Source organism: Aurantimonas litoralis (genome assembly GCF_026153195.1).
In the GTDB taxonomy this organism is placed as follows: domain Bacteria; phylum Pseudomonadota; class Alphaproteobacteria; order Rhizobiales; family Rhizobiaceae; genus Aurantimonas; species Aurantimonas coralicida.
Window position 1 is genome coordinate 1 of record NZ_JAPFBM010000008.1, and the last position, 57671, is coordinate 57671.

Genomic DNA, 57671 nt, shown 5'->3' on the forward strand with positions numbered 1-57671 from the left:
CGGCCCACGCCTCGTCGTTCAGCCAGAACAGTCGTGCCATCCGATCCTCCCTTGGCTCCTTTGCGCACGAGGGAATCCGATTTGCTTCGAAGCTTCAACAGGCTGAATGGGTATCGACCCTAGGGGGACATATTGCAGTCCGCCTGGGCCAGTATGTGCAATTCAAAACATCTCAAAAAAAAAGGCTGAGATCGCGCCTAGGTTCTCTCCGAAGATGATAATAAATCGGTTTGCTTAGGTAGTTAGCTATCGACAGACAAAAATTTGCGCTCGAGCACGTTCGTCAACCGACGTCGCGGTGAGACTTTCAAAATCTCAAAGAAAGCACTGTGCGAACGTCGCGCCACCGGGAGCGGCCGTAGATGGTGACCTGAATGTTTTCGGATTGCTTGGCAACGGGACTGCTCATGTGCCCGGCCTTTGTCCTCTGCGCTCAGGCGGAATATGCGGTCTGGGAGCAACAGCAGGGTGGTATGCGCGGTGATGCCCTTGGAACGGTGTTTGGAACCGCTCGGTAAAGGTCTGCATGATCTACGAGAAGGTAGCGAAAGGGATTGTCGAACCGTCTCGGGTTTCTTCAGGACGAGGAGATTGGATGGAGAAGCGCACTGAAAATCGCGGCGAAAAGCGCTCCCGCGTGAAACGTGGGCTGCGAGGTGTGGTCGAGAGGCATCCGAAGAACAATCGGTTCCGGCGACTGTGCGGTCTTTGTGGAATCTCGGCACGAGAGGCCGCGCGCTATCTCGATATTGCAAAGCAGACCGTAAATCAGAAAATGCTCGGGCTCCGCGGCATCACAGAGGAGGAGGAAGTCGCCCTCCTTGCACAGTGGCGACTGATCCGCGACCGGCATTCTGCGCTGCTGGACGATCCTTCGTTACCGTCAGGTGCGCTCTACCGCCAGCGGGCATTGCGAGAGGCAACGCTGCTGCTGGCGAGGAGGTTAGAGACGAGGACGTCCGGAGGTCGTTTCCCCAAGCGTGGTGTAGGAACACGGATCTCGGCAGGGCCGAGTTTTCTTATCAGGCGGCCAGGACAGGCAGCCTGACGAGGGTATTATCGCTGACGACGCCGAGGGTTTCCAGCGTCATGTAGCGACGGGAAACGGACCATTCGTCGTTGGTCTCCAGCATGAGTGCACCGACAAGACGCACGACAGCGGCGTTGTTGGGAAAGATGCCGACGACATCGGCACGGCGCTTGATCTCCCGGTTAACCCGCTCGATGGGATTGGTGGACGCGATCTGCGGCCAGTGCTCGCGCGGGAACGTCATATAGGCCAGAACCTCGTCGCACGAGCCGTCCATCATCGCGGCGAGTTTCTCGAACTTCTCGCGCAGCGCATCGGCGACGTCCCGCCATTGCCGACGCGCCGCTTCCTGCGTTTCCTGGACAAAGATCGTCTTCAGCATGGCGGTGACGGCGGGCCGCTGCTTGGGGCCGACATGGGCGAGCGCATTTCGGAACCAGTGCACGCGACAACGCTGGTGCGTGGCGGCAAAGACTTTGCCCGCAGCGCCCCGTAGCCCCTTGTGATCATCGGCGACGACGAGCTTTACACCGCGAAGACCCCGGTCCGCCAGCGATCGCAGAAAGCCCTTCCAGAACACCTCGGCCTCGGAAGGGCCGGTCGCCACGCCCAGCACTTCGCGTCGTCCGTCCGTGTTGACCCCGACGGCCACTATGACGGCGGTCGAGACGATGCGTCCGCCCTCGCGCTCCTTCAGGTAAGTCGCGTCGATCCACAGATAGGGCCACTCGCCTTCGATGGGCCGGGAGAGGAAGGCGTTCACGCGCTCGTCGATCTCGCAGACCAAGCGGCTCACCTCGCTCTTGGAGACCCCGCCGGCGCCCATCGCCTTCACCAGGTCGTCGACCGATCTCGTCGAGACACCGTGGACGTAGGCCTCCTGAATGACCGCCGCCAAGGCCTTCTCGGCCGTCCGCCGCGGCTCCAGGAAGCTCGGGAAGTAGCTTCCCTTCCGCAGCTTCGGGATCGCAAGGTCGAACCGCCCGGCTCGCGTATCCCAAGCTCGATCGCGATACCCGTTTCGGTGGTTGAGCCGGTTCGCGGAGCGCGCCCTGACCGAAACACCAGTTCGAGCCTCGACTTCCAGCTCCATCATCCGCTCGGCCGCAAAGGCCAGCATCTCGCGGACGAGATCGACATCCGCCTCTTGTTCGATCAGCTCCAGTAGCGCCATCTTCGCATCGGTCATCGCCATCTTCGGCTCCAGGTTCGAGTTCGCATCCGAACCCTACCGAAGATCGGCGGTGGCTACCTCAAAGGCGCCGCTTCCTACACCACCTCCCGGGGCACGACCCGTCCGGATCGAGGAGCCGGCACCGAATCCCGATTAATGTTAGATCGGAGCTGACTCCCCGCACGGCTAGCGGCTAATCGCAACAGTCGCGGGACGTAAAGGCGCAGAGCACGGTTTCAGACTCCGTCAATCTGACAGCTGATAATTGGAGGGAGCAGAGCGATCACATCAGGTAGCAAAGCTTATGAGACGGACCGGCCGACCGGGAACGGTAGGATCCAAAGGGGGCCTGGGACAGCCTAACGGGCCCGACAGTCCAGAAAGCGCCGTGCGTCTGGGTATCTCTGCGTTGGTTCCGATATATCTCCACGTGGACAAGACTTCCAGAATTCAAGAATCACAGGTTCAGATCGAGTTCAGTGCCGCACCCATTGCTGCAAAAACATCTGTTGTCCCATCAAATTCTGATAAAACCCCGCAGTCCGTGCGTCGTCATAAGATTACTTGCAACGCAGCGTCCGTTCTTCGAGCATGGCACGACCTTGGAACGCAAACCCTTGAAGACGCAGTGGTCTTATCTGCGACACGACTGGATGAGGCATATCCATTTTCGCTGGGACCTGTCTGGCGCGTGTTTGGTGTGCGAGTGTCACACTATTACACAAAGATCTGGAGCGCGAACGCGGTCTTAGTGGAAGGGTTTCCCATCGTAGACCGTTCACGAGATAATCTCCTGAATGTTGCCCGCCATTATTATAAAGATGTCGGGATCAATGCTTGGAGCAACGCAATTTTCTGGCCCGCCCGGCCGCTTCTATCAGTTTCGAACGCCTGGATCAGTCGGAGAGACGGCGTTGTGCGCCTTGACGGCATCGGAACCTTCCGCGCTGGTAGTGCGGTCGAGGTGCGGCATCTTTCCGGCTCATGCAGGGTAGCCAAAGCGAGCGACGGCATCTGGATTGTCCTCCAAGAGCGGGAGGACCCGGATAGCGCCAGGGAGCGCTACTCGCTACGCGAGATGCCGGGTGAATGGGAAATGTCGCCTCCATTCGAAGCCTCAGAAGATGAGCTCGAAGCTATTTCCGCGATTGATGTCTGCGCTCCGCCGGAAAAAGATTAGCAACCTTGTCGATCGGCTGCCCCCGCCACATCCGGCGGGGGCAGTCGCGTCGGAAAATCGGTAAAATCAGGTCGATGATAGCGTATTGAACTGCGGTTCGGTACGTTCGCCGTAGGGTTTGTCCCGATCGGCAACGCTTGCCGTGCCCAATGCGCGGTGAGGCAAATCCTTGCGTTGAAAGCGAGGCGGTTCAAAGCTCTCGCCGGTCGGCCTCGCCAAATGTGCACTCGACCCGAACTTGGTACCACCATCGGCGATCTTGGGCGTCGACAGATCTGCCGAACGGGGCAGGGGTGCTGCGGCCCCGCCAACCGCCGGGACGATCGCCTTGCCCGAAAATACCTCCGAAGGGGAACTCGGCGACCTTCCGTCGTTTTTCGTGTCGCTATTCGACACATTCCCGTTCATGGGATCGGCCTTTTCGGACGCTGTGGCACTTTCGGTGATACCAGAACAGTTCTTCGTCATCGGCAGCCTCATGTCCGGCTTGTTCTCGGAACCTTCGCTTGCCGTCTTCGCATCAGCAGAACTGACTGCGGAAGCGGCGATGGCGTCGATCAGATCCATCTGGCCGTCTCCCAAACTGCGAACCTTCGGGTCCCCATGTTCGACGCCGCCGGTAACCTCCTTCGCGTCGGCGGCAACAATGGGTATCTGGGCGGTCGACCCCACCCGGCATTCCGAAACATTGTCGCGTGCGGGGGAAGGTTCTGCGCCTTCCTCTTGTGCCGACCGCCCATCCGGCGTCAGCCTTCCGACGCTCGTGCTCAGCGGCGTCGAAGTCGCAGGGCCGGAAATGGTCGAAAGGGAGGCGGTGTCGGACGCCGGACCGCTGGCAGAAGCGGTGCCAGAGAATCTTGCTTCAAATGTCCGGAAGACTTCGTCCCGCGCCTCGAGCCGTGCCTCGGCCTTATCCGCCCGTTCGCGCTGGGTCCGGCCAACGGACTCGGCATCGGCAAGTTTCAGCTCCGCCTGGCGAAACCGTTCCTCAAGTTCTTCAATCCGCTGGCTCAACCCGGCATCCCGTTCCGCAAGCAGGATGTTCGCGTCCGCGATTTCACATGCTTTCCTGTTAACCTCGTCGCACATCGCATGAATTCGCCGGGTCTGATCCTCCACCTGTGCCTGCGTCGCGCTCGTGGCAGCGAACCACACCTGATGACCGAGCCGCAGCACGTCGTCGCGGATCGACACGGGGAGCGAGATGCCTTCCGTCTTCATCTGCTCGATCGCCTCAGCGTTTTCGTGAATGAGCCGAAGCACGGTCGCCTTCGATCCCTTCGTGATGCTGACCACATCGTCGGTCGAGAAGCTGACAACGCCCCCCGCCAAAATCCCGCGAACGGCTGCGAGCACGCTGTCTTTCGTCGCCTTCTGTTTCATCGCGTTTCGTCTCCATACTCCGCATCGGTACAGTACGGTACAGCCGGACGCCGCACCAATCGACTGCATATATGACCACTATCAGACACGTGTCAATAGTGGTGCCCAACCATTGTCGGATGCCTATGGGTGTCGTAGGGAAGCGGGGTCCAGGGAGCGCTGACGATGTTTTTTTTCAATCACGATTCGAATGTGTCGACATTCTCAGACAAACTGAAAAGGTTCGAGGCCGCGATTGGGGCGATCGCGAGCCACAAGCATAATATAACTGCAGCAAATATGCGGCTGTTCATTTATATCGCGAACAATATTGATCGAATAAGCTCGAAAAAAGGGTTGCCTCTGACGCAGATATCTCGGGAGCTCGAAACGCCATACGCAACGTTGGTGCGGCAGATTGATCTCTTGGAAAATGGTTATGGAAAATACGCAGGACTTAACTGGGTGGAACGTGGGCTAGATACGGAGAATCCGCGTATTCGCCGCCTGCGTTTGACCGATCAGGGGATCGCGATATTGAAAGAGATTGAGCGGTTGTTTGACGCCAATTTGTGACGGCACAAGGTTCGACTGAGTCAGACGGACCGTATCATGTGAAACGGCATTTTCGCCGGTCGCCTTCGACGCTGGCGGTCTGTAACGGTGAGATGTGCGAAAGGGGGCTCAATCAGCCGAGTGAACAAAAAAGGGGCAGCAGAGGCGGCCCTCGGCGTCACCTTCCACCATCGCTCGTCGGCTCTGCAGCTATGCGCTTCTCCACATGCGATTGGGAGGTTGGTCGGGCGATGATTGACCGCGTCGGAAGTCGATAGTGGTGGAAAATGCAACGGCGCATCGGCGTCTGAGACGGGGAACGAGCCGTATCGGTTATGCATAATGATGAGCGAGGCGATCGCGAGCTTTTTCAATATCCCGCTTTGACCAGCAAAGGAGCCTCGCCGTCTCTCATCATTATGCATAAAGTTTATTCGCCATATCGCGACGTTCGTTGCCAGACGAGGGTTTGTCCTGTAGCATTATTCACAGCCATCTGAGTGCTGCCGGTGAGGCCAGTTTGAAAATATTCGCCCCGAAAAATCGTGCCGCGATCCGTAGTTTAACGGCTTCTACCGTCGAGACGAGGCTGGTCCAGTCGCCGAGACCGATCGATTATCTCGCAGATTTTCGAGCTCCCGGTCTGACTGCGCGTGACCATGCAGTTTTGGAGGTATTGATTGCGGCGGCATACGAGGTGAAGACGGGCTTCAGTAAGGCGTTTTATCGTTGTCCTGTTCCCGCTGTACTCGCGATTCTGGGGACGAAGGGACGCCGGCGAGAAGTCCTGCAGAGCCTGCAGCGTCTGTCGTCGACAGAATGCCACCTGCCGGGCTTCAAACAAATCAAGGGGCGCCTGTCTGCGAAGAGGGCGGCCAGAATGATTGAAACGATGGAGAGCCGCGGCTGGAGCGACGAGCGGATTGCTGCAGAAATCGATCATATGCGCATGAGGGCGCAGCTACCGTTCGGTGACTGGTACGCGGAGGATGACGACAAGCCGATTGTTCGGCCTCAATCCAGACGTCCGGATCTGGGCTTCGAAGTGCGGAAACTGACGATTTGGGATCGACTGGCCCGGGTACCTGCTGATGAACCTGCGGTATGGTACGATCTCCCAGAATGTGACGCCAAACGTTTCAATCCGATTGTGCGCTTTCTCATCGAAGACGACACGGTCGCTTACGAGCTTGCGCCCTATCTGCGTGCATTCCTCGATCGGCGCCGGTTGCAGTCTTCCCGATCGCGGGTGCCTTATGCCTATATCGACCTCAGAGTCATGGCGGACTTTCGATGCCGTTTCACCCCGGCACTCTACCGATACCTCCTGCACACTATGTACGACCCGACGATCAAACGTGTAGGCGAGGGCAACCATTTAACCGTAGTGTCGGCGGACGATCTTGTGGACATCACCGGTTTCCCTGTGCAGTCCGGTTCCGGAAAGATGGCCCAGATCCGTTCACGTCTTATCGCCCCGATGGTGAAAGATTTTGGGGCGATGACCTCTGACCTCTCTGTATCATGCCGAGATTCGGACGGTCGTTTTCAATTTGAGATCGACCAGAGGCCAAAGCCGCTTGTCCGGCGCAAAACTTACCGCGTTCGCGGTCGTGACGGCAAGAACGTCGATCTGGACTTCTGGCATCGTCTGATGCTCCCCGAAATCCCGGAGCTGAGAATTCCAGCCAATGTCTACCTGAAATTTTATCAGAATGCTCGCGAGCGCCAGGATGATGGAGAGGGTGGTTATGTCCTACGAGACATACAAGAATCTGATCTCGAGCGCTTCGCATGGGCGTGGTTATACGCGAAAGATGAAGTTCAGACCGGAGTGTACCTTACGGTAGCAGGACCTGATCGGCGATTAAGAGGGTCACATCTCCGCAATGAAATCCAAAGCCGAGGCGCCGCAGAAGCGGCGTTCGAATTTTTTCTCGAGGAGCTTTGGTCGCCCGATCTTGTCTCTAGGGAGAACCAGGCTCGGCTCGTGTACGAAGGAACGCGCACGGCCGTTCTGGCGGACTGGAAAGCGCGGCTGAGGGCCCATAAAGCCGGCTGCGAACCTACTCTGGTTCCTCGAACGCCGAGAAAGGGTTGGGAAGAGGAGAGGCGGACCAGGAAATATCTGTCACCCCAAGAGGAGTTTCCATTCTTCAAACGGCAAGCGCCTACGGTGCGTCCGCGTGGCCACGATGGAATTATATTTGATGACGGTATCCTCGTGACAGGGTGGGAATATCGCAAGGCGCCGAGCAGGAAGGATATCGACCAAATGCTGGATGCCCTCCTAAAAGAGCACCCCATGTCAGACACAGAGAAAGCGCGCCGGGACAGGCGCGTGCTTTTGGAGCCAGAGACTGGTGATGAGGGTGGCGGGCCGGACAAGAGGACCGGCGACTCCACCTCAAATTTCTAAGTGCCCTCGGCAAGCTCCGAGAAAGGAACACGCGATGGGCTCTGATCCCTCCAGAATCGTAAAAGTTGCTTTGGATAGATCTTCGCAACTTCGGTCATGATGCCGATGTCAGCGGGGATTATGGAATCATTCGGCCCCGACTTCATAGGGCCCTTGTTTGGTCCCATCGATGCCGCAGATACGGCGGAAGTTTTTACCAGCTGGAGGCCGTTTTGATCCCAGTTGGCAGGCTATCGAGATCGCCGCTCTGGATGGACCACCACAAATCTCTCAGGGCGCGGCGCACGTCAGCGCATTCCAGACACCCTGACTTCTTTCTGCGTGATGGGTGACTGCCCAATGATCCTAGCGGTCCCGTCGGCATCGAGCCCGAGCTGCGATCATTGCGAGGAACACCGTAAGCATCGTCCCGGTCCCACCTTCCGCTTTTCGATCTGAGTGCTGAGTCTGACGATCCAACGCGAGGATCGTTTTGTGTCTGGATTTGACCATAGGCTTGGCCCCGCATGAACGACAAGCAGCGGGAGACGGTGGGCAGGACGCGCTGCTGGCTGACCGCGGCGATTGATTGCGCGACCCGGTGCATCCTCTCCATCTACCTGACGACGGAGGCTCCGTCGACGCGGAGCCCTCGAAGAGCTGCGCTGGATCCTCACGGACAAGGACAGTCTTCGCAAGGCTGCCGGTGCGAGGTCCATCTGGACGGCCCATGGCAAGCCGGAGAATCTCTTCACCGACAAGGGTGCTGGATTCACGTCGCATGAATTCCGGGTAGCGGCCTATTCGCTGGGGATCGGCACCCTGAAGCCGAACGCCGGCAAGGCGCAATTCCGCGGCAGGATCGAGCGGTTGTTCCGGACGCTCGACGTGGGTCTCGTGTCCCGGTTCGAGGGACGGACGTTCTCGAATTCCGAGGAGAAGGGTGACTACGACGCGAAGAAGACCGCCTCGATCACCTGCGAGGAGCTGAACCGGCGCTGATCTGCTATGTCTGCGACGTCTATCACGTGTCGCCGCATGCCGGTCTCGGCGGCCGGCCGCCCGCCCGGGAATGGAACCGCCTTACGGGAATCCACGGCGCCGAGATTTGTCCGCCGAAGGACCAGATGCGTGAGATCTTCGGCGTGTCCCTGCAGCGTGTCGTCGACAAGATGGGCGTCCTGCGTCCGGCTCTTCGGGGCGTTCTATCAGTGCGAGGAGATCACCCAGTTCTGTCGGCGCAAGCGCGGTACCGAGGTCCAGCTGCGGGTCGACGACCGTGACGTGGCCGAGATTTCGATGGAGATCGACACCGGACATCTGGAAGACGGCGCGGGCCGTCCGGACGATGGGCGCCGCCGTCTCGATCGAACGGCTGGCGACGAGTTTCGCTGCTCTGGTGTCGGAAGGGCTTCCGGCATCCGACATCGACGATCCGATCGAAATCCAGAACCGGGTCCGGGAAGCACTGAACGACATCAGCAGGCTGGTACGGCACTCGGCTGTGGCGGCTCGGTGGTTGCCGGCACCGAGCAGCTGATACGTTCTCACGACGAGAAAATCACGAACTGGGCGCTGAGAAACTAATCCTCACCGGCGAGGTCGAGCGGTTGCCGATCGGCGTCCAAAGCCATCGCTCGGCTCGTGAGCGGACGCCGCAGCCACCAGAGACGCTCCCCGAATTACTAATTCGGGCGATATTTGCGTACGCGATGCGTGCAAAGCTCGATCGTGTCATCATGCCTTAAGTGATTCTCTCGGCTGACCAGTCGGGGCCATCCACGGTTCCGACTTTCAACCGGGCGAGATACCGTCAAAAGGACTGAAAGAGCACCTTTTCCGGCTCGAACAGTCCCTCTGTCGGTGCGTTTGGTAGAGTGTGATGGACGTGATCGATACAGAGTACCCGGCTGTTTCAGGCGCAACGGGAGATTGTAGGTCTCCTGATTCAGCGATCTATCTGGACCATCAGGCATCCACCCCTATGGATCGCCGCGTCATTCAACGAATGGTCCGATCCTTCGTCGAAGATTTCGGCAATCCGAACAATACCGCCCACGGCTACGGTGCGCGATCCGCTGATGCCCTTCTCAGGGCGGCGGAAGACGTGGCGGCGCTGGTGGGCGCCGAATCGAGGAACGTGCGCTTCACCTCGGGGGCGAGCGAATCGATCCGCCTCGCGCTCCGCATCGCCCTCGAAAGAAACGATGGGAAAAAGCTCAGGATCGCGTCGACGAGAATAGAACACGACGCCGTCATCGAGAACCTCACTGCCTTGGTCGATCAAGGCAAGGCCGAAGTTCGATGGATCGGCGTGGACGGATGCGCCCGTGTCGATCTCTCAGAGATGAATGACGTTCTCGATGGCGGAATCGACCTGGCGGTCATGATGGCTGCCAACAACGAGGTCGGCACCGTGTATCCGATCGAGGCGATCGTCCGGTCCGCCCATGCCGCGGGTGCCGAGATCCTGGTCGATGCCACCCAGGCCGCAGGAAGAGAGCGAATTGCGGCCACGGAATGGGGAATCGATTACCTCGTTTTCAATGCCCACAAGATCTACGGCCCGAAAGGTGTCGGCGCGCTGATCACCGATCACGCCCACTGGACATTTGCTCGACGCATCGTTGTCCATCCCGGAACCCCGGACCTTCCATCCGCAGTAGGTTTCGCGGAGGCATGTCGCATCGCCCTTGCCGAGGGCATTGAGGAAGAGCGGCGGGTAGCCGGGTTGCGCGACAGGATGCAGGCTATCCTGATCGAGGGAGTTCCTGGGCTTGTCGTGAATGGCGATCCCGACCACCGCCTCAGCTGCAATCTTCATGTTTCGGCGCCCGGAGTTCCTGGGGACGCCGTCCTTGCGCGCCTTCGCAATCGGGTGGCGATCTCTACGGGATCGGCGTGTAATTCAGGCGCCCAGGAGACTTCCCATGTCCTTCGGGCCATGCGGCTCCCCGAGGACGTCCAGGAGGGGGCTCTTCGGATTTCGCTGGGTCGCTTCACCACTGCATCTCAAGCGGATCAGGCTGCGTGCTGGATCGCGGCAGCGATCAACGACACTCGCCGCGATATGACGGGACACTCATCATGATGACGCAGTCGGAAATTCCGGGCGGCCGCTCGATGCGGTTCTCCGGGCACGAAACCTTCATCTGTCGATATGCCTGGCTGCCGAAGGCCTATCGCAGTCTGAGCGAGGATCCTGAAATCTTCGCCGACGACATGAAGGCGATGGTCGAACTCGGACTTGGTAAGAACATGGTGCGCTCGCTCCGGTTCTGGGTCGAGGCTGCAGGGATCGCGGAGACGGACAAGGCACGTTCTCTGAAGCCGACTGAATTCGCCGAAGCGATATTCGGCGCGAATGGCTTCGACCCCTTCCTCGAGGACATCCGGACCCTCTGGCTGATCCACTGGAACCTCTCGACGCGCAGCGAAGGCGCTCTTTTCGCTTGGCAGTACCTACTCCATCAGTGGCCGCACCCTGAGTTCACCCGCGCCGAGGCTTTGGAGGCTTTCGGACGGGAGTCGGTGCGAATGGGCCTCACGCACAGCGAAATCACCCTCGCTCAGCACCTCGACGCTTTCATCAACACCTATTCACCGCGCCGGTCTTCTTCCACGGGTGTCGAGGACTCGCTGGACGGACCCCTGATCGATCTCGGCCTTCTCCAGGCCGTCGGGCAGCGGAAGAACGAGAAGGGGCGCTGGGAACAGACATTTTCCTTCCGGAGGGAACCGAAGCCGGAAATCAGCGCGGCACTATTCGACTATTGCGTCCAGGATTACTGGTCGCGCTTCCGCCCGGGTGAAGCGACACTCACCCAGCGCGAGATCGCTCTTGGCCTCAACTCACCGGGTCAGGTGTTCAAACTGCCGGAAGACGACGTCCGTGACCGTCTCGAGCTTCATTCGGGTCCGGCCCCAGCCGGCCGGTACGTCTATCGTCCGTCCGCTGTGCAGGGCCTTCTTTCCGAAAGAGGCGGTACACTCCCGATCACTCTGTCCGACATCTACGATCAGGAGGTGACATATGCCTAAGGCTACATCCAGCCGCACGATCGCGAGCCTCTTCCGGATCCGAGGGCGGTTCCAGCGCTCCGTTCAGATCGATAAGGACTTCCACGATCCGGCGGCGCTCGAAAACTATTTCATCATGCCATCGACGGCCGAGGCATTCCGCAGGATCGCCGACGGTCTACGGCCTGAATCCGGCCGTCGTGCGTGGCGGATCACCGGTGACTATGGCGTCGGGAAATCGGCTTTTGCCTTGGTTCTGGCTCATCTGCTTGCGCGGCGCGATGATCAAACGATTTCGGCCATCGATCGTCGCCTCGGTTGGTCCGAAACGATGGGGAGCGCAAGCCCGGTCCTTCATCCGATCCTACTGACAGGCTCGAGGAACGGACTCGTCGAGGCGATTGCTCGAAACCTGGCTTCCGTGGATGCTGGTTGCGCCGGGCGCCGTAGCGACGGGATCACGAAGCTGGCCGACAAGGTCGCCTCATCCGGCTCGGTGCCCCTCCTGGAAAAGCTGATCGAAACTGTCCGCAACGATCTCGCCAAGGACGGGCGCGGCCTGCTGCTCGTGATCGATGAGCTTGGCAAGCACCTCGAATTTGCGGCGAGCAATCCGGAGAGCGAGGACGTCTTCGTTCTCCAGAGGCTTGCGGAAATCGCCTCTCGCAGTGGCGAGCGGCCTTTCGTGATGATTGGTCTCCTTCATCAGGGCTTCCAGGCATATGCGGAGCGGCTTCCAGCTTCGGCCCGCCATGAGTGGGACAAGATCGCAGGACGTTTCGACGAGATCGTTTTCGACCAGCCGTTGGCTGATACCGCCGCTCTGGTGGGCGACGCCCTGAGCCTCGACAACGCCTCGCTTCCGAAAGCCGTCCAGGCGTCGTTTTCGAAGGTGACGTCGAGTTCGGCCAAGAGCGGATGGTTCGGCGGGGCCGCCGGACAGGGGACCGCCATGGCTATCGATGCCGCGGACCTGTACCCGCTTCATCCAACACTGCTTCCCGTCCTGGTCCGGTTCTTCGCTCGCTTTGGCCAGAACGAACGGTCGTTGTTCGGTTTCCTGCTTTCCTCCGAACCCTTCGGGCTCCAGGATTTCGCCGCTAGGGAGGCGACCCCCGGAAACTGGTACGGGATCGCCGAGTTCTACGATTACGTCAGGGCCATGTTCGGTCATCGCCTCGCCGGTGGGAGTTATCGGAGCCAGTGGCTGCGGATCGTGGCGATCGTTGACGGGGCCGCCGAGCGCGATCCTGCCGAAGCCCAGGTCCTGAAGGTCGTCGCCATCCTGAACCTGCTGGATGCCGACGAGCTTATGCCCACGGAGTCATCGATCATCGCCGCGATGACACCGCGATCGGCATCCGATGTGACGGAAGCGGTCGCGAGCCTTTCGAAGTCTGGGTTCCTGTTTCAGCGAGGACGGGGAGGTGCCTTCCGTCTCTGGCCGAATTCGAGCGTCAGCCTGGAGGCCGCCCTCGCGGAGGCTACTCGGGTCATGGGACCCCTTCGCAAAGTCGCGCCGGTAATCATCGAGCATCTGGATCGGGAACCCGTCCTGGCTCGCCGGCACTACGTCGAAACAGGCACGATGCGATACTTCGACGTTCGATACGTGGAGGCGGCCGATCTCGAGGCGTCGGCAACATTGGCGTCCGATGCTGACGGAATGATCCTTCTCGCCTTGGTCGACACGAAATCAGAGCGAGCAAGAGCGATCAGGACTGCGACCGGAGAAGGCTTCCGCGGTCGACCCGACATCCTCGTAGGCGTTGGCGATCCCTTGTCCGGTCTCGCCGGCGAACTCCAGGAGGTCCGGCTCTGGCAGTGGGTTTCCGAGAACACGCCCGAACTCGTCGAGGACCATTTCGCATCGGCGGAAGTCTCTCGGCAATTGGCGGCCGCACGTCGGGCCTTGGCCGAGAAGGTGGCCGGATGTCTCGGGGTCCGAGGCGGATCCCGGTCGGCAGTGAACTGGTTCCGAGGAGGAAAAGCGGTCGCCGGCACCACACCGGTCCGCGGCGGAGTATCCGGGCTCCTGTCGGATGCCTGCGACGAGATCTACCGGGGCGCTCCGTTAATTGCGAACGAGCTTCTGAATCGGAATGTCCTCAGCAGCGCGGCATCGGCGGCCCGAATGCGCCTCATCGAAGGAATCTTCGAAGCGGGCGACAAGGCTCTCCTCGGCATTCCAGCGGACAAGAACCCGCCAGAGAAGTCGATGTACCTCTCGGTGCTGATGAAAGGCAGGGTTCACGTTCCGAATGAGGATGGCCATGCCGTCGTGGAGCCCATCGCAATCGGTGACCCGGACGCTGATCGCGAAACGGATCCTCTTCGTCTGAAGCCAGCTCTCGATCGCATCCTGGGTCTCATGGTCGATGCACATGGGGAAAGAGTAGCCGTCAATTCGGTACTGGCAGCACTCCGGGAGGCGCCTCTCGGCGTCCGGGCTGGCGTTGCGCCCCTCTTGCTCGCGATCATTCTGAGAACCCGATCGCACGAAATTGCGGTGTATGAGCGCGGCACGTTCCTTCACCGCTTCGGGCCTTCGGACTTCCTGCGGCTCATGAAGGCGCCCCAGTTTTTCGAGATCCAGCAGTGCAAGGTAACGGGCGTGCGGCTCGAGGTCTTCCGGAAGCTCTCGACGATCTTCGCACCCGCGGCGGGCCCCGGAAGAGGCGCCGCCGATCTTCTCGACATCGTCAGGCCGCTCTGCCAGTTCGCCGCTGGTCTGCCGGAGTTCACGAGGAAGGCACGAAATCTGGGGGGCGATGCCATTGCCGTTCGCGACGCGCTGCTGTCGGCGAAGGAACCTTCGGGACTTCTGTTCCGAGATCTGCCGAGCGCATGCGGCCTCGACCCTCGCGCCATGGAGGAGGCAGGAGAGGAGCGGTTCGCGGAGGTATTCGTCGGACGCCTGACCGAAGCGACAGGCGAGCTGCGCGGTGCCTATCCGGAACTGCTTGATCGCATCGTCACCCGCGTCGCGGAAGCGGCGGGGATGCAGCGGGGAACATTCGATCGTGCCTCACTGGCCAACCGAGCCGCGCTTGTTTCGAACGTGGCGAAGGAACCAAGGCTTCGGACCTTCGCGCTTCGTTTGAGAGATCCCGGCCTCTCGGACGACGCCTGGGCCGAATCACTTGCCACCTTCATCATTTCCAAGCCGCCGGCTCGATGGGCACCTGGTGACGAGGCCCGGTTCAACGAGGAAGTGGGCGCTCTGGTCGATCTTTTCATCAAGGTCGAGGCCACGGCCTTCCCTGCGCAGGTGCGCGAAGGTCAACGAAACGACGGCATACAGCCGGACAGGAGTGCAATCCGCATCAATCTGACCCGGGGCGACGGTGAAGACGTCTTCGATTTCGTGCGGGACAATGAGTTAGCCGGTCCCGCGCTGGATGCCGGGGAGCTGGTTCGCCATCTCCCCTCTGACCCGGCTATGCGCAAGAGGCTTCTCGTCGAACTTCTCTGGGAAGAATTGAACAAGGGAAGGCCCGACAGTCAGGGCATCGAAGCCTCGCCAGATGCGAGAACTTCCGGAGGCATTTCATGAGTTCAGTAGCCGACCAGCCAGTGCGCCATATTCTGAGTCTTTCAGGCGGAAAGGATAGCGCTGCGCTTGCCGTCTACCTGCGCGACCGTGTCCCCGACATGGAGTACATTTTTCACGACACCGACAAGGAACTCCCGGAAACATACGACTACCTTGGGCGGCTGGAGGCCATTCTGGGCAAGCCGATCGTCCGGACCTCACCGGTCGACACCTTCGATCACTGGCTGACGGTGTACGGCGGCATGTTGCCGTCGAACCATCGTCGCTGGTGCACGAAGATGCTGAAGCTCAAGCCCTTCGAGAATTATATCGGCGATGGGCCGGTGGTGAATTACGTTGGCCTCCGGGCCGACGAGAACCGGACCGGGTACATCAGCACCAAGGCGAACATCACGGCCGTCTATCCTTTCCGCGAGGATGGCCTCGTCCGGGAGGACATCATTCGACTGCTGGAGGATTCGGGGCTCGGCTTACCACCTTACATGGAGTGGGGGCGGTCCCGCTCCGGCTGCTATTTCTGCTTCTATCAGCAGAAAATCGAGTGGGTGCGCCTGCGGGAGCATCATCCCAAATATTTCGCGCTGGCAAAGGAATATGAGGAGAAGAGCGTCCTGTACGGCGAACAGTTCTACTGGTGTCAGAACGAGACATTGGCGGAACTGGAGCAGCCGGAGCGCATGCAGCAAATCAGGGATAATCATGAGGCCGCCCAGGAGCGGATGAGGGCGAAGCGTGGCAACATTCCGCTTGTGGAAACTCTGGGTGGCCTAGAAGCTCAGGAAGATCCGACGTTGCGCGATGGCTGCCTGATTTGCTCCCTCTAGACCTTGCGACGAGATCTATCAAATCAGTTGGTGTAGTGTTGGAGAAATGGTATGATTATCGTAGAAAATATCCCTCTTAGTTATACCCTGTCCGCACAATAATGGTATTCACATTTGCCGCCCGCACTCTCCTGGAGTTAGGAAAAGAGCTAATCAGCAGTGACGACGTGGCTCTGTACGAACTCATCAAGAATGGTGTCGATGCACAGCAAGATTTAGATTTTGAAGAGCGCCGGATAATAATCTCAGCGCATATTTGGTTGCTGAGATCGGAATATTTGCGGTTAATTCGACGTCTAAAAGAGGGAGATTCAACTGAAAATATATTAACTGATCTAAGGAATAGAGTTTCAGACGGGGCCGATTCCAACAGAGTGTCTGAAACTTTCTCGGTGCTTGAGCAGTCATCTGGCTCCGCAGTAGAATTCAGTCAAGCATTACAGAACGCCTATGAAACCGAAAATTGGATAGAAGTCAGCGATGCAGGTCGCGGCATGTCACTCGACGACCTCGAGCGGATCTTTCTCCACATTGGAACACGTTCTCGGCGGGCAGAAAACCTTGGCGGGGCGATGTATCTTGGAGACAAGGGGGTAGGAAGACTATCCGCTATGCGCCTTGGCGACAGACTATACGTCCAGACGACAAAAAAGGGAGAAACCGTCTACAACGTTCTCGACATCGACTGGTCCAGGTTTGCGCATGACAATGATCTTCGTGCAGATGAAGTGCCTATAGAACCAACTCTCGGTGATCCAAAGCCAGATGCCAAGCAATCAGGAACTACCGTCCGCGTATGCAATCTCAATGCCGACTGGGACTCCGTCCGATTCAGGCAGATGCTTCAAGGTAGGATCGCCCGGATGGTGGATCCCTTCCAAAAAGGTCGAGCAAACAAACTTATAGATGCTCGATTCAACGGCAGGGTAATCTCTGTCCCTTCGATTCCGTCGGAACTTCTCAAAGCAGCACATGCTACGCTTAAGGCAGAGTTTCGATTTGAAGATGGTGTTCCCGTATTGGACGGCATCATTGACTATTCTCAAAAGCATCGTCAGCGCATCATTGACGTTCGTGGCGCCGAGATTTTCTCTTTGACGCAGGAGACAAAGAAAAGGCGAGGTAAGAAGGGGCATGCAGCATCAGTTCTTGTTCCGTTGGAGCCGATAGCGCTCGAAAAACTGGGGCCGTTCACTTGTGAGATCTACTGGTATAACCGCCGCGTCGTAACCGGGGTTCAGGGCCTTTCTGCGACAATGGCTGAAACAAGACAAAGGATCGCTGAATGGGCGGGCGGCCCAATGTTGTATCGCTACGGTTTCCGCGTGTTGCCTTATGGAGATCCGGATGATGATTGGCTCGCACTCGATGAAGCAGCCTTTGGTGAATCCGGGTTCAAGCTGAATCGACAGCAGGTAATCGGCCGCGTTTCGGTGAATTCGCCGCATACGTCGATGAGCGAACAAACGAACCGAGAGGGTCTGATCGAATCTGATGCCGCGAATGCTCTTAAGCGGATCATGCAATGGCTGCTGCACGTGCAGATGCGAGGACTTATTAAGGAAGTCGATCGTGTGGAGGAATTTGCGAAGAGGACCGCTCAGGAAGATGCAGTCAACCTGCGAAGCAGACGCATCCAAGTCGAATCCATTTTGGAAGAATTACGCCTGGAGACGGGCGCCCAGCATGAGAAGGTCATCGCGCGACTTTCGCGGGAGGTTGCAGAACTAACAGCACAGGCATCTGGGCTTGTGTCCCGTCTCGATTCGGTCGTCGAGGAGGCTGAGGACGAACGCGAAAAGTTCGTCTACCTAGCCGGCGTTGGTCTTATGACGGAATTCATCTTCCATGAGATGGACAGAGCAGTCTCGCATACTCTGTCATCGATCGCTCGATCGAGAGACGGTCAGCTGGAAGCGGTACTAGAATCTCTCGCTGACCAACTCAAAACGCTTCAGAAGCGGATCTCCGCGTTCGATGAGATGACTAGCGAAAAGAGACAAACGAAGACGGATTTCGATCTTCGCGAACTTGTCAGCAACGTACTCCAATCGCATAGCGAAGAATTCCGTCGCCACTCCGTAGTTGTATATTGTGGATTGCCGGATGTGCCGATGCCGATCAAGGCCGTACGCGGAATGGTTATTCAAATCCTTGAGAATGTCGTGACCAACGCACTTTACTGGCTAAAGCGCCAAGCTGCATATGAAGTCAATCTCGTTCCCCGCATTTGGATCACACTCGATGCAGCAGGGAAGACATTGACGATCGAGGATAACGGGCCGGGGGTTATCCCCGATCGCATGGAACGGATATTCCAAGCCTTCGAGACTACAAAGCCGGCTGGCCAAGGCCGTGGCCTCGGTCTGTACATTTCGCGGGAACTAGCAGGCTACCACAAATGGAAACTTGCCATGGATCCGACGCTGGGCAGGCAACGCTCTGGAAGAACTAACGCATTTATCTTGGATATGGGGTGACCCGATGACCCTTCATGCGCGCATCGCCGCATCTTTCGACGCGAACAGAATCGAGCGGGTTCTGATAATCGACGACGCGTACGACGCGCCCACACTGAACGATGCTATGGCCGGACCTCTCCTAGGCATGCTCCGGGGTGGAAATCAGGAACTGCTTGATACATTGGGTGTCGGCGACGAGCTGTTATCGGAAGCCGTTGAGGCTTTAAGCTCGGAGGAATATGAAAATCCTTCACTTCTTCAATTCGTCGGTCGACTTTACCAAGCGTTCGTTGAAAGCGGCGACACGAAATTTGATCCGGAAGGCAACTTCGATCTTCTGAAGGGGACTGCGCTCAAGGCACTTCACCCTCTGGAGACATTTCTAATGGGTCGGCAGGCGACCGACGTTCGTCGAGTAGGGCTTGTGGACGCGCGAACAGTTTTCGCAGCATTCAAACCACAGATCGTTTTTCTCGATTTCTTCCTTTCGGCGAATGTCGCGGAGAGTGGAAGCGTGGATGACGAGAACCATCTGGCCGCGAGAACGGAATCCGTGGTGTTATTGAATAATATCGTATCAGAAGCTCCCGGAACTGTGCCCGCGGTCGTGCTGATGTCCTCGAAAGACATGTCCGCAAGGAAAGACGAATTCAGGCGCGAAGCGCAGCCAAAAGATGGCTCCCCGAAGATCGTTTCTTGGCGTTTCCATTTCCTCAGAAAGGGGAATATCGATCTTCAGGATGCACAGCCAACCTTCACGCCTGAAGCCGCGGACGCCCTCCTTGACACCTGCCAATCCTATCGATTCGGCCGAGAACTTCATCAGGCACTTTTCGAGTGGAAGCGTGGCCTGGACGGTGCTGTAGAAGCCCTGACGCTCAACATCGCCGATCTAGACATTAAGGATTTTGCCTATCTCATGCGGTTCCGTCTGCAGGAAGAGGGGCAACCGCTCAGCGAGTATCTCAACTGGCTCTTCGGCGAGTCGCTTGTCGAGACGATCAGGTCAACCGTGGATTGGGATCATGATTCCTTCCGCAAGTTGGACGGTAACGACGAAGGGATCATGGACCCGATCGAAGGCGCGTACGATGGACCAACCATAGGGATTGCGAAACTGTTCGATCGTGCTCGTATTGAGCGCAGGCGTTATAACGGTACATCGAGCAAGCGCCTGGGCGATATCTTTCGCATTGGCGACACAGACCGATTGAGGGCGATCGTGACGCCGGATTGCGATCTGGTTGTACGCAACGGGAGTGCGAAGGTATCTCGCCCATTGACTGTATCTGGAAAATTGAAGCGATACGACAGTCCGACTACTCCGCTTGCTGATTTCATCATCGTTGACGAGAAGGATGCTCATTCGATTGAATGGGACGCGAAAGACCTCGAGACAACCGATTTTTCAGTCGGTGATCTCACTTACATGGGGACACTCCGTCCGATCTACGCCCAAGAGCTGCAGAGGACAGTCCTGGCGGATCTGGGCCGGATCGGTGTAGCCGTCCCTCCGGTCATCGGCATGACGGCGGAGGCCGAGGTACACCTGCGCTCCTTCAAAATGAAGAAAAATTACAAAAATCACACTACCCAGAGACTGAAGCTCCAGATGGGGGACCGTGCCTGCTGCACCATCATGCCATCCCGCAACCAACGGGCTACGGCCTCAATTATTTTCCACAGGGAGTTCGTCCACCGAATGCTGGAAGCGATGCGGACATTTCCGCGGGATAATCTTGCAGATGGCGTTGGAGATCTGATGGACAATGCAATGACAGAGGGTGCGGAGGAGGAGATTTACGGAAACCTCTGCATCGCAGGGGTCAGTTCGGGAGATGTCACGGCGCAGCGTATCTCGATCGTCTTTGGTAAGGCCGTAATGCAAGGCGACGATGCGCCTTGGTGTCAGATAATTGTCAAGGCATCAGAGCTATCGATGGAGCAACAGTTTCAGATTGCAAGTGCGCCGCGCCTTTCAGTCGAAAGCGAAATAGCAACGACCGCGAATTTCAATACTGAGGACGAATCCAGAGCATTCAGGGAGGGGGACGATCACCCTAGGTCCGGAACCGCATCTTAGCCATCACCATCTGTGACACCCATCCTGTGGGCTGGTACGTAGTTCTGGCATCGCGCTTACCTTCCTCCTCTGGCTGTCGCCGACAGACTGGCCCGTTCACAGAAGCGAAATTCTTTTCATCGAGCGAATCACTTCCTTCTGGCATCATGTCTCGCCGAGCGCTGGCAGAAGATGGGGGTTCGATGTCAAGTCGGGCGGATAAGTGGATCCGGTTTCTCCGTAAGTACGGACCGATTCCGAAAAACGACAACATGTTCGACGAGCACATCCGGCGCTCTGCAAAATACGCTGGGGTCGTTCCACTCCACTTCGAACACCCGCTCCATTCAGATCTGATCGAAGCCCTGTCGCCTCGCGAGCAGGTAGGTCGGGTCGTCATCCTCACGGGCACCGCGGGAGACGGCAAGAGTCACCTCTGCGGTCATGCCTGGATCTTCATGGGGGGCACGGAGGAAGATTGGGCAACAGACGAAATCTACCGTCGCATCCCGCTGGATGAACGACACGGATCCGGAACGCTTCATGTCATCCGGGACCTGACCGCGCTTCGTGACAGCGACGAACGATACGGCGGCAAGGCCGAACTGCTCCAGCGCATCAGCCATGCGATGTTCGAGCCGGGCTCCGACATTTTTCTTATCGCCGCGAACGATGGGCAGATCGTCGAGAACTGGCGCAGACTGGATGCGCAAGGGATCGGTGGAAGGGCACTGGCTATCCTTGAGGCGCGTCTGATGCGGGACCGTGATCCCGAGGAAGCCGCCTATCTCGAGTTCTTCAATCTGAGCGACATCTCCAGCAGTCGTGTCTTCGCGCTCTCCCTAGAGGCGTTCCTGGGGCACGAAGCCTGGTCGTGGTGCTATGAGGAGCAAGAAATCGACGGCTTTTTTGGTCCCTCCTGTCCAATCAGGCGGAACTACGAGCTGTTGAAGGATCCGCTGATCGCCGCACGGCTGAAGACGCTGTTTCGGCTATGCGACTTCAACAACCTGCATACCCCGATCCGTGCTGTGATGATGCTGCTGTCCAACGCGATCTTCGGGCATCCAGCTGCCAAGGACCGCCTCCTTCTTCCTTCGGACATCCGCGGGATCGTGGAGCAAAAGACGAGCTACCTGGGTAGCCTCTACAACAATATTTTCGGGCAGAACCTGACCGCGTCCAAGCGGGATTCCCTCGAGATTTTCGAGTTTCTGAACCGGTACGGCATCGGCCATGAGACTACGAACAGAATTGACAATATCCTGATATTCGGCGCCGAAGATGATCATCTGCGCCCCTATTTCGAGCGGCTGATCGGGAGCGACTCCCTCTACGGTTTCACGGACAGATACCAGGCGGCCCAGAAGGAGTATGTCGAATATCCGGAGGCGACCACGAACGGCGAACGGCACGTCTTCCTCGATATGCTCGTCACGCAGCGTCGCGCCTTGTTTTTCACCATCCCAGACGAGTGGGTCGACGAGCTGAGCCTATGGAGCCTCACGGTCTTTACGAGTGCTGGAGAATACCTTTCCGAGATCGTCGGCCCACTGGAGCGGGCAGAGCGTGTCCGGAAGGATGAGGTCCAGCTCCTAGTAAAGGGATTGAACCGGGTGTTCACGGGGCTTCTCGTGGCATCCGAACGGGAACTGCTCCTCGCGACGAGCCTCTCGAATTCGAATGCGAGGGTCAGCCGGCTGCTGGAAGATCGCATATTGGTCTCATCAAGGGGCCGCATGGAGCGCATCGAGGTCGTCCTTGATCAGGGACTGCCCGTGATCGAGGTGACGCTTCCAAACGGGATCAAGCGTGCGCTGGGCCTCAACCTGACACGCTACGAATTCCTGCGTCGTGTCGGCGACGGAGCGCTGCCAGGGAATTTCTCTCGCGAATGCTATGAGGACATCATGTCGTTCAAGACGACCCTTCTCGCCGCGGCCTCGAACGTAGCGGACGAAGTCGATCCGGACGACGACAGCATGTCATTTCGGCTGATCGCACTGGACCGGGATGGCAATGCCATCGACGACGTCATCGAGGTGACTCTTGTCTGAAGCTCTGACCCATACGCCTCCGGTTGCGAACCCGGGTGCTCAGCACGATCACCTCTGGGTCGACGAACAGATATGGGGGCATCGGCTCTGGAATGATCAGAGCCCTTGGCTTGTCTTTCTGGAATTCCTTTCAGTGGCCGAAGGTCACCATGCCGATGGACACCTCTTGGAGGAAAGGACGCTTTCTGAAGGCCTGAACTACCGGCCTGCTCAGCGCCTTCATCTGAGGAACATCCTTTACAACGACGAATCCATCCATGAGATCGCCCGTCGCATTCCGAGTGATGCGCATGCGTGGGCCGAATGGATCTCCCGGATGGAGGCCGACGCCCAAGGCGTCGACCAAGAGGGTTTCGAGTATCTGCAGAGGCGTTTCGGTTCTTTTCGGAAATTCGCGTCGCTAGTCTCCATGATCCAGGGTTCCACGATTAACCCAGGAAATACGAAACGCTGGAGTTCCCGGTTCGTCTTCCCGTTCGGTTCGAGCGCAATTTATGAGGACCTCAATATCAAGAAGGGGTCCGCTAGCCGCGAATACATCTACTTCGGACGGACCGGGGAAATCCTTTACCGGATGTTGGCCAGGTCATCAGCCGCGCCGGACCTGATCGGCCACCTCCAGCGGATGCTCGAACGACCCGATCCTTGTGAACGGCTGGTCGCGATGATGCAGCCCAAAGGCAGTTCTGAACCGCGGAGCGTACGCGGAAAGGAGAGTTATCTGCCGTTCGAGCACCATCCGTCGTTCGACATGCTGGGGGAAGACTGGTTATCGATCCTGAAATTGGATCTTCCCCGATACGACGCGTATCCCCATCTCATCACGCTGTCGTCTCTTCACCTGGCTCTCTACCAATTGAAGGTCGCCAGCTCGGTGATCGGGAAGAGCGATCCCTTCTTCGTCTGCGAGATCGTGGCACCGAGGAAAACTCTCGTCAGAGAGCTTTCCGTCACCAGCTACATCAACAATGACCGTCTGACGCTTGCCGCCGTGGAGACATTTATCGGCGATCTCGCGGAGACCGACGAGTGGAAGAGGGCCGAAGTCGAGGCGGCGGGTTTCGAGACGTGTCGGGAGATACTGCGCCGCGAGGTCTCCTGGCCCGAGGACGCTGATGACTATGACGGAGCGGCCGATCCGGCGATGCTCTTGAAGACGCTTCGTCGCCGAGCCTCCGATCGTCACCGACGGCATGCCGCTCTCGTTCATCGCAGTTTCGGGGGAGGCTGTGGTCTTGTTTCCAGACGAGGGACGAACCGGCTGCGCTATGCTCCGACTGATGAGCTGCTCAAGGCTCTGATTCTGGCCAACGTGCCTGTCCGAATGGAATACGGCGAGTTCCTCGCCTTGCTTCACCGAAAGTACGGACTTGTCTTCGGCGATCGGGAGGCGAGACCTGTCCTGGATCCGGAAGAATACGACCAGCGTGCATTTGAAGCCAATTCGGCACGGCTCGAGGGAAGACTCAAGACCCTCGGCATGCTGCGACGGCTTTCAGACGCCTGCGCCTACGTAGAAAACCCTCTTCGCAGAGACAAGGTAGCATGACCCCTTCCGAACTGATCGGCGCAGTCGTCGTTGAATTTCTCAAGAATGCGCTCGGGCAGGACGGTTCGGACGGCACCGGTCGTTTCGCGCTGAATCTCACCCCAGATCAAAGCGTTGCGGCTGCCCGGGCGGTACTGGCAGATCCCTATCTGGCTGCCAATATCGATCTGCGCCTTCCAGTCGGGACGTTCGGGGATTTCGGTCTCCCCGACTTCGTCTTGACCGACCAACCGGCGACGTTCTTCCGGAATGCCGAGTGCAGCAAGGCCGCGTTCCTGCTGGCTGAGGTCGGATACGATGAGATGGCCTCATTCAACGAGATCGCTCGGGTTGGCAGCGCCGAATTACAGGAGGACCTGGCTCTTTGGGTCAGGACGGCATCGAGCGGGCTAATCATATCGGACGAAGCTCTGCTCTGGTGGGAAAAATGCCTGACCGGTCTGCGAGATCTGCGTTTCAGGTCCCTTGATCGGTTCGCGGCATACGTTCTCCGCACTCGTGAGATTGTCTCCACCGAAGCCGTCGGCATCATGCCGGCTCTCGGCCAGGCGTTGCCGGTTCTTCGGCTCCCCCGAGATCTGAACGCCTTCGATGCCGTCAAGGAGAACAAGCGAGGGCAGGCATCCGCCTGGCGTCGCCAGTTTCAGACCCTTCGAAAGCGCGAGGGATACCTACTGAAGCAGAACGCCCAGCAGTTGCTGCTCAGTGAGGAGGACCTTCTCTCTGCTTACGAACGCGTCAAGGAGGATTTTCTCGATGCCGATCGGCCGGTGGTCGAGGCGTTCATCGTGGCGCCGAGCGGATGGAACCAAGAGGCAGCAGCACTGGCGGAATGCGAATGGGAATTCGTCAAGCCTCTGTTCGAAGGCCTTGCGCGGGAAAAGTTCAACCTGGGCGAAGCGACGCTGGCCTTTTATGACGATGGTGACCCCGACCTTCTCGATTCTGAGGAGCCGGCTTATCTGCGGTCACTCGCCTTACGCAAGCTGAGTGAGCCTTCCGAGGCAGAGGTCACATTCTATGAGAAGCATCGCCAGGAGCTGAGGCACGACCGCAAACTCAAGTCTGCCTGGGACAAACTCGTTCATGGACGACCGATCGAGAATTCAGACTTCCTGGCAGGGTTTGCCGAAGGGCTGAAGGCATTGCTCGATCGCTCCACCGCATCGGGACCCGCCAAAATCCGCGTCAGGTGCGACCGTGCGACCAAGCGGGAACTGAAGGATCTGAATCTCGATGCCGGCCTGTTCTTTGCGCACCGATACGCCGGATTCCGCACCCTTTTCGGTCCACTTGTCGAATGGGACGTCGGAAAACTGTTCGAGTATTCGACGCTGGTCGAAGAGTGGAAGGGTGATACGAAGCGGAATCGTTCGACCGCGAAGGCCGCATATCAGCTCAAATTCCTTTTGGAACTGGAGCGAGGGAAGACGCCCAGCGCTACGGAAACCTGCTCGGTCCAGGTCGTCTGGGTCTTCAATCCAAAAGCCGTGACCTCCCAGCTGGTGGATGACTGGGAGAGGGTTTCGAAGCACCCGTTCCTGGAATGCCGGTCCGTGCGTGAGCTTTCCTTGGCCAAGACCAAGGGGAAAACAATTGACCTCTCGGACGTCTCCACCTTCACCCCGGCCTATGACCGGGATCGCGGATCGTTCGCTCCGGCCTACAAGAAGAACTTGGATCTGGCGGAAGCCTGGCGCTCGAACCTCCGTACATGTCAGGCCGAGGACTATCTCACAGAAGCCGATGCGGAAAGGCTTGAAAGGGCGTTCAATCACTTCGAGAGCAGTTACGCCGGCGTTCTTCGTGGCTTCGCGTCCCGTGGCGCAGGAGACGAAACCATCCTGGAACAGTTGGCTGCCTACGAGGACCTTCTCAAGACCATCGTCGGCGTTGCCCGGGGGGACAAGAATAGAGCACTGCTTCTCAAGCCAGTGCTCCAGATCGGCGTCGCACCAGTTGATGGTGGCGCACCTGCAGCAGTGTGCCTGCCATGGCACCCCCTGAAACTCGGGGCCATGTGGCGTAAGACCCGCATCGTCGTGAACCTGGTCGACAAGCTATTGGCCGCGAAAGAGGTCCTGATCGGCGATACCCGCCTCTTCTTCAAGGACCTGGCTCATGATCTCGGGCACCCGCTCTACCCGGAAGTGCTCGCCGCCTGGTTCGACGTGACCCCGCAGCTCCTGGTAGTGGACGATGTCGTCCAGGACTACAGCCTTCACGAGGCGCCTGTTGCCTCGAACGACAACAACGAGGTGACGAACGACAACCCTACCGAGGGAAGCGCGTGCGTCGAGGACTTGGTCCAGAGATATCTCAACCTCAATCCGCATGAGCGGGCGAACACCTCGGTCGTTCTGTTCAACTGCGATTCGGCTCGATTGCCTCAGGCCGTCATCGAACGTGTCGGCAAGATGCAGAGCGACGATGAGGACTTTCGTTGTCAGGTTCTGCTTCGTCACGTCGACGGCGAACGCCTGCGCGACGTCTACACGTCGATCCTCGACGCTGACATGGGCGCGGACGCCTACAATCCAAGCGAAGCGACCCGTGATTTCATGGCGCGCCTCCGTATCTCGGTGATCGCGGACCAGACCCCGACCCCTGATCCCAAGGACGGTTGTCCTTATGACATCGTCTTCTCCCAGGACGTGATATCCCGGCATGCTCGACTCGAATGGTTCGCGGTCAACGCCGACCCGGCAGATTTCAGCACCTTGCTTCCGTCGCGCTGGTCCAGGCGGCGTCCTGCGGCCGCCGACGACCTGAAGTCGGCCGTCTATCTCTGCTGCCCCGTTCAGAGCCCGGTCGGCTGGGCCTATCTGAGTGCTGTCGCTTCGGTCTTTCTCGGAGACGCGGATCGAGACGACACCCGCCGCATGTTGCCGGCACGTCAATTGAGCTTCACCGACCAGCAGACAGCCGAGATATTCTCCGAAACCCATAATCTGGGCAACTGGGTGGTCAACTTCGACGAGCTTCTCGATCGGCGGCAACTCATCAACCAGAAGGTCCGGGTCATCCGGTACAAGAAGACCGCGACGCAGGGGCGAAACCTCATCATCTCGTCGTCCGCGCCGCTTGGCTTGCTGAAGTCCATGATCCTTCAACGCCTCAGCGGCCTCGGCCTGGGGCTGACCGGGGCCGAACTTGCCGAACTGGCCGACCGCCTCATTGGCGATGCGAACGATGTGTCCGGGGATATTGTGCTCAGGGCAGCGAAGAGCGGGCGAAGCGCGAGCGAACTGATTGGCGTGGTCCTGAGCCGCTCGCTCGTTCGCGACCGCCTTGGCAGATCAGGCCTGGCTGGCTGGTACTTTCTGGACGACTACGCGGCCTGGATGGGCCAACGCGAGGAGCAGCTCGCAGACCTCCTCGCGATCAATCCACACATCGGCGAAAACGGGGAAATGCGCATATCCATCGTCGTCAGCGAGGCAAAGTACGTCGAGATCGAAAGCCTCGCCGCCAAGAAGAAGGAGTCGGAGAAACAGTTGCGCGATACGCTTGGCCGTTTCAATGAAGCGCTCTTCGCCGAGCCGGCGCGGCTCGATCGCGAATCCTGGCTCTCGCGACTAGCCGACCTGATGCTCGATGGAATCAGGGTGCCCGCTTCACATGATTTCGATATGGCGCAGTGGCGCCGCGCAATGCGGGAGGGGCTTTGCGAGATCGAGGTCGAGGGATATTCGCATGTCTTCGTGCCGACGGCACTGGACAATTCGGACGTCACCGATGCCTATCAGATCGGTGGCGCCCCGAACGCATTCCAGGAAATCTACGGCCGCTCAGCTCTAAGACGCCTTCTCCTAGACTACCGGGAAGGCAAGGATTCCCGCGGTTTCGTCGATACGCTCGGGTTCGATCATTTGCACCGATCGCCGACCTGGAAGCGAACAACGGTCGTCATGCCGACGCTCGCGATGTCGAACGGGACAGGGGAAAGCGAGGGCGATCCGGCCGAGGATTCCGCGGATAAGGAAACGGACTGCGTCCCAGCACATGCATCGCTTTCGGAGGATAGTCCAGCCATGAGATTCAAGCCGGCCGCGATGACGGAAAAGCCCTCCTTCGACTCCGACTTCACAATTATCGAGGAGTCCGAAGCGGATCTCGAATGGCTCTCCAACACGTCGTTGATGGCGCGGAGTGCGCTTCAGCAATTCCATCTTCAGGCCAAGGTCATCGACAGGAGGCTGACGCCAAACAGCGCTCTCATCAAATTCCAGGGCAGCGCCAATCTCACGGTCGACCAGATCGCGAAGAAACGCTCTGAGCTTTTAACGACCCACTCCCTGAACGTCCTCTCGATACGGCCGGAACCCGGTGCGATAACGATCGCAATCGAGCGGAAGGAGAGAAAGAACATCAATGTGGACCGACTCTGGGAAGTCTGGAAGCCGCAGCCGCGAGACACGGCCAATCATGAACTGCTGATCGGCATTCACGAGAAGGACGGTTCACCGCTGTTTCTGTCTCCCGGATTCCGGCACGCCCCGCATACCCTCATCGCCGGCAGCACTGGCAGCGGCAAGTCGGTCCTGATGCGCAACATTCTGCTGGCTATCGGAGCGACGAACACCCCCGAGCAGGCGCAGATCGTGCTGATCGACCCCAAGGGCGGCGTCGACTACTTCGCCTTCGAAGGGCTTCCCCATCTGCAGGGAGGGATCATCGATGATCAGGAGCGCTCGATCGAACGCCTGACCGAACTCGTGAAAACGATGGATGAGCGATACGCCCTGTTCAAGGAGAACCGGGTCTCGGATTTGCCCTCCTATAACGCCAAGGTCGCCGTGAAGGACCGACTTCCGGTGATATGGGTCGTTCACGACGAATTCGCCGAGTGGATGCTGACGCCGGAATACAAACAGGGTGTCGGATCGATCGTTTCGCGTCTCGGGGTCAAGGCCCGGGCTGCAGGAATTCATCTGGTCTTCGCTGCTCAACGGCCGGACGCGAACGTGATGATCCCTCAGCTCAGGGCCAATCTGGGCAATCGTCTGATCCTGAAGGTCGATTCTGAAGGGACATCCGAAATATCTCTTGGCGAGAAAGGGGCGGAACGGCTTCTTGGACGCGGTCATCTGCTTGCGAAGCTTGACGGGGAGTACGACGTCTGCTTCGCGCAGGTGCCTTTGATCAGCTCGGATTACGTTGAAGAATACGTTCGTTACATCGCTGAGCGCAGTGGCCAATTCCCAGACAGAATGTTGGCGTGACTCTCGCCGTCTGTGTAGGCGGCAGCCACTAGCTGCGCATGCGATATCTGCCGGGCCGAAGCCAAATACGATCAGGGGAGAGAGCGAACGTCTTCACCGTGATCCTCGATTGGCCAATTCTGAATAACAGGAGAGAGAATGCCCGATCTGACCATTTGGGAGCCGAGAGATTTTTCGCAGCCGCCGCTGCAATTATATCTCTAGCAGCAGTCGCATCTAGCTATTTTCTCAGTAGCAGAACGCTCGCTACGTCACGCGAGTTGTCTGACAGAAGCGTTTGGCAGAAGGCAAATGAGAGCGAACTAAATAATATCCAGCAAAGAATCGAGAAGTTTTACAATCCGAACAAGCAGATATCAGAGGAAATCAGGATATTCAGCAGGGATCTTAGATCAAGAACAGACCAGAACTTCGTGCTGCTGCGGAATTTATTCGATCGGCATTGGGTAGAATCCTGGATGAGGGCCGTCGATTTCTTCTGGACTCAATCGTGGAGAAGGCCGAGAAGCTCGACGGTCTTACCGAAAGACATGGTGGAGCAGCGGACATCTCCCTGGCTCCATATCTTGCAAGAGCCAGGGCTCACTACAGGGTTATCAGACTGGCTTCTGAAGGAAAACTTGGCGCTGACCCAAGCGAATTCCTGCCTCTTTACGTCTATCCAAAAGCTATAAACCTCGTCTTGGATCTGGAAGAGCGTCGGCTACTAGACAGCATAGACGCACTCAGGGCGCCTCCCTCCTATGCCCACACTCCTATAGCGCCATTGTCCATCCCGCCAAAGTATAATCTGGATAAAATCCCTGATCCCGTCAGGACATCCGATGCAGATCTTACTATGCCGCTTAAATAAATGTATGCATTAGTCGACGCATGGGTATGGTTTAATTCTGTATGTCTATGGTTTATCGATCAAATCAACGATTCCGGAGAAAATCTTAGGAGCACTCGCACACCGTCGCGCTTCGTCCAATTCCTGTCCCTCAGTATCAGCCGTCGTTGTCGCGGCTCAGCGCTTGGGCCGTGACCTTGCCCTTCGGAGTCAGCTCGTAAAGGCCGCGCTGCTTCTCGACCCGCGTGACATAGCCGCGGCGTTCCAGCTCGCCCACCCTCGCATACGCGGTTTGCTTGGGAATTCCCAGTTTGCTGACGATTTCGCCCAGCATGCCGCGACCGCCCAAATTGGCAAGGGCAACGAGGGTGGCGGCCTTGGGCACGGTCATCCCTGGCTCCGATTCCAGGATTGACCGCTTGTCGAATTCGGACCGCCCCAGAACGTCCTTGACGCAGATCGAGATCAGCTCGTCACGGGGGATGGACGCATGGGTCTCCCGGCGGGTCTCGTAGAGATCGAGGACGTCGCGGGTCAGGTAGACCAAAGCGTTGACCATCTGAGGGTGCATGGGGAGGCTCCTTCGGGACTGTCCATGGCCGCTAACGTCCGCGGCCTTACCCGTCTGCCTATACCATGTACGATTACTTGGAAAGTGACCCTTGACGGATCAGTCGCCGAGCCGTAAGACAAAAAGTAGTTACGAATGGTACTTGGAGACGCACCCGGCAACGAAGGAACTGCACGTGCTCCGCAAGTACCTTATCAATGCGGCCAAAAGGACCTTCTCGTCACCTCTCCGCAGGTCCCGTTTCTCTGTGAAAGATTATCACCCACCTCGCCACCGAGGACAAAACGTCCCAGGTAAGCGCCACCCAGGCGTTCCACTTCATCCAGCAAGATGGTCTGGCGGCGATGGACGGGGGCTGCCTCGCCTTTACGCCAGAGGGCGCCAGGTCCAGGCGACGGTTGCGCCGATCGTACGCCGCTACGGCGAGAAAGATAACAGCGCTAAAGCGGCGACCATGGCCGCTCAGTCGGCGTCGGCCACGGTCTTTTCGCCCCGCCAGCTCGCGGTCCAGGCCGATCGGCCTATTACGTCAGTCTACACGAGCCTGTCGGACCGCAAGACTAGCGGTCACGGCGAGTGGCACATCACCCGCCGGCCGTCTGCGGTACGGGCACGGAACCAAGGGCCCGGTAGGGTCGTGGGCTCGCGTAATCGACGAGGCGGCCCCGAAAGATCGGTTTGGCGAGCGGTTCCGGAAGATGGAGAAGGCGGCGCAGGCCAAGGGCTTGGCGGATTTCGACCGCGGGCAGATCGAGCAGCACATTCTGGGGCACATGACCGAGGCGGCCTTGCCCATGTCGTCGTTGTCGATCCTGCGCCCGGGCCAGAACTACCCCATCAAGGTCGTGGCCGTCGACCTGTTCGAAGTGACGTCGCTCTGACTGCACGCGACTGCACATGGGGGGCTTCGGCCGCTTTTTCATGTCTACGCCGTAGACACATGATGAGGTACGGCGTGTGTCAGACTAACAGGGCAGTCGGGCACTTTCAGACCAGCTTGTGTGCATACCAATGCATGCCGACCTTGCAACCAAGCCATCCGGCGACGGACCATGCCGACCACCTCCCTCCGGCGGTATCCCTGCGCCACCATCGTCGCGATCGCCAGCTCGAGGGCGTCTTCCATGGGGACGACGAGGTGACCGTCCTGCTTCAGCATCGTGCGGCCGATCGCCCCCAGGATCGTCCGGTCCACAACCCGGGCCTCGGGCTTAGCCGCGCCTTCGCGCTGTTTACGCCAGTCCTTGGTATAGCGCCGCTTGGCTAGGGCCCGCGCTCTTTTACGATCTCTAGAAGAAGTCAGGGCAGTCGATGTTGGCGCGCTGTTCATCATTTCTTAACACCTCTATGGTCTGGTCTCTCCTCCCCGCGGCAACGGCCGCATTCAGGTACGGAGACCTCTGATGGCTAATCCCGTCGCTTTTGCCCATGCAGGCGCCGCTATCGGCGTGATGGCTTTCAGTTCAGCTGTTGACGTGGGCATCGAACGCTATCGCCAGCGCCGCGTCGAAATCGATCTCCACGACGTCTATGTCCGCGAACGCGCCCGACGGATCGCCGCCGAGCGCGCCCTCGCCGAAGCCAAGCGTCAGCTCGCCGCAGCCAAGCGCCTCTTGCGCATGGTGGCGATCTCTTCATAGGCCAGGCGCTCGACCTCGTCCGGGTCTGGATCGTCATGGCCCATCGCCGCCATCCTCCGCATCACACGGCGCATGATCGCTTGAATGTCGTGCCGTTCGTTCTCGACGTTCCCGGCCTCAGCCAGGCGGACAGCGCGGCGGCTCGGGCGCTCGAGACCCGGCATGGCCTCTTCCGAACCCTGCGCCCAATTGTAGACGGCCATCGGGTCCGCCTCGGCGACGCGCAGGAGATCGGGGAAGTCAGCCCCCATGATCCACGCCTTGTCATGCTCGGTCAGGAGGTCGCCGAACGCCGGGGTGCCGCCGTCGAGGCGTGCCCGGCAGGCGCGGACGAAGGTGTGGCCCTCATGGCAGTTGCGGAACGTCGCGGCGAGGTGCCGGGATTCCCGCGAGACCGCGTCGTTGTCGTTGAATGCCGTATAGTCGGGTTCGTCAAACGTGTCGGCGGCGACGGCTGGGCGCCAGCCGACAACGACGCCGTCGATGACGAGGGCGACACGCTGAGCGGCACGGCGTATCGCCGAGGCCGTCCGTTTCAAAAGGGATTGCAGGGCTTTCAACATGGCAGTCTCCATCAGCATGCAGCTCTCCGGCCAGCACGGCGTACACTAGCGGTGGAGGCTGAAAGTCCGTAAAGAAAAATAAAATTTGAATGGGACGGTAAAGGATCTGGAAAGGGGGCAGGCAAACGCAGTGCCAGTCTCACAAGCGAGCGAACCCCCTGAAATAACTGACAAGGATGCACGAAGAGTGCCGCGGACTACCGATGTCTCAAACCAATCGAAACGAGACTGGACAGAAGGCCGAGCGACATTTACTTTAAAGGTGATCGGCTGCTGTGGGAGCAGTCGGCATGTGGCGGACCGAGAGTCCGGACAAAAAGGGGAATGAAGATGTTTCAGTTGATTATCGGGGTCATTGACCTCGGTTCACCAGACGAGCGGCACGTTGTGCATGTCGAGATGAAAGGTGCCGACACGGCCTTGATCGAAGCGACGTCGCGTCTGATGATGTACGCGTCTGACACGCTGTACGACTGCGAGCTGCACCTTCTCGCCGACGGTGGGATTGCCGGCGGCCACATCGCCAGCGACAGCTACCTTGCTCCTATGCGGAGCGAAGCCGACGTCGATCGCACGGCGGGCTGGCTTGCCTCCTTTCACCCGGACCGGCCGTCGCGGGACAGTTACGCCGCACTGTTGCAGGAGATGGAAGGAGGTCGCGCGTGAGCCGTCCTCACGCCGCTCCTGGGACCCCCGAACAGATCGTGAAGGTCCGTGAACTGCACCCTACGCATTCCGCTTCGCGGATCGCCGAACGGCTCCAGTCGCTGGCCCCTGGGCTGACCCGCAACGCTGTCATCGGCCTCTGGGACCGCCTTGGTATCCGGGTTATCCGCCCCTCGACCCCACTGCGCAAGCCGCGGGACACGGAGGAGGAGAGGGCGCGCCGCCTGGCAATCGAACGCCGTCGGGGAGGGGCCCGTCGCCGCTTCGCCGAGAAGCGCCGCAAGGCCAAGGTCCGGGACGCCGCCTGCGAAGCAGAGCGCGAGGAAGCCGCGGCGTACCGCAAAACCAAGCGGGAAATCGGGGGCGAAGGCCGAGTCGTCGACGTCTGGACTACCCTGTTCGGGACCCGAGGCGGGGTCTGTCTCGCCGACAACAAGACCGGCTGCCGTTGGCCGGTCAGGGGATGTGGCGCCGCTCTGTACGTGTGCGGCTGCCCGACGGCTGGGAAGGTCTATTGCACGTCGCATGCCGCGGCCTTGGTTACGAGGGCCGCATGATGCAGACGTCTGCACAAGCGCCTATCCCCCTCCCGCAAGCTGCACGTCTCCCGGAGCTAGGGGGCGCGTTCACCCCCCGTCAATTGAGATCGGCTATCCAAGCCGGCCTCCTACCGGCAGAGAAACATGGCCGCAGCTATTACGTCACGCGGGAAGGCATCGTGGAATGGAGGCGTCGATGCCTCGTCAACGTAAGCCCGCCCGAATCGAGTTGGAGAAGGCCCGGTACCGGGACGGAAAGCTGCACCAGGCCGCTGTCTGGGTCATCCGCGACGGATCGACGAAACGCAGCACTGGCTGCGGCGCTGATGACGTTGCCGGCGCCCAGGAAGCGCTCCGGATCTACCTCGGCGAACAGCACGCGAAACTAAAGCCCGAGAAAGGCGCGTCAGCGAGCGAGGTCATGATCGCTGACGCGCTGCGCCTTTACTGGGAGCGCAAAGGCGACGGCCCGAAGGCCGTCGCCAACCCCACCGAACTAGCGGCACGCATTCGCAAGCTCCTCAAATTCTGGGGCACGATGACCGCTGCCGACATTCGCGATGTCACTTGCGAGGAATATGCCGAGGCACGCGGATCACAATCCGCCGCCAGGCGTGAACTCCAGGACCTCAAGGCGGCGATCCGGCTGCACACGCGGCGCGGCTTCCTGCGCGAATACGTGGCGATCACTCTGCCCGAGAAGGAAGAGGCGCGGGTCGATTGGTTGAGCCGGGCCGAGGTCGCGAAACTTCTCTGGTACTGCTGGACGGCCCGCGAGATTCAGAAGGGTGTACCGACCCAGAAGAGGCATTTGCGCCATCTGGTGCCCTACATCCTGACAGGGGTTTACACGGGGTCCCGATCGGCCCGCATCTACCAGGCCAGCTTCGACTTTGACGAAGCGCGGCCCCATGTCGATCTCGACGAGGGAGTTTACTACCGCAAGCCAGCGGCCGAGAAGGCGACGAAAAAACGGGCTGGGGCCGTGCGCATTCCCGGCCGTCTCCTGGCCCACATGAAGCGCTGGCGGCGCGGATGCTACCGTCTCGACGCCAAAGGCAACTACGTCATGGGGGCTCCCGCTCGGTTCCTCGTCGAGTACAGGGGGCGTCCCGTAAATCCACGCAAGGCCATGTCGAACGCACTGGTGGCGGTCTTCGGTCCCGTCCACCCCTTCGTCGCTCACACAATGCGCCATACCTGCGCGACCTGGATGTTGAGGGACCGGGTCTCGGTCAATGACGTGGCTGCCTATCTGTCGATGACCCGCGAGATGGTCGAGCGGGTCTATGGTCACCATCACCCTGACAGCCACAAAGCCGCCGGCGATGCCTTCCAGCAGGCACGTCACGGTTCCCCGACAGTTTCCCGACGTTTTGAGGGTCAGGAAGGGGGCTGAAGGGGGTGTTCAGGTCACTAAGAGGCCCGGAAATGCGGGAAAAGCGGGCCGGTGAGTGTCGTTCGGGACGAGGGGGTCGCAGGTTCGAATCCTGCCACTCCGACCAGCATTTCTCCGAAGATGGTATCAATCTTCGTCGAGAACACGATTTCCCGATCAATCTGTCAGACATCAGTCGCTGTTTAGCGGTGTGCGCGGAAGCTGCTGGCGCAGACTTTCCGCGCCTTTACCCCGCGATGGCTGGGGTCAGGCACGCGGGCTCGGCCGTCTCTCGACGCCTATACATCGCGAAAAGCGCATGTATGAATGCGGTCAACGGGTTTGACGGGAGGACGCCATGATCACGCGACGCAATCTGATGGTTGGCGGGGCCGCGCTGGCCGGCGCGATCGCAACTGGGGGCAAAGTCCGCGCGGCATCGCCGGCCGATCCGCTGGCGACGCTCAGCGATGGCCATCTGGAACTGCCAGCGTCGTTTCTCCTGTCCGGCCTGCCGGACGAGGATCGGCGGCAGCTCGGTCTTCCGGCGACGGGCGAGGGGACGGTGCTTACGCCGCCCTGCAATCTGACCCTTTACCGCAGCGGCGAACGTCTGGTGCTGTTCGATGCCGGTTCCGGCCCGAACTTCATGCCGAGCGCCGGCCGCCTGTCGGACAGTCTCGACGCGGCGGGAATCGACCCCGGCGCGATCACCGACGTCATCTTCACCCACGCCCATCCCGATCACATCTGGGGTGTCCTCGACGATTTCGACGAGATCGCCTTTCCCGAGGCGGCCTTTCATGTCTGCCGCACCGAATGGGATTTCTGGCGCTCCGAGGCGGCGCTGACCGGACTGCCGGAAGAGCGACAGAACTTCGTCGTCGGGGCGCGCAGCCGCTTCGATGCCATCGAAGAGAGGACGACGCTGTTCGATGCCGGCTCCGAGCCGGTGACGGGCGTCGAGGCCATGGCGGCCTTCGGGCACACGCCGGGCCATTGCGCCTTCGTGCTGCACGGCCTCGATGCGCCGGCGATGGTGGTCGGTGACGCCATCTCCAACGATCCGGTCTCCTTCGCGCGGCCGGATCTGCCATGGGGCGCCGACCAGGACCCCGAGATGGGCGCTGAGACCCGCCGCCGTCTGCTCGACCGCCTGGCGGCCGACAGGCTGCGCTTCGTCGGCTTCCACCTGCCGCAGGGCGGGCTGGGCCGCGTCGAGGCGGACGGCGCCGCCTATCGCTTCGTGCCGGAAGCCTGAGCTATTCGGCCGGCCGCCGTTCGATGCCGCGGAAGGCGTGGCGGATCGAGCCTTCGAGGATGTAGGCGAGGCCCAGCCGCGCGCCGATGGCGATCGAGATCAGCACGATCGGCGCCGAGATGGTGAGCAGCGAGGCGGCCGAGATGCCCTGGCCGATCGTGCAGCCCAGCGAGAACACGCCGCCGACCCCCATCAGCATGGCACCGACGAGGTGCCGCGACAGCTCGCGGGCGTCGTCGCAGGCTTCCCAGCGCACATCGCCGCGACGCCAGGCGGCAAACGCCGCGCCGACGACCACGCCGAGGACAAGCCCGACGCCGTAGTCGGGCATGGCGCCGGTATAGGCGACGATCTGCAGGATCAGGTCGCCGGGCGGCACCACGAAGGAGGCGCTTTCCACCTGCACCGGCGCGAAAGAGCGGCCGGCGATATGCGCCGTCGCCAGCCAGCCGAAGGCCACGGCAGCGCCGATGACGATGCCGGCGAGGATCTTGCCGCGATCGCCACGGAAACTGGCGGAGCGGAAGACCCAGGTGCCGAGCGCCGCGACGACGGCGAGGGTCATCAGCCATCTGAGGTCGCGGCCGGCAAGCGCGCTGGCGACGGCGCCGAGGGTCTGGTCGGGCGCCCCGAGCCGGGTCAGGTCGTAGGCCTGCGAATCGACGAGGGCGACGCGGCCGAGCGCCAGAATGCCGCGCTGGGCGGCCAGCGCCGACAGGCCGAGAACGATGATGACCACCAGCCCGCGCAGCGAGCCGCCGCCGAGCCGCACCAGCGCGCCGAAGCCGCAGGTGCCGACCAGCGCCATGCCGACGCCGAAGGCGAGGCCGCCGAGGATCGCCCCGGTCCAGCCGAAGGCGGGGGTGAGATAGAAGCTCTGCTCCGGGGCGAACTGGCCGGCAAGGACGAGAAGCTGGGTGAGCAGGATCGCGACGAGAATGGCGAGGCCCCAGGCGCGCAGGCCGTTGTCGTCGCCGGCGTACCAGCGCCGTTCCAGAGCGGAGAGGGTGCAGAAATGATGTCTGCGGGCGACATAGCCCATCGCCGTGCCGGCGAGCAGTCCCGCCAGCGGCAGCGCAAGGCCGCTTTCCACCAGCATGTCGGTGCCTCCCGAGCGCCCGAGGGGCGCATCCATCTGCGAGCCTATGCCCGGCCCGCAGCGCTTACAAGCCGATCGCCGTCGTACCCGGCGGGCTACTCACCCGCCGAAGACGCTCAGCGCGGCGCGTCCGGCGCGCCTCTGACGGGCGCGCAGAACAATTCGTACAGCGTCCCGATCAGCGACGTGACCTCCTCGCTGGCGAGGCTGTAATAGACCGTGCGGCCCTCGCGCCGCGTCTTGACCAGCCGGTCGAAGCGCAGCCGGGCGAGTTGCTGCGACACCGCCGCTTGGGGCATCGACAGGATCGACTCGATGTCGCCGACGGAGCGTTCCTTCTCCGACAACAGGCACAGGATGACGAGCCGCGTTTCGTGCGACATCGCCTTCAGGAGATCGCTCGCCTTTCGGGCCTGGGCGAAGAAGGCCTCGGTCTCCTCCGGAGAGGTCGAGGGATCGAATTTGGGAACGGCCCAGTTGGTCAGATTGCTCAAGTCACTCGCTCGGTCGGGTCGGTGCGCGCGAAGCCGCGGTCCTGGCCGGCAGGTCGGCCAGCATGTCGTCGAGAAGACCCCAGAAGAAGTCTTCCCCCGGATAGCCGCGCAGCCGCGCGATCTCACGGTCATTGTCGACCAGAATGAAGGTCGGTGTCACCCGCTCCGGTGCAATATGCTGCAGATCATCCGGCCACGGCTTGCTGACGTCGACCCGGCGCAGCGGCGCGGTGCGGCCGGCCTCGGTCTTCGGATAGGCAGGCGCGATCTCGGCGTCGAAGCGCGCGCACCAGATGCAGCCGGGCCGCTCCAGCATCAGGAGTTCGGCGGCGAGGGACGGGCTTGCGGTCACACCCAGCAGCGTCCATGCGAAGACCGCGGCCACGATCGACCGTCCGAATCGCCCAACGGGGCGGCGCGGGCGCCCGGTCGATGGAATTGCAATAGATGATAACATATGCATTCTTCTATCTAATGGCCGGATCCCGCCGGAGCAAGCCGGCGACCGTTGCCGGCCTCAGATAAGTTCGCAATCGGAAACGTCCAAATGCTCGATGTCGGCTATGGCGCCGCACTGCTGGCGGGGCTTCTCAGCTTCGTCTCGCCCTGCGTGTTGCCGATCGTTCCGCCCTATCTCGCCTATCTGGCCGGGCTGAGCTTCGACCAGGTTCGCGAACGCGGCACCGAACCGGCCGTGGCACGGCAGATCATGCTGGCCTCGCTGGCCTTCGTCGCCGGTTTCACCACGGTCTTCGTCGCGCTCGGCGCCACGGCGAGCCTGGTCGGGCAGGTGATCGCCCAATGGTTCGATGTCCTGTCGGTCGTCGCGGGCATCATCATAATCATCATGGGCCTGCACTTTCTCGGCGTCTTCCGGCTGTCGCTGCTCTACCGCGAGGCGCGGGTGAACGTCGTCCAGAAGCCGGCTGGGCCGCTCGGCGCCTATGTCATCGGCCTCGCCTTCGCCTTCGGCTGGACGCCTTGCGTCGGGCCGGTGCTGGCGGCGATCCTCTTCGTCGCCGGGTCGCAGGACACCGCCTTGCGCGGCGCCGGGCTGCTGGCCACCTATTCCATCGGGATCGGCGTGCCGTTCCTGCTGGCCGCCGCCTTCGCCACAAGGTTCCTGGCCTTTGCGGCTCGGATGCGCCGGCACATGGCGACGGTCGAGAAGATCATGGGCGGCGCGCTGGTGTTCACCGGCATCCTGTTCGTCACCGGACAGATGGCCACCATCTCCTACTGGCTGCTGGAGACCTTTCCGGTCTTCGCGACGATCGGCTAGAAGGAAGCCGGCCGCCCCGTGGGCGGCGGGCATATGCAGGGCGGGCGGGGCCTCCAGTCGGTCTCGCCAGGGCTGATTGCACGTCGAGGAGGACGATATGGCACGGATCTTCATGCTGTCGCTGGTGGTGTTTCTGGCCGCCATGACACTGTCTCACGCCGCCGAGATCGGCGACGATGGCCTGCACAAGCAGCCCTGGTTCTCACTGTCGTTCCGCGACGTCGCCGAGGACATCGAGACCGCCCGCGAGGAGGGCAAGCGCCTCGCCATCGTCTTCGAGCAGCGCGGCTGCATCTACTGCCGCAAGATGCACGAGGAGGTGCTGTCCGATCCACAGGTGCGCGACTACATCACGGCGAATTTCAACGTGGTGCAGTACAACATGTTCGGCGACGAGGAGGTCACCGATCTGGACGGATCGTCGCTGTCGGAGAAGACTGCGGCCCGGCGCTGGAGTGTCGTCTTCACCCCGACCATCCTGTTCATGCCGGAAATTGCCCCGGAGGACGGAACAGTGGGGGAGGCGGCTGTCGCGACCATGCCCGGCGCCTTCGGCAAGTCGACATTCCTTCATATGTTCCAGTGGGTTGGCGAGAAGGGTTACGAGGGCGACGAGCACTTCCAGAAATACCATGCGCGCAAGCTGGCGGCCGACGGCGGGGCGATGGAAACGACCGAATGACTTGCTGCAGTGCAGCAAGATTATTGCACTGCTACAATACATTCGAAAATAACAATACTTGAATTGATGTCGCCGTCCTGCTTTACTGGGTCGACAGGATCGAAGCAGATCGGCTACCCAAAGCCGACATTCGGGAGGAAGCCTTGTCCATGATGCGTTCGTTCGCGCTGAGCCTTGCATTGTCCGTGGCCGTGACGCCGCTGGCACTCGCTGCAGAAACCGCCCCGGGCGATGTGTCCTTCGCGGACATGGCGGTGGCGGATTCGCTGACCGGTCAGCCGGGCGACCCGGTCGAGGGGCGCAAGGTCTTCGCCAATCGCGGTCTCGGCAACTGCCTTGCCTGCCACATGGTGCAGGACCTCGAAAGCGAGCTGTTCCACGGCAATGTCGGACCGGCGCTCGACGGCGTCGCCGAGCGCTGGGAGCCGGGCCAGATCCGCGCGATCGTCGCGAACGCCAAGGAAATCTTCGGCGAGCAGACCATTATGCCCGGCTTCTACACGCTGAATGTCGGCGTTGACGTGGCCGAAAAATTCCAGGGCAAGACGATCCTTTCGGCCCAGCAGGTCGAAGACGTCGTCGCCTATCTGGCGACGCTCAAGGGCGAATAGGAAGGACATTCCATGTACGTGACGAGACGCAAGCTTTTCGCCCTGTCCGCTGGAGCGGCCACGGCGGGCATGTTCGCCTTCGCGCCGGGCCGGGCCTTTGCCACGGTCGAGGCGACCGAGAAGGCGCTGGCGGACTTCACCGGCGGCAAGACGCCGGAGAGTGGCAAGATCACCCTGACGGCGCCCGAGATCGCCGAGAACGGCAACACCGTGCCGATCTCCGTCGATGTCGAGAGCCCGATGACCGACGACAGCTACGTGGAATCGGTGACGATCTTCGCCGAGGGCAATCCCAATCCCGAGGTCGCGACCTTCCACTTCACGCCGATGAGCGGCGCCGCTGCCGCGACGACGCGCATCCGGCTGGCCAAGACGCAGAACGTCATCGCCGTCGCCAAGATGAGCGATGGTTCGACCTATTCGGATCGCAAGGAAGTCAAGGTGACGATCGGCGGCTGCGGCGGCTGACGCCGAGGCGACCGCTTCACCCACGAGGATCGATGCGTGACCCGGCCCGCACGGGCGGATAGTCACCCCAGGAGAACGAGACATGGCAACGCCGAAGCCGAGAGTGAAGGTTCCCAAGAGCGCCAGCGCCGGGGAGGTCATCACCATCAAGACCCTGATCAGCCACGAGATGGAATCCGGCCAGCGCAAGGACAAGGACGGCAATCCGATCCCGCGGCAGATCATCAACAAGTTCACCTGCGAGTTCAACGGAACCAAGGTGTTCGAGTGCGATATCGAGCCGGCCGTGTCGGCCAATCCCTATTTCGAGTTCACCGCCAAGGTGCCCGAAAGCGGGACGTTCAAGTTCACCTGGGTGGACGACAACGGTGAGACCTACACCGACGAACAGACCATCGAGGTCAAGTAGACGCCGGACGGGGGAGCGGTATCGGTCGGTCCGGCGCCGAGCCTCGAAATGGGAGGAAATTGCGTGAAGAAGACTGTTATCGCCCTGTTGAGTGTGTCCTGCCTGGGAAGTCTCACGCTCGTTTCCGGTGCTCTCGCCGACCCGGTCGACGAGGGCCTGTCCATCGACGGCCAGGAAATGATCACCGTCGCGCCCGCACCGAGCGAGCCAGAGGGTCATCCCTTCGACAAGGTGCGCTCCGGCTGGCTCTACCGCGAGGCGGAGACGCGCCAGGTCGAATCCGACAGCTTCGAGAATCCCGGCATGCTGAATGTCGAGCGGGGCGAGGATATCTGGAACACGGTCGAGGGCGCCGCCGGCAAGTCCTGCGCCACCTGCCACGAGGACGCCTCCGAGAGCATGGCCGGCGTGGGCGCCAGCTATCCCAAATGGGACGCGGCGAGCAGCAAGCCGATCAATGTCGAATTGCAGATCGATGCCTGCCGGACCGAGCACATGCAGGCCGAGCCCTACAAGTTCGACGCCCAGGACCAGAAGGACCTGACCGCCTTCATCAAGCACCAGTCGCTGGGAACGCCCGTCGAGGTGGATCTGGCCGCCGGCGAGATGATGAGCTGGTGGGAGCGGGGCAAGGAGCGCTATTATCTGCGCACCGGCCAGCTCAACCTGTCCTGCGCCTCCTGCCACGAGGACAATAACGGTCGCTACATCCGCGCCGACCACCTCAGCCAGGGCAACACCAACGGCTTTCCGACCTATCGTCTGAAGCAGGCCAATCTCGTGTCGCTGCACAACCGCTTCCGCGGCTGCATTCGCGACACCCGGGCCGAGTTCCCGAAGGCCTTCTCCGACGAGCTGATGGCGCTTGAGGTCTATACGGCCTGGCGCGGCGGCGGCCTGTCGGTCGAGACGCCGGCCGTTCGCCAGTAGCCGGCTACGGCTAGCGAGGGCGGCTGCGGCCGCCCCTCGCGCATCTGACAATACGATACGGAATCAAGTCCGGACCGCCGATGCGATCCGGACCGGGGGTGAGCCATGTTCTCCAGACGTGAGTTTCTGACCGCGACCGTCGCGCTGGCGGCGCTCACCGGCTCCGGTCTGTCGGGACGCTGGTCCCGCGCCGCCGCCCAGCAGGCGCTGAGAGAGGATGCGCTGCTCGGCGCGCCCGATTTCGGCAATCTGACGCTGCTCCACGTCACCGACATCCACGCCCAGCTCAAGCCGGTGTTCTTTCGCGAGCCGGCCGTGAATATCGGCATCGGCGAGGTCGCCGGCCTGCCGCCCCATGTCAGCGGCGCGGACTTCCTGAAGCTCTACGACATCGCGCCGGGATCGCCGGACGCCTATGCGCTGACCTCCGAGGACTTCTCGGCGCTCGCCTCGCGCTACGGCCGGATGGGCGGTCTCGACCGGATCGCGACCATCGTCCGGCGGGCGCGGGCCGAGCGCGGCGACGACAACGTGCTGCTTCTGGATGGCGGCGACACCTGGCAGGGCAGTTATACCGCCAACAAGACCGCTGGCGCCGACATGATCACGGCCATGAACGTCATCGCGCCGGACGCGATGACCGGTCATTGGGAGTTCACCTATGGCACCGAGCGGGTGGAGGAGGCGATCGCCGGCCTGCCGTTCCCGTTCCTCGGCTCCAACATCTTCGACCGCGAATGGGACGAGCCGGCCTTCGAGGCATGGAAGATGTTCGAGCGCGGCGGCTCCAAGGTCGCGGTGATCGGCCAGGCCTTCCCCTATACGCCGATCGCCAACCCGTCCTGGCTGATCCCCGGATGGTCCTTCGGCATTCGCGACGAGCAGATCGCCGCCCATGTGGAAGAGGCGAGGGCGGCCGGGGCCGATCTCGTCGTGCTCCTGTCGCACAACGGCTTCGACGTCGACCGCAAGCTGGCCTCGCGCGTCGACGGCATCGACATCATCCTGACCGGCCACACCCACGACGCGCTGCCCGAGCCGGTGCAGGTCGGCAACACGCTGCTGATCGCCTCGGGCTCGAACGGCAAGTTCCTCAGCCGCCTCGATCTCGACATCGGCGACGGACGCCTGAAGGATTTCCGCTACCGCCTGATCCCGGTCTTCTCCGACGTGATCACCCCGGACGCGGAGATGGCCGCCGTCATCGACGAGGTGCGCGCGCCCTATGCGGACGAGCTGCAGCGGGTCATCGGCCACACCGACGGGCTTCTGTATCGGCGCGGCAATTTCAACGGCACCTGGGACGATGTCATCTGTGACGCGCTTCTGGCCGAGCGCGACGCCGAGATCGCGCTGTCGCCGGGCTTCAGATGGGGCACGTCCGTCCCTGCCGGCAGCGACATCACCGTCGAGGATCTGCACACCGTCTGCGCCATGACCTATCCGGAGGTCTACCGCAACACGATGAGCGGCGAGACGCTGAAGGCGGTGCTGGAGGATGTCGCCGACAACCTCTTCAACGTCGATCCCTATTACCAGCAGGGCGGCGACATGGTCCGCGTCGGCGGTCTCGGCTACGGCATCGATCCGACGAAGGAGATCGGATCGCGGATCTCCGACATGACCATCCTCGCCACGCAGGAGCCGATCAAAGCCGGGCGCGACTATGTCGTGGCGGGCTGGGCGTCGGTGAACGAAGGCACCGAGGGACCGGCGATCTGGGATCTGGTGGAAAGCTATCTGAAGGGCCACCCCGAGATTTCGCCGAGCGAAAACCGCAGCGTCACCGTGCGGGGCTGACAGCCGCGCCTCGACAGGTGCCTTGCCGCATGATATATGCAAAATATCATATATTTATATGTCGGGAGGAATGCGGATGAGCGACGGACCCGGAACGAGCGAACGCGGCCTCTCCCGCCGCAACCTTCTGAAGCGTGGTCTTGCGATCGGCGGAACTGCGGCCGCGGGGCTGGCGGGCCTGCGAAGCGCCGCCGCGGCCCCCGCCGGCGGGGATCCGGCGATCACCGAGATCCAGGACTGGAATCGCTATCTCGGCGAAGGCGTGGTGGCGCGGCCCTATGGCACGCCGTCACCCTTCGAGGCCCATGTGGTGCGCCGGGACGTCTCCTGGCTGACGGCCGATGCGACGAGCTCGGTGAGTTTCACGCCGCTGCACGAGTTGGAGGGGATCATCACCCCGAACGGCCTCTGCTTCGAGCGCCACCATGCCGGGATCGCCGAGGTGCCGCCGGACGAGCATCGCCTGATGATCAACGGCCTCGTCGATCGTCCGCTGATCTTCACCATGGAGGATCTCAAGCGCTTTCCGCGCGAGAACCGCGTCTACTTCCTCGAATGCGCCGCCAATAGCGGCATGGAATGGCGCGGTGCCCAGCTCAATGGCTGCCAGTTCACCCACGGCATGGTCCATTGCGTCATGTATACCGGCACGCCGCTCCGCTATCTGCTGGAGGAGGCCGGGGTGAAGACCGCCGGCAAATGGCTGCTCGCCGAGGGCGCCGACGCCGCGGCGATGACCCGTTCGATCCCGATGGAGAAGGCTCTCGACGACTGCCTCGTCGCCTGGAAGATGAATGGCGAGGCGCTGCGGCCCGAACAGGGCTACCCGATGCGCCTCGTCGTGCCCGGCTGGGAAGGCAACATGTGGGTCAAGTGGCTGCGCCGGCTGGAAGTCGGCGACCAGCCCTGGGAGCAGCGCGAGGAAACCTCGAAATACACCGATCTCCTGGCGGACGGCAGGGCTCGCAAGTTCACCTGGGGCATGGAGGTGAAGTCGGTCATCACCAATCCGAGCCCGCAGGCGCCGATCACCCATGGCCGCGGTCGCACCGTGCTGACCGGGCTCGCCTGGTCGGGCAATGGCCGGATCAAGCGGGTGGACGTGTCCCTCGACGGCGGCCGCAACTGGCATGCTGCGCGGATCGACGGGCCGAGCCTGCCGATGGCGCTGCACCGTTTCTACTACGATTTCGACTGGGACGGTTCCGAGCTGCTGCTGCAGTCCCGGGCCATGGACGAGGAGGGCTTCGTCCAGCCGACGAAGTCAGCGCTGCGGGCCGCGCGGGGCGAGAACTCGATCTACCACAACAACGGCATCCAGACCTGGCACCTGAACGCCGAGGGAGGGCTCGAAAATGTCGAAGTGTCCTGAGACGATCCTCGCCGTTGCCCTGATCCTGGCCGGCCTGTCCGCCGCGCCCGTGCTGGCGCAGGCTGGGGATGCGGCCGCCGGCAAGAAGGTCTTCAACCGTTGTCGCGCCTGCCACGATGTCGGCGAGGGGGCGAAGAACAAGATCGGCCCGCATCTCAACGACCTCTACGGTCGCGCCGCCGGGGGCCTCGACGACTACAATTACTCGCCGGTCGTGAAGACCGCCGGTGCGGAAGGGCTCGTCTGGAACGACAAGACGCTGTCGGCCTATCTCGCCGATCCGCGCGGCATGCTGCCGGGCAATAAGATGGCGTTTCCGGGACTGAAGAAGGACAAGGAGGTCACCGATCTCCTGGCCTATCTCGCGACCTTCTGGGCTGAACAGAAGGCCGAAGCCGCACCGGCTGCTGGTGAGGATGCTCCCGCCCAGCCCGAAGCCGAAGCGGACGCGGTGGCGCAGGCATCGCCGCACGGCAGCCCCGCGCCGGCAACCGTGCCAACGCAGCATAGCGAATCGTCCACGGGGCCGCTGCGTCTCGGCCGCGCCGCGACGGACGCGGAAGTCGCCGCCTGGGACATCGACATCCGGCCGGACGGCAAGGGGCTGCCGGTCGGCAGCGGCACGGTCGCAGACGGCGAGGTGATCTTCACCGAGCAATGCGCCTCCTGCCATGGCGATTTCGGCGAGGGCAGGGGTCGCTGGCCGGTACTGGCCGGCGGGCGGGACACGCTCACCCGCGAACGGCCCGAAAAGACCGTCGGCTCCTACTGGCCGCATCTGTCGACCGCCTATGACTACATCCGGCGGGCCATGCCCTTTGGCAATGCGCGGTCGCTCAGCGACGACGACGTCTACGCGCTGACGGCCTATGTCCTCTATCTGAACGACGTGGTGACCGACGAAGAGTTCGAACTGTCCGACAAGAACTTCACCACCATCGAGATGCCGAATGCCGGCGCCTTCATTCCCGACGACCGTGCATCGGAGGCCCATTACAAGGCCGATGCCGATCCCTGCATGTCGGACTGCAAGCCGGGGCCGGTGTCGATCACCTCGCGGGCGCAGGTTCTCGACGTGACGCCGGACAGTGGCGCCGAAGGGCCTGCGGGTGGTAACGTCGATTGACGCGGAGCCGGTGGGGTCCGCGCCGGGCCCGCGGGCCCGGGACAGACCCGAGTGAAAGGCATCGCCATGAAAATCGCCCTCCTAGCAGCAGCCGCGCTGGTCGCGTCGTCGCTCGCCGCCGAGGCCGATCCGGACGATAAATCGTCCTTCGAGCCCGTGCAGTACGAAGCGCAGAAGGTGCTCTACGATTTCAATTTCGATGCCCCGCTCGACGGCGTGCGGGCGCTCGGCTTCATCCGCAACCACATCAAGGCCGCCAAGGAATTCGGCGATTTCGAGGGCTCGAAATTCGTCGTCGTCGCCCATGGCAACGAGCTGCATGGCTTCTCGCGCCTCAACCGCGCGGCCTTCCCGGACGTCTATGATGCGGTCAAGGAACTGGCCGACGAGGGTGTCGAGTTCCATATCTGCCGCAACGCCGCCAAGGGCCGGGGCTACGCGCCGGACGAATTCTACGACCTGTTCACCGTCGTCCCGGCGGCGGTGATCGACATCGCGAAATACGAGAATGCCGGCTACAGCTACATGTATCCGGCGCTCACGCCGCGGATGAACCGCGACGACGTGATCGCGAAATATCCCGAGCTCGAACTGCAGTAACGGAAGGCGAGACCATGCCCAGCAACGCCCCCGCACCGATCGCGCTCCGGCGCACCCGGCTGACCGCGGCACTGGCCGGTCTGGTCTTCGCCGTCGCCGCCATCCTGGCGGCCGGTCAGACCGTCACCGCGGCTTCGGCGCAGGAGGCCGAAGACGACGGCGGCTTCGTCACCCACAAGCTGGCGCTGCAGGTCTCCGACAATGACGAGGCGGCGATGCGGTCGGCGCTCGATATCGCCGCCAATGTCTCGCGCTTCTACACGGCCAAGGCCGAGGAGGTGGAGATCCGCATCGTCGTCTACGGCCACGGCATCGAGATGCTGCGGCCGGAGCGCACCCCGGTGATGGACCGGCTGACCTCCTTCGACCAAAGCATGCCGAATGTCGGCTTCGTGGCCTGCGGCAACACGCTCGATTCGCTCGAGCAGGCCGAGGGCGAGCGGCCCGAGATCGTCTCCTTCGCCGAGGAGGTGGAAGCCGGTGTCGCCGAGCTGATCCGCCTCGACGAGACCGGCTACACCATCGTCAAGCCGTAACCGCCCGGCGCAGCTCTTTCGGCTTCAGCAGCCGGCAGCCGCGCCGTCCAGAACTCCCGGACCTGCCCGTTGCCGGCCGTGGGGAACGAGAATCCACGCAGCACGCGTTTGCCGCAAAGCTGTTTCTGCCTGCGGCCCCGGCCGGCATTCCTGTAGCGCGAATACATCGCGAACTCCGCATATGTTCCGGCTATTGCAACGGCACCGGGACATATGGCGATGGATTTCGTTCCCCTGATCGATCTCGTCGGCGAGAACGCCACCGCGCTGATCGGCGGCGCCGTCGTCGGTGGCCTGTTCGGCATCTTCGCCCAGCGCAGCGCGTTCTGCACGCGCTCGGCCGTTCTGGACCTCACCCGGCGGCGTGGCCTGGCCGCGCTGGCGGTCTGGGCCGGCGGCTTCGCCGTCGCGGTGCTCGGCATCCAGCTTCTGCTCAATTACGGCTATGTCGACGTGCGCGAGACGCGCTTCTTCTCCACCGCGCAGAGCCTGTCCGGCGCCATCATCGGCGGCCTCGTCTTCGGCCTCGGCATGGTGCTGTCGCGCGGCTGCGTCTCCCGGATGATCGTCTTGGCGGCATCGGGCAATCTGCGCGCCCTCTATACGTCGGTGGTCGTCGCGATCGTCGGTCTGGCGACCTATAGCGGCGTCCTCGTCCCCTGGCGGGATGCTGCGGGCGGCTTGTGGAGCACGGCGGCGATCGGCGGCAACGACCTCCTCGCCCATGCCGGTCTCGGGCAGGAAGCCGGCATCGCCATCGGCGCGATCCTTGCCGTGTCGGCGCTCGCCCTTGCGCTGGTCTCGAAGGTGTCCACCTGGCGTTTCATCGGCGGCATCGGGGTCGGCGCCAGCGTCGTCGCCGGCTGGTACTTCACCTACACCCTGTCGCTGCAGGTGTTCGAGCCGATCCAGGCCGAGAGCCTGTCCTATATCCGGCCGCTGGCCACCACCGGTGCGCTTGCCACCGACCCGGACAGCTTCTTCGGCCTCGATCAGGGCGTCCTGATCGGCACGCTTATCGGCGCGTTCCTCGCGGCAATCCTGTTCGGCAATTTCCGAATCGCGACCTTCTCCGAGCCCGGCACGCCGTCGGTGCTGCGCTATACGATCGGCGCCGTCCTGATGGGTTTCGGCGGCATCCTGGCGGTCGGCTGCACCATCGGCGCGGGCTTCACGGGCGGCGCGGTTCTGGCGGTCTCGTCACTGGTCGGCCTTGCCGCGATGGTTGTGGGCGCAGCTTCGGCCGATCGCTTCATTGACCGGGAGCGGGCGCCCGCGGCGGACACGCTGCACGACGCGTCGCTCTCGCCGGCCGAATAGTCAGGCCGGACGGTACAGGCGTCAGCCTCGCTGAGCATCGGCAGCACTACGCGCGCCGTGGCGGCTTCCGCCACGGCCGAAACGCGCCGCGATTCGACTTTCCTTGCGATTATCGCTTCGGCAGGCCCAGGCAGTCGGCCACATGATCGGCGATGGCCAGGCTCGCGGTCAGGCCCGGACTCTCGATCCCGAACAGATTGACCATCGCATCGACGCCGTGGACCTGTGGCCCGTCGATGCGGAAATCGGCCGCCGGCTGGCCCGGCCCCGACAGCTTGGAGCGGATGCCGCTATAGGCCGGGGTCAGCGAATCGTCCGGCAGGCCCGGCCAGTAGCGCCGGATCTCCGCATAGAAGCCCGCCGCCCGGTCGGGATCGACGCCATAGTCGATCCCGTCGATCCACTCGACGTCAGGTCCGAAGCGCATCTGGCCGCCGAGATCGAAGGTGAGGTGGACACCCAGCCCGCCATCCTCGGGCACCGGATAGATCAGCCGCTCGAATGGCGTGCGTCCCGGTGCGGCAAAGTAATTGCCCTTGGCATAGGTGGCCGCCGGAACGTGATCGGCGGGAAAGCCGTCGATGGCGCCGGCGAGACGCTGGGCATGCAGACCGGCGGCATTGACCAGGAGATCGGTGGTGATCTCGGTCTCCTCGCCGCTTGCCCGGTCGCGGGTAACGAGCCGGACGCCGCCATCTTCCAGCCGGCCCGAGGCGATCGTCGTGTTGAACACCACCTGGCCGCCGGCCGCTTCGAGATCGCCGAGATAGCTCTGCATCAGGGCGTGGCTGTCGATGATGCCGGTCGCGGGCGAGTGCAGGGCGGCAACGCAGGTCAGCGCCGGCTCCATCTCCATCGCCGCCGGGCCGGACAGAAGGACGAGATCGTCAACGCCGCAGCGCGCCGCCTTCTCCTTGATCTCGCCGAGCCGGGCGACCTGCGCCTCGGAGGTGGCGACGATCAGCTTCCCGGTGCGCGCGTGCGGCACGTGGCGCTCGGCGGCATAGGCATAGAGCGCCTTGCGGCCGGCAACGCAGAGCTGCGCCTTCAGGCTGCCGACCGGATAGTAGATGCCGGCGTGGATGACTTCGGAATTGCGCGAACTGGTCTCGGATCCGAAATGGTCGGCCGCTTCCAGCACCAGCACCTCGCGTCCGGCAAGCGCCAGGCGCCGCGCGATCGCAAGGCCGACGACCCCGGCGCCGACGACGACGCAGTCCGTATCACTCATGAACCCGGTTTCCGCATGTCACATGATCTGAAGGCATGGCAGACGCGATGGGGGCCGGAGAGACGGCGACGTCCGCGGCGGGAATGGTGGGCGATGACAGGCTCGAACTGCCGACATCCTCGGTGTAAACGAGGCGCTCTACCAACTGAGCTAATCGCCCGCGCGCAAATCTCTAGGGTTTTCCGCACCGCGCCGCAAGCCCGCCATGCGCCTGTCGCGGTGCGCCAGCCTGTGGGAGCAAATGCCGACCATCCGCGGCCGTTCCGTTGGTGGGCCGCAGTCTGGCACCCGACCGTTAGCCATGCAGGAAGGGCGCGCTGGCGTCGTCGACCGTCGCGCTCCGCCATGTCGCGCGCAGTCTCGTCATTCCGGCTGACTTGTCGGACCAAGCTCGTTGACCTCAAGGCGAAGCCGATCCGGTCGTTGGCGCTGTCAGACTCGGCGATGCCCCAGGGCCTAATCGCCGCCGACGGATCCGGCTCCGGACCCAAAGAAGACGGCGAGGGCGCTCCGATCTCGCCCCTTGATCCGAATCCACCCCGGAATCGCGAAAAAGATGCCGTTCGATTCGCTCTGATTCTGCCGCCGAGCGGAGTCGGCAGCGGTTCGTCCCGGCAATCCGCGTGTCGTTCCATCGTCGCAAAACCGCGGTAAACTGGGCTTCCGTGCAGCGCAGCCGGATCATCTTGCACTGCGATGATTTTTGTACCGGCTTGTCGCTTGACACTCCCCGGTCTTGGCCGTAAACGACCGCTCATCAGCCGCTTCCGAGCGGTGGAGCGCGGGTGTAGCTCAGTCGGTTAGAGTGCCGGCCTGTCACGCCGGAGGTCGCGGGTTCGAGCCCCGTCACTCGCGCCACTTTTTCTTTCAGAACAATCAGTTCCGAGCCGACGAGCCCCGATGGCTGCCGCAAGGCAGCGTCGGCGCATCGCGCGTCTGGACGTCCCGCGACGCGTGTCGCGGGCCCGATCGCGACAGCTGATCTGCGTTGCGCGTCCGGCTCAGATGCCCGATCCCGATTCCTCCTCGAAATCCCGTTCGTTGGCCGGCTGCGGCCAGGATGTCTCCGCTGCCGCCGATGGCAGGGTCGGGGAGGGGATCGGCATCCAGGCGACCAGCTCGTCGTCGCCATAGGTGACCAGGCAGGCCGGGTCGGAATCGGTGGCGATCCACTCGGGTTCGAAGGCCCCGCGCGGCGCGGCCCAGCGCACCACGTCCACCTCGGCCGGTCCCTGCTCGCTGGCCCGCACGGTCGCCAGGATGCGGCTGCCGTCGCGCGGCGCCTCGCGCATCGTGCGCCAGTCCGTGACCTTGTCCTCACGCATGTTCATGGCTGCTCCTCCACTCGCGGGCGTTTCCGCGCCCGGCATGATCGTCGGACGCCTGGGGTCGGAACGCAACGGCCACGCGTCGGCTCCGCCCGCAGGGTGCCGATCCGGCGCTGTCGCCGGCGCCCTGCGGCCCCGGATCGCAGGTCCCGATACCGGCGCTTCCCGCCTTGCTTCGCCAGGGAGAAGGCGATAGTTCTCGCCGCAGCGCGAAAGGCCCTTGTTTTCGCCGTCACGATCCGCCGATCCCCGGTGCCTCCGGTCCGATCGGCTCTCCGGCGGCCTGCGGAAGGGATGATCGCGAGTTTGCGGCCGTCCGATCGGTCGCCATTGATTCTGGGGACATCGAGATGCCCGAACTTCTCGCATCCTATCTGCCGATCGTCATTTTCGTCGGCGTCGCGCTTCTCATCGGACTGGCCCTTCTGGTCTCTCCGTTCCTCCTGGCGTTCAAGGCGCCGGACGACGAGAAGCTGTCCGCCTATGAGTGCGGCTTCGACGCCTTCGACGATTCCCGCATGAAGTTCGACGTGCGGTTCTATCTCGTCTCGATCCTGTTCATCATCTTCGACCTCGAGGTCGCCTTCCTGTTCCCGTGGGCCGCGACCTTCGGAACCCTCGGCTGGTTCGGCTTCTGGTCGATGATGGTGTTTCTCGGTGTCCTGACGGTCGGCTTCATCTACGAGTGGAAGAAGGGAGCACTGGAATGGGATTGATCGATACGTCCCGCCCGCTCGTCGCACATGCGCCGTCGACGGATGCCGGCGTCGCCGGGCCGAAGATGGTCGCGCCGACGGCCGATCCCTTCGTCACCGACGTCAACAACGAGCTGGCCGACAAGGGTTTCCTGGTCACCTCGACCGAGGATCTCATCCAGTGGGCCCGCACCGGCTCGCTGATGTGGATGACCTTCGGTCTGGCCTGCTGCGCCGTCGAGATGATGCAGATGTCGATGCCGCGCTATGACGCCGAGCGCTTCGGCTTCGCGCCGCGCGCCTCGCCGCGCCAGTCCGACGTGATGATTGTCGCCGGCACGCTGACCAACAAGATGGCCCCGGCGCTGCGCAAGGTCTACGACCAGATGCCGGAGCCGCGCTACGTCATCTCGATGGGCTCCTGCGCCAATGGCGGCGGCTATTATCACTATTCCTATTCGGTCGTGCGCGGCTGCGACCGGGTGGTCCCGGTCGACATCTACGTCCCGGGCTGTCCGCCGACGGCCGAGGCTCTGCTCTACGGCGTGCTGCTTCTGCAGAAGAAGATCCGCCGCACCGGCACGATCGAGCGCTGAGGTTTGAGATGATTCGCGAACACGCCACGAAGGATCTGACCGACTATGTCGTCGAGACGCTCGGCGACACGCTGATCGAGACGATCACGGCGTTCGGCGAGCTGACGCTGATCGTCGCGCCGGCCGACATCGTCCGGGTGCTGACCTTCCTGCGGGACGACCCGCAGACCCAGTTCATCAACCTCGTCGACATCTGCGGCGTCGACTATCCCGAGCGCGCAGAGCGTTTCGAGGTGGTCTACCACCTGCTGTCGCCGCGCCAGAACCAGCGCATCCGCATCAAGGTCCGCACGGGCGAGGACGCGCCCGTGCCGTCCGTCACCGGCGTCTTCGCCGGCGCCGACTGGTTCGAGCGCGAGGCCTACGATTTCTACGGCATCCTGTTCACCGGCCATCCGGATCTGCGCCGCATCCTCACCGACTACGGCTTCGAGGGCTATCCGCTGCGCAAGGACTTCCCGCTGACCGGCTTCGTCGAGGTTCATTACGACGAGGCCAAGAAGCAGGTCGTGTACGAGCCGGTCGAGCTGCGGCAGGAATTCCGCAATTTCGACTTCCTGTCCCCCTGGGAAGGAACCGAGTATGTTCTGCCGGGAGACGAGAAGGCCAAGCAGTAGCCTAGGGAGCGTGTGATGGGGACGAAGCGGCTTCAGGCAAAGTGCCTTTGCGGCGGCGTGCGGATCGATGCCGATTTCGAGACGCTGGACGTCGGCGTCTGTCACTGCGACACCTGTCGGCGCTGGACCGCCGGACCGTTCATGGCGCTCGACGGCGCCAGCAACGTGGTCGCCGCCGGGACCGACCTCATCGCCACCTACAGCTCCTCCGGCTGGGGCGAGCGCGGCTTCTGCAAGGTCTGCGGCACCTCGCTCTTCTGGCGCAGCCTCGATGGTGAGCATTACGCCATGTCGGCGACGTTGTTCGACGGGCTGAGCAACACGCAGCTGACGCAGGAAATCTTCATCGACTCGAAGCCGTCCTGGTACGCCTTCGCCAACGAGACCGAACAGATGACGGGCGCCGAATTCTTCGCGAAGGTCGCGCCGCAGCAGGAAACGCCGCATGGCTGAGATCGACGTCCGCAACTTCAACATCAATTTCGGCCCCCAGCATCCGGCCGCCCACGGCGTGCTGCGTCTGGTGGTCGAGCTCGACGGCGAGATCGTCGAGCGCGTCGATCCGCATATCGGGCTCCTGCATCGCGGCACCGAGAAGCTGATCGAGCACAAGACCTATCTCCAGTCGATCCCGTATTTCGATCGTCTCGACTACGTCGCCCCGATGAACCAGGAGCATGCCTTCTGCCTGGCGGTCGAGCGTCTGACCGGCGTCGAGGTGCCCAAGCGCGGGCAGCTGATCCGCGTCCTGTATTCCGAGATCGGCCGCATCCTCTCGCATCTCCTCAACGTGACGACCCAGGCCATGGACGTCGGCGCGCTGACCCCGCCGCTGTGGGGCTTCGAGGAGCGCGAGAAGCTGATGGTCTTCTACGAGCGTGCCTCGGGCTCGCGCCTGCACGCGGCCTATTTCCGTCCCGGCGGCGTCCACGCCGACCTGCCGCAGCAGCTGATCGAGGATATCGGCGCTTGGTGCGATCCGTTCCTCAAGGTCTGCGACGACATCGAAGGCCTCCTGACCGACAACCGCATCTTCAAGCAGCGCAATGTCGACATCGGCGTCGTCGCCATCGAGGATGCCTGGGCGATGGGCTTCTCGGGGGTGATGATCCGCGGCTCGGGCGTCGCCTGGGATTTGCGCAAGTCGCAGCCCTACGAATGCTACGACGAGATGGATTTCGACATCCCGGTCGGCAAGAACGGCGACTGCTACGATCGCTACCTGATCCGCATGATCGAGATGCGCGAATCGGTGAAGATCATGAAGCAGTGCATCGCCCAGCTCACCGGCGAGCACAGCACCGGTCCGGTCTCGGCGACCGAAGGCAAGATCGTGCCGCCGAAGCGCGGCCAGATGAAGCGCTCGATGGAAGCGCTCATCCATCACTTCAAGCTCTACACCGAGGGCTTCCACGTCCCCGAGGGCGAGGTCTATGCGGCGGTCGAGGCGCCGAAGGGCGAGTTCGGCGTCTATCTGGTCGCCGACGGCACCAACAAGCCGTATCGCTGCAAGATCAAGGCGCCCGGCTTCGCCCATCTGCAGGCGATGGACATGCTGTGCCGCGGCCACATGCTGGCCGACGTCTCGGCGATCCTCGGCACGCTGGATATCGTCTTCGGCGAAGTCGACCGTTGATTTGTCACGGCGCCGCGCGCTCGCGCGGACGGCCGTGACCTCGGCGCTCCGGCGCCGCTTTGTTCGACCCGTCGCGGGTTTGCCGCCCGCGATGCCAACACTTGGGGAAACCGCGCCTTTGTCGGGCTTTGATGCGGCTTCTGGCCACTGGCCTTTTGCGGATCGTGTGATAGAACGCGCCGCAACATAGCATGTTGAACTGGTTCTAAAGTCGAGGTCCGATGTCTGTCAGACGTCTCGCGGACGATGCCTTCCAGCCTCACGGCTTCGCCTTCACCGATGAAAATGCGGCCTGGGCGCAGGCGACGATCCGTAAATATCCGTCGGAGCGCCAGCAATCGGCCGTGATCCCGCTGCTGATGCGCGCGCAGGATCAGGAGGGGTGGGTCACCAAGGCAGCAATCGAGCATGTCGCCGACATGCTGGAGATGCCGCTCATCCGCGTCCTCGAGGTCGCGACCTTCTATACCCAGTTCCAGCTGAAGCCGGTCGGGACGCGCGCCCATATCCAGGTCTGCGGCACCACGCCCTGCATGCTACGCGGCGCCGAGGATCTGAAGGCGGTCTGCCGTTCGAAGATCCACGCCGAGCCGTTCCATCGCAACGAGGCCGGGACGCTGTCCTGGGAAGAGGTCGAGTGCCTCGGCGCCTGCGTCAACGCGCCGATGGTCATGATCTTCCACGACGCCTACGAGGATCTGACGCCCGAGCGGCTCGAAGAGATCATCGACGAGTTCGAGGCCGGTCGCGGCGGCGATGTGAAGACCGGACCGCAGAACGGCCGCCATGAATCGGTGCCGATCGGCGGTCTGACGACGCTCAAGGGCGATTACGACGACCTGATCGCCGACCAGAAGTCGAAGGGTGGCCCCGCGAACGGCGCACCGTCGCAGGGCTCCGGGGCAGGGCAGGCGATCTCCACCCCGCCGTCCAAGGCCGGGCGTCCGGACACGGCCGCCGCCGAGACCAATCCGACCATCGCCGCCCCCGGAAAGGCTGGCGATGCCAGTGTTGCGCAGGGGGCCGAGAAGGAAGAGAGCGATACGCTGGTCGCCGAGGCCGGCCCCGGTGCGGGCCAGACCGGCGGTGCGCGGGAAGGCGCCACCGGCGAAGCCGATCGCGATGCGGTCGAGGCGAACCAGGTGTCCGCCGACACGCCGGGTGCTGATGCCTCCACCAAGGGCAATCTGGCCGCCAAGGAAGGCGCCGCCGAGGCTGCCGTGGTGCAGGATGCGCGGCGTCCCGACGACGTGCCGGCCGTGCAGGAGCGAGATGCGGATTCCGCCGACCTGACCGGCCGCGATCAGGTATCACCGGGCGAGTCGGAAGGCCTGCGCGCGCATACGTCCGATACGAGTCCTGGCCCCGGCAATGCCGATCACTTCGCCAGCAAGGCTGAGCCCGAGGCGGCGCCCGCACAGGTCGGCGACAAGCCCTCCGATCTTCTGGACGCGCCGCAGGGCGACAAGGACGATCTGAAGAAGATCAAGGGCGTCGGCCCGGTCATCGAGGCCAAGCTGAACGGCCTCGGCGTCTTCCATTTCTGGCAGGTCGCCAAATGGCGCGAGACCGAGCTGATCTGGATCGACGACTATCTGAACTTCCGCGGCCGTGCGGTGCGCGAAGGCTGGATCGAGCAGGCGAAGGTTCTTGCGACCACGTCGTCTTCCGGTTCGGGCGAGCGCTGATGCGTGCGAGGAGAATCTAGATGCTGAACGATCAGGATCGCATCTTCACCAACATCTACGGCCTGCGGGACAAGAGCCTGAAGGCCGCGATGAAGCGTGGCCATTTCGACGGCATCGCCGACATCATCGGTAAGGGCCGCGACTGGATCATCAACGAGATGAAGGCGTCGGGCCTGCGCGGGCGCGGCGGCGCCGGTTTCCCGACTGGCCTGAAATGGTCCTTCATGCCCAAGCAGTCCGATGGCCG

General features: G+C 61.8%; 52 protein-coding genes and 2 tRNA genes (1 of these 54 running past the window's edge). 42 read left to right on the forward strand and 12 right to left on the reverse strand.

Features of this window, described 5'->3' with window-relative positions:
- The first annotated feature begins 526 nt into the window (after positions 1–526).
- Positions 527–1048 carry a hypothetical protein gene (locus N7I30_RS15290; protein WP_498639989.1) on the forward strand — a complete coding sequence of 174 codons (522 nt, stop codon included), beginning with the start codon at positions 527–529 and terminating at the stop codon, positions 1046–1048.
- Here N7I30_RS15290 and N7I30_RS15295 read toward each other — a convergent pair.
- Positions 1023–2219: an IS256 family transposase gene (locus N7I30_RS15295; protein WP_498640308.1), complete on the reverse strand. Its 1197-nt coding sequence runs from the start codon at positions 2217–2219 to the stop codon at positions 1023–1025. The two genes, N7I30_RS15290 and N7I30_RS15295, sit on opposite strands and share 26 nt — an antisense overlap.
- Positions 2220–2634: 415 nt before the next feature.
- On the opposite strand from N7I30_RS15295, the gene N7I30_RS15300 reads away from it, so the two are divergent.
- Complete coding sequence (locus tag N7I30_RS15300) at positions 2635–3384, forward strand: hypothetical protein (protein ID WP_498639990.1); 750 nt, start codon at positions 2635–2637, stop codon at positions 3382–3384.
- A gap of 66 nt (positions 3385–3450) precedes the next feature.
- Here the strand turns inward: N7I30_RS15300 and N7I30_RS15305 are convergent, their stop codons facing one another.
- Entirely contained in the window at positions 3451–4767 is a 1317-nt protein-coding gene (locus tag N7I30_RS15305; RefSeq protein WP_498639992.1) for a hypothetical protein, read from the reverse strand.
- A gap of 165 nt (positions 4768–4932) precedes the next feature.
- Between N7I30_RS15305 and N7I30_RS15310 the strand changes: the two genes are divergently transcribed.
- The 14 genes from N7I30_RS15310 to N7I30_RS15375 all read left to right on the forward strand — a co-directional run bounded on the left by N7I30_RS15310 (position 4933) and on the right by N7I30_RS15375 (position 30307).
- Positions 4933–5322 (forward strand): MarR family winged helix-turn-helix transcriptional regulator, encoded by a 390-nt coding sequence (locus tag N7I30_RS15310; protein WP_498639993.1) that lies wholly within the window; start codon positions 4933–4935, stop codon positions 5320–5322.
- A 499-nt stretch (positions 5323–5821) separates the two neighbouring features.
- The gene (locus N7I30_RS15315; RefSeq protein WP_498639995.1) at positions 5822–7720 is read left to right on the forward strand and encodes a hypothetical protein; all 1899 of its coding nucleotides are present in this window, start codon (positions 5822–5824) and stop codon (positions 7718–7720) included.
- A 639-nt stretch (positions 7721–8359) separates the two neighbouring features.
- The gene (locus N7I30_RS15320; RefSeq protein WP_498640310.1) at positions 8360–8701 is read left to right on the forward strand and encodes a TnsB C-terminal domain-containing protein; all 342 of its coding nucleotides are present in this window, start codon (positions 8360–8362) and stop codon (positions 8699–8701) included.
- Between the two features lie 297 nt (positions 8702–8998).
- Entirely contained in the window at positions 8999–9286 is a 288-nt protein-coding gene (locus tag N7I30_RS15325) for a hypothetical protein (RefSeq protein ID WP_498639996.1), read from the forward strand.
- A 295-nt stretch (positions 9287–9581) separates the two neighbouring features.
- Complete coding sequence (locus N7I30_RS15330) at positions 9582–10790, forward strand: cysteine desulfurase family protein (protein WP_498639998.1); 1209 nt, start codon at positions 9582–9584, stop codon at positions 10788–10790.
- Positions 10787–11740 (forward strand): DUF4007 family protein, encoded by a 954-nt coding sequence (locus N7I30_RS15335; protein WP_498640001.1) that lies wholly within the window; start codon positions 10787–10789, stop codon positions 11738–11740. The genes N7I30_RS15330 and N7I30_RS15335 overlap by 4 nt, the downstream gene beginning before the upstream one ends.
- Positions 11733–15275, forward strand: a complete 3543-nt coding sequence (locus N7I30_RS15340) for an ATP-binding protein (protein WP_498640003.1) — start codon at positions 11733–11735, stop codon at positions 15273–15275. The genes N7I30_RS15335 and N7I30_RS15340 overlap by 8 nt, the downstream gene beginning before the upstream one ends.
- Positions 15272–16099: a phosphoadenosine phosphosulfate reductase family protein gene (locus N7I30_RS15345; protein ID WP_498640005.1), complete on the forward strand. Its 828-nt coding sequence runs from the start codon at positions 15272–15274 to the stop codon at positions 16097–16099. Before N7I30_RS15340 ends, N7I30_RS15345 begins: the two co-directional genes overlap by 4 nt.
- Positions 16100–16266: 167 nt before the next feature.
- The gene (locus tag N7I30_RS15350) at positions 16267–18579 is read left to right on the forward strand and encodes a sensor histidine kinase (protein ID WP_498640006.1); all 2313 of its coding nucleotides are present in this window, start codon (positions 16267–16269) and stop codon (positions 18577–18579) included.
- A gap of 4 nt (positions 18580–18583) precedes the next feature.
- Entirely contained in the window at positions 18584–20644 is a 2061-nt protein-coding gene (locus N7I30_RS15355) for a hypothetical protein (RefSeq protein ID WP_498640008.1), read from the forward strand.
- A 251-nt stretch (positions 20645–20895) separates the two neighbouring features.
- On the forward strand, positions 20896–22680 hold the full coding sequence (locus N7I30_RS15360) for a hypothetical protein (protein WP_498640010.1): 1785 nt from the start codon (positions 20896–20898) through the stop codon (positions 22678–22680).
- The gene (locus N7I30_RS15365; protein WP_498640012.1) at positions 22673–24229 is read left to right on the forward strand and encodes a hypothetical protein; all 1557 of its coding nucleotides are present in this window, start codon (positions 22673–22675) and stop codon (positions 24227–24229) included. Before N7I30_RS15360 ends, N7I30_RS15365 begins: the two co-directional genes overlap by 8 nt.
- Positions 24226–29454, forward strand: a complete 5229-nt coding sequence (locus N7I30_RS15370; RefSeq protein WP_498640014.1) for an FtsK/SpoIIIE domain-containing protein — start codon at positions 24226–24228, stop codon at positions 29452–29454. Before N7I30_RS15365 ends, N7I30_RS15370 begins: the two co-directional genes overlap by 4 nt.
- Before the next feature lie 490 nt (positions 29455–29944).
- Complete coding sequence (locus N7I30_RS15375; protein WP_498640015.1) at positions 29945–30307, forward strand: hypothetical protein; 363 nt, start codon at positions 29945–29947, stop codon at positions 30305–30307.
- A gap of 136 nt (positions 30308–30443) precedes the next feature.
- Here N7I30_RS15375 and N7I30_RS15380 read toward each other — a convergent pair whose 3' ends face one another.
- On the reverse strand, positions 30444–30857 hold the full coding sequence (locus N7I30_RS15380; protein ID WP_187389407.1) for a helix-turn-helix transcriptional regulator: 414 nt from the start codon (positions 30855–30857) through the stop codon (positions 30444–30446).
- Between the two features lie 698 nt (positions 30858–31555).
- Between N7I30_RS15380 and N7I30_RS15385 the strand changes: the two genes are divergently transcribed.
- Positions 31556–31738 carry a hypothetical protein gene (locus N7I30_RS15385; RefSeq protein WP_188076618.1) on the forward strand — a complete coding sequence of 61 codons (183 nt, stop codon included), beginning with the start codon at positions 31556–31558 and terminating at the stop codon, positions 31736–31738.
- Between the two features lie 44 nt (positions 31739–31782).
- Here N7I30_RS15385 and N7I30_RS15390 read toward each other — a convergent pair whose 3' ends face one another.
- Positions 31783–32190 carry a hypothetical protein gene (locus N7I30_RS15390; protein WP_498640018.1) on the reverse strand — a complete coding sequence of 136 codons (408 nt, stop codon included), beginning with the start codon at positions 32188–32190 and terminating at the stop codon, positions 31783–31785.
- Between the two features lie 70 nt (positions 32191–32260).
- Between N7I30_RS15390 and N7I30_RS15395 the strand changes: the two genes are divergently transcribed.
- Entirely contained in the window at positions 32261–32497 is a 237-nt protein-coding gene (locus N7I30_RS15395; protein WP_188076619.1) for a hypothetical protein, read from the forward strand.
- Here N7I30_RS15395 and N7I30_RS15400 read toward each other — a convergent pair.
- Positions 32446–33078, reverse strand: a complete 633-nt coding sequence (locus N7I30_RS15400) for a hypothetical protein (protein ID WP_188076620.1) — start codon at positions 33076–33078, stop codon at positions 32446–32448. The two genes, N7I30_RS15395 and N7I30_RS15400, sit on opposite strands and share 52 nt — an antisense overlap.
- 306 nt (positions 33079–33384) lie before the next feature.
- On the opposite strand from N7I30_RS15400, the gene N7I30_RS15405 reads away from it, so the two are divergent.
- The 4 genes from N7I30_RS15405 to N7I30_RS15420 all read left to right on the forward strand — a co-directional run bounded on the left by N7I30_RS15405 (position 33385) and on the right by N7I30_RS15420 (position 36904).
- Positions 33385–33726: a hypothetical protein gene (locus N7I30_RS15405; protein ID WP_498640021.1), complete on the forward strand. Its 342-nt coding sequence runs from the start codon at positions 33385–33387 to the stop codon at positions 33724–33726.
- On the forward strand, positions 33723–34283 hold the full coding sequence (locus N7I30_RS15410) for a hypothetical protein (RefSeq protein ID WP_188076622.1): 561 nt from the start codon (positions 33723–33725) through the stop codon (positions 34281–34283). Before N7I30_RS15405 ends, N7I30_RS15410 begins: the two co-directional genes overlap by 4 nt.
- Positions 34284–34449: 166 nt before the next feature.
- On the forward strand, positions 34450–35664 hold the full coding sequence (locus tag N7I30_RS15415) for a site-specific integrase (RefSeq protein WP_188076623.1): 1215 nt from the start codon (positions 34450–34452) through the stop codon (positions 35662–35664).
- A 337-nt stretch (positions 35665–36001) separates the two neighbouring features.
- Positions 36002–36904 carry an MBL fold metallo-hydrolase gene (locus tag N7I30_RS15420; RefSeq protein ID WP_491391664.1) on the forward strand — a complete coding sequence of 301 codons (903 nt, stop codon included), beginning with the start codon at positions 36002–36004 and terminating at the stop codon, positions 36902–36904.
- A gap of 1 nt (position 36905) precedes the next feature.
- On the opposite strand, the gene N7I30_RS15425 is transcribed toward N7I30_RS15420, so the two are convergent.
- The 3 genes from N7I30_RS15425 to N7I30_RS15435 form a co-directional block, all read right to left on the reverse strand.
- Positions 36906–38039, reverse strand: coding sequence for a YeeE/YedE family protein (locus N7I30_RS15425; protein ID WP_491391665.1), 1134 nt, complete (start codon positions 38037–38039; stop codon positions 36906–36908).
- A gap of 80 nt (positions 38040–38119) precedes the next feature.
- On the reverse strand, positions 38120–38497 hold the full coding sequence (locus tag N7I30_RS15430) for an ArsR/SmtB family transcription factor (protein ID WP_024351131.1): 378 nt from the start codon (positions 38495–38497) through the stop codon (positions 38120–38122).
- 1 nt (position 38498) lies between these two features.
- On the reverse strand, positions 38499–38882 hold the full coding sequence (locus N7I30_RS15435; protein ID WP_491391666.1) for a thioredoxin domain-containing protein: 384 nt from the start codon (positions 38880–38882) through the stop codon (positions 38499–38501).
- 162 nt (positions 38883–39044) lie between these two features.
- On the opposite strand from N7I30_RS15435, the gene N7I30_RS15440 reads away from it, so the two are divergent.
- The 11 genes from N7I30_RS15440 to N7I30_RS15490 all read left to right on the forward strand — a co-directional run bounded on the left by N7I30_RS15440 (position 39045) and on the right by N7I30_RS15490 (position 48313).
- A complete protein-coding gene (locus tag N7I30_RS15440) occupies positions 39045–39779 on the forward strand; it encodes a cytochrome c biogenesis CcdA family protein (protein WP_491391667.1) in 735 nt (244 codons plus the stop codon).
- Between the two features lie 97 nt (positions 39780–39876).
- The gene (locus tag N7I30_RS15445; protein ID WP_498640023.1) at positions 39877–40461 is read left to right on the forward strand and encodes a thioredoxin family protein; all 585 of its coding nucleotides are present in this window, start codon (positions 39877–39879) and stop codon (positions 40459–40461) included.
- Between the two features lie 152 nt (positions 40462–40613).
- Positions 40614–41072 (forward strand): sulfur oxidation c-type cytochrome SoxX, encoded by a 459-nt coding sequence (gene soxX / locus N7I30_RS15450; protein WP_491392007.1) that lies wholly within the window; start codon positions 40614–40616, stop codon positions 41070–41072.
- Positions 41073–41084: 12 nt separating this feature from the next.
- Entirely contained in the window at positions 41085–41540 is a 456-nt protein-coding gene (gene soxY, locus N7I30_RS15455) for a thiosulfate oxidation carrier protein SoxY (protein WP_491392004.1), read from the forward strand.
- 82 nt (positions 41541–41622) lie between these two features.
- Positions 41623–41949 carry a thiosulfate oxidation carrier complex protein SoxZ gene (gene soxZ / locus N7I30_RS15460; protein WP_009209820.1) on the forward strand — a complete coding sequence of 109 codons (327 nt, stop codon included), beginning with the start codon at positions 41623–41625 and terminating at the stop codon, positions 41947–41949.
- A gap of 48 nt (positions 41950–41997) precedes the next feature.
- Entirely contained in the window at positions 41998–42879 is an 882-nt protein-coding gene (gene soxA / locus N7I30_RS15465) for a sulfur oxidation c-type cytochrome SoxA (protein ID WP_491392005.1), read from the forward strand.
- Positions 42880–42984: 105 nt separating this feature from the next.
- Positions 42985–44679, forward strand: coding sequence for a thiosulfohydrolase SoxB (gene soxB / locus N7I30_RS15470; protein WP_498640024.1), 1695 nt, complete (start codon positions 42985–42987; stop codon positions 44677–44679).
- Between the two features lie 76 nt (positions 44680–44755).
- On the forward strand, positions 44756–46051 hold the full coding sequence (gene soxC, locus N7I30_RS15475; RefSeq protein WP_498640025.1) for a sulfite dehydrogenase: 1296 nt from the start codon (positions 44756–44758) through the stop codon (positions 46049–46051).
- Positions 46035–47177: a c-type cytochrome gene (locus N7I30_RS15480; protein WP_491391488.1), complete on the forward strand. Its 1143-nt coding sequence runs from the start codon at positions 46035–46037 to the stop codon at positions 47175–47177. Before soxC ends, N7I30_RS15480 begins: the two co-directional genes overlap by 17 nt.
- A 66-nt stretch (positions 47178–47243) precedes the next feature.
- Positions 47244–47777, forward strand: coding sequence for a DsrE family protein (locus tag N7I30_RS15485; protein ID WP_491391489.1), 534 nt, complete (start codon positions 47244–47246; stop codon positions 47775–47777).
- 14 nt (positions 47778–47791) lie between these two features.
- Positions 47792–48313 (forward strand): DsrE family protein, encoded by a 522-nt coding sequence (locus tag N7I30_RS15490; protein ID WP_491391490.1) that lies wholly within the window; start codon positions 47792–47794, stop codon positions 48311–48313.
- Here the strand turns inward: N7I30_RS15490 and N7I30_RS15495 are convergent.
- Positions 48292–48480, reverse strand: coding sequence for a hypothetical protein (locus N7I30_RS15495; RefSeq protein WP_491391491.1), 189 nt, complete (start codon positions 48478–48480; stop codon positions 48292–48294). The genes N7I30_RS15490 and N7I30_RS15495 overlap by 22 nt on opposite strands.
- A gap of 52 nt (positions 48481–48532) precedes the next feature.
- Between N7I30_RS15495 and N7I30_RS15500 the strand changes: the two genes are divergently transcribed.
- Complete coding sequence (locus tag N7I30_RS15500; protein ID WP_498640027.1) at positions 48533–49633, forward strand: YeeE/YedE family protein; 1101 nt, start codon at positions 48533–48535, stop codon at positions 49631–49633.
- A 109-nt stretch (positions 49634–49742) separates the two neighbouring features.
- On the opposite strand, the gene N7I30_RS15505 is transcribed toward N7I30_RS15500, so the two are convergent.
- Both N7I30_RS15505 and N7I30_RS15510 read right to left on the reverse strand, forming a co-directional pair.
- The gene (locus N7I30_RS15505) at positions 49743–50864 is read right to left on the reverse strand and encodes an NAD(P)/FAD-dependent oxidoreductase (RefSeq protein ID WP_498640029.1); all 1122 of its coding nucleotides are present in this window, start codon (positions 50862–50864) and stop codon (positions 49743–49745) included.
- Positions 50865–50948: 84 nt separating this feature from the next.
- Positions 50949–51024, reverse strand: a tRNA-Val gene (locus tag N7I30_RS15510).
- 621 nt (positions 51025–51645) lie between these two features.
- Between N7I30_RS15510 and N7I30_RS15515 the strand changes: the two genes are divergently transcribed.
- A tRNA-Asp gene (locus tag N7I30_RS15515) sits at positions 51646–51722 on the forward strand.
- Positions 51723–51865: 143 nt separating this feature from the next.
- Here the strand turns inward: N7I30_RS15515 and N7I30_RS15520 are convergent.
- Complete coding sequence (locus N7I30_RS15520) at positions 51866–52195, reverse strand: hypothetical protein (RefSeq protein ID WP_491391494.1); 330 nt, start codon at positions 52193–52195, stop codon at positions 51866–51868.
- Between the two features lie 347 nt (positions 52196–52542).
- On the opposite strand from N7I30_RS15520, the gene N7I30_RS15525 reads away from it, so the two are divergent.
- From N7I30_RS15525 to nuoF, 7 genes are all read left to right on the forward strand, one after another.
- A complete protein-coding gene (locus N7I30_RS15525) occupies positions 52543–52908 on the forward strand; it encodes an NADH-quinone oxidoreductase subunit A (RefSeq protein ID WP_024351146.1) in 366 nt (121 codons plus the stop codon).
- Positions 52899–53483: a NuoB/complex I 20 kDa subunit family protein gene (locus N7I30_RS15530; RefSeq protein ID WP_024351147.1), complete on the forward strand. Its 585-nt coding sequence runs from the start codon at positions 52899–52901 to the stop codon at positions 53481–53483. Before N7I30_RS15525 ends, N7I30_RS15530 begins: the two co-directional genes overlap by 10 nt.
- 8 nt (positions 53484–53491) lie before the next feature.
- Positions 53492–54100, forward strand: coding sequence for an NADH-quinone oxidoreductase subunit C (locus N7I30_RS15535; RefSeq protein ID WP_491391868.1), 609 nt, complete (start codon positions 53492–53494; stop codon positions 54098–54100).
- Between the two features lie 15 nt (positions 54101–54115).
- Positions 54116–54553, forward strand: coding sequence for a GFA family protein (locus N7I30_RS15540; protein ID WP_024351149.1), 438 nt, complete (start codon positions 54116–54118; stop codon positions 54551–54553).
- Entirely contained in the window at positions 54546–55736 is a 1191-nt protein-coding gene (locus N7I30_RS15545; protein ID WP_475362979.1) for an NADH-quinone oxidoreductase subunit D, read from the forward strand. Before N7I30_RS15540 ends, N7I30_RS15545 begins: the two co-directional genes overlap by 8 nt.
- A 221-nt stretch (positions 55737–55957) precedes the next feature.
- Positions 55958–57424: an NADH-quinone oxidoreductase subunit NuoE gene (nuoE, locus tag N7I30_RS15550; protein WP_491391867.1), complete on the forward strand. Its 1467-nt coding sequence runs from the start codon at positions 55958–55960 to the stop codon at positions 57422–57424.
- Between the two features lie 20 nt (positions 57425–57444).
- Positions 57445–57671 carry the 5' end (the start) of an NADH-quinone oxidoreductase subunit NuoF gene (gene nuoF, locus N7I30_RS15555; protein ID WP_024351151.1) on the forward strand. It continues 1081 nt past the right edge of the window, so the window shows 227 of its 1308 coding nt (coding positions 1–227); the start codon lies at positions 57445–57447; its stop codon lies beyond the right edge, outside the window.

What these genes read in the sequence shown, in the direction of transcription:
- N7I30_RS15290 (WP_498639989.1), top strand. Translation starts at nt 527, where the DNA reads ATGATCTACGAGAAGGTAGCGAAAGGGATTGTCGAACCGTCTCGGGTT.
- N7I30_RS15295 (WP_498640308.1), bottom strand. Translation starts at nt 2,219, where the DNA reads ATGACCGATGCGAAGATGGCGCTACTGGAGCTGATCGAACAAGAGGCG.
- N7I30_RS15305 (WP_498639992.1), bottom strand. Translation starts at nt 4,767, where the DNA reads ATGAAACAGAAGGCGACGAAAGACAGCGTGCTCGCAGCCGTTCGCGGG.
- N7I30_RS15310 (WP_498639993.1), top strand. Translation starts at nt 4,933, where the DNA reads ATGTTTTTTTTCAATCACGATTCGAATGTGTCGACATTCTCAGACAAA.
- N7I30_RS15325 (WP_498639996.1), top strand. Translation starts at nt 8,999, where the DNA reads ATGGAGATCGACACCGGACATCTGGAAGACGGCGCGGGCCGTCCGGAC.
- N7I30_RS15330 (WP_498639998.1), top strand. Translation starts at nt 9,582, where the DNA reads ATGGACGTGATCGATACAGAGTACCCGGCTGTTTCAGGCGCAACGGGA.
- N7I30_RS15335 (WP_498640001.1), top strand. Translation starts at nt 10,787, where the DNA reads ATGATGACGCAGTCGGAAATTCCGGGCGGCCGCTCGATGCGGTTCTCC.
- N7I30_RS15340 (WP_498640003.1), top strand. Translation starts at nt 11,733, where the DNA reads ATGCCTAAGGCTACATCCAGCCGCACGATCGCGAGCCTCTTCCGGATC.
- N7I30_RS15345 (WP_498640005.1), top strand. Translation starts at nt 15,272, where the DNA reads ATGAGTTCAGTAGCCGACCAGCCAGTGCGCCATATTCTGAGTCTTTCA.
- N7I30_RS15355 (WP_498640008.1), top strand. Translation starts at nt 18,584, where the DNA reads ATGACCCTTCATGCGCGCATCGCCGCATCTTTCGACGCGAACAGAATC.
- N7I30_RS15360 (WP_498640010.1), top strand. Translation starts at nt 20,896, where the DNA reads ATGTTCGACGAGCACATCCGGCGCTCTGCAAAATACGCTGGGGTCGTT.
- N7I30_RS15370 (WP_498640014.1), top strand. Translation starts at nt 24,226, where the DNA reads ATGACCCCTTCCGAACTGATCGGCGCAGTCGTCGTTGAATTTCTCAAG.
- N7I30_RS15380 (WP_187389407.1), bottom strand. Translation starts at nt 30,857, where the DNA reads ATGCACCCTCAGATGGTCAACGCTTTGGTCTACCTGACCCGCGACGTC.
- N7I30_RS15385 (WP_188076618.1), top strand. Translation starts at nt 31,556, where the DNA reads ATGGAGAAGGCGGCGCAGGCCAAGGGCTTGGCGGATTTCGACCGCGGG.
- N7I30_RS15390 (WP_498640018.1), bottom strand. Translation starts at nt 32,190, where the DNA reads ATGATGAACAGCGCGCCAACATCGACTGCCCTGACTTCTTCTAGAGAT.
- N7I30_RS15395 (WP_188076619.1), top strand. Translation starts at nt 32,261, where the DNA reads ATGGCTAATCCCGTCGCTTTTGCCCATGCAGGCGCCGCTATCGGCGTG.
- N7I30_RS15400 (WP_188076620.1), bottom strand. Translation starts at nt 33,078, where the DNA reads ATGCTGATGGAGACTGCCATGTTGAAAGCCCTGCAATCCCTTTTGAAA.
- N7I30_RS15405 (WP_498640021.1), top strand. Translation starts at nt 33,385, where the DNA reads ATGAAGATGTTTCAGTTGATTATCGGGGTCATTGACCTCGGTTCACCA.
- N7I30_RS15415 (WP_188076623.1), top strand. Translation starts at nt 34,450, where the DNA reads ATGGAGGCGTCGATGCCTCGTCAACGTAAGCCCGCCCGAATCGAGTTG.
- N7I30_RS15420 (WP_491391664.1), top strand. Translation starts at nt 36,002, where the DNA reads ATGATCACGCGACGCAATCTGATGGTTGGCGGGGCCGCGCTGGCCGGC.
- N7I30_RS15425 (WP_491391665.1), bottom strand. Translation starts at nt 38,039, where the DNA reads ATGGATGCGCCCCTCGGGCGCTCGGGAGGCACCGACATGCTGGTGGAA.
- N7I30_RS15440 (WP_491391667.1), top strand. Translation starts at nt 39,045, where the DNA reads ATGCTCGATGTCGGCTATGGCGCCGCACTGCTGGCGGGGCTTCTCAGC.
- N7I30_RS15445 (WP_498640023.1), top strand. Translation starts at nt 39,877, where the DNA reads ATGGCACGGATCTTCATGCTGTCGCTGGTGGTGTTTCTGGCCGCCATG.
- soxX (WP_491392007.1), top strand. Translation starts at nt 40,614, where the DNA reads ATGCGTTCGTTCGCGCTGAGCCTTGCATTGTCCGTGGCCGTGACGCCG.
- soxY (WP_491392004.1), top strand. Translation starts at nt 41,085, where the DNA reads ATGTACGTGACGAGACGCAAGCTTTTCGCCCTGTCCGCTGGAGCGGCC.
- soxZ (WP_009209820.1), top strand. Translation starts at nt 41,623, where the DNA reads ATGGCAACGCCGAAGCCGAGAGTGAAGGTTCCCAAGAGCGCCAGCGCC.
- soxA (WP_491392005.1), top strand. Translation starts at nt 41,998, where the DNA reads ATGGGAGGAAATTGCGTGAAGAAGACTGTTATCGCCCTGTTGAGTGTG.
- soxB (WP_498640024.1), top strand. Translation starts at nt 42,985, where the DNA reads ATGTTCTCCAGACGTGAGTTTCTGACCGCGACCGTCGCGCTGGCGGCG.
- soxC (WP_498640025.1), top strand. Translation starts at nt 44,756, where the DNA reads ATGAGCGACGGACCCGGAACGAGCGAACGCGGCCTCTCCCGCCGCAAC.
- N7I30_RS15480 (WP_491391488.1), top strand. Translation starts at nt 46,035, where the DNA reads ATGTCGAAGTGTCCTGAGACGATCCTCGCCGTTGCCCTGATCCTGGCC.
- N7I30_RS15485 (WP_491391489.1), top strand. Translation starts at nt 47,244, where the DNA reads ATGAAAATCGCCCTCCTAGCAGCAGCCGCGCTGGTCGCGTCGTCGCTC.
- N7I30_RS15490 (WP_491391490.1), top strand. Translation starts at nt 47,792, where the DNA reads ATGCCCAGCAACGCCCCCGCACCGATCGCGCTCCGGCGCACCCGGCTG.
- N7I30_RS15495 (WP_491391491.1), bottom strand. Translation starts at nt 48,480, where the DNA reads ATGTATTCGCGCTACAGGAATGCCGGCCGGGGCCGCAGGCAGAAACAG.
- N7I30_RS15500 (WP_498640027.1), top strand. Translation starts at nt 48,533, where the DNA reads ATGGATTTCGTTCCCCTGATCGATCTCGTCGGCGAGAACGCCACCGCG.
- N7I30_RS15505 (WP_498640029.1), bottom strand. Translation starts at nt 50,864, where the DNA reads ATGAGTGATACGGACTGCGTCGTCGTCGGCGCCGGGGTCGTCGGCCTT.
- N7I30_RS15520 (WP_491391494.1), bottom strand. Translation starts at nt 52,195, where the DNA reads ATGAACATGCGTGAGGACAAGGTCACGGACTGGCGCACGATGCGCGAG.
- N7I30_RS15525 (WP_024351146.1), top strand. Translation starts at nt 52,543, where the DNA reads ATGCCCGAACTTCTCGCATCCTATCTGCCGATCGTCATTTTCGTCGGC.
- N7I30_RS15530 (WP_024351147.1), top strand. Translation starts at nt 52,899, where the DNA reads ATGGGATTGATCGATACGTCCCGCCCGCTCGTCGCACATGCGCCGTCG.
- N7I30_RS15535 (WP_491391868.1), top strand. Translation starts at nt 53,492, where the DNA reads ATGATTCGCGAACACGCCACGAAGGATCTGACCGACTATGTCGTCGAG.
- N7I30_RS15540 (WP_024351149.1), top strand. Translation starts at nt 54,116, where the DNA reads ATGGGGACGAAGCGGCTTCAGGCAAAGTGCCTTTGCGGCGGCGTGCGG.
- N7I30_RS15545 (WP_475362979.1), top strand. Translation starts at nt 54,546, where the DNA reads ATGGCTGAGATCGACGTCCGCAACTTCAACATCAATTTCGGCCCCCAG.
- nuoE (WP_491391867.1), top strand. Translation starts at nt 55,958, where the DNA reads ATGTCTGTCAGACGTCTCGCGGACGATGCCTTCCAGCCTCACGGCTTC.